The sequence below is a fragment of the Arthrobacter sp. CG_A4 genome (assembly GCF_035985125.1).
Lineage (GTDB): Bacteria > Actinomycetota > Actinomycetes > Actinomycetales > Micrococcaceae > Arthrobacter.
This window is the reverse complement of the sequence record NZ_JAXCID010000016.1, coordinates 1-56,425: the sequence shown is the minus strand read 5'-3', so window position 1 is coordinate 56,425 and position 56,425 is coordinate 1. Positions and strand designations below refer to the sequence as shown.

Annotated in this window: 55 protein-coding genes and 1 pseudogene (1 of these 56 cut by a window edge); 35 read left to right on the top strand and 21 right to left on the bottom strand. The window is 67.3% G+C overall.

From position 1 onward, the window contains the following. Positions 1-891, top strand: partial view of a hypothetical protein gene (locus RCH07_RS08920; RefSeq protein ID WP_326967109.1) — the 3' portion only. 42 nt of this gene lie to the left of the window's left edge; the window shows 891 of its 933 coding nt (coding positions 43-933); its start codon lies beyond the left edge, outside the window; it ends in the stop codon at positions 889-891. Between the two features lie 54 nt (positions 892-945). Here RCH07_RS08920 and rraA read toward each other — a convergent pair whose 3' ends face one another. Further along, entirely contained in the window at positions 946-1,422 is a 477-nt protein-coding gene (gene rraA, locus RCH07_RS08915) for a ribonuclease E activity regulator RraA (RefSeq protein ID WP_326967108.1), read from the bottom strand. Positions 1,423-1,524: 102 nt separating this feature from the next. On the opposite strand from rraA, the gene RCH07_RS08910 reads away from it, so the two are divergent. From RCH07_RS08910 to RCH07_RS08895, 4 genes are all read left to right on the top strand, one after another. Then, positions 1,525-2,841: an MFS transporter gene (locus RCH07_RS08910; RefSeq protein ID WP_326967107.1), complete on the top strand. Its 1,317-nt coding sequence runs from the start codon at positions 1,525-1,527 to the stop codon at positions 2,839-2,841. Between the two features lie 192 nt (positions 2,842-3,033). Then, on the top strand, positions 3,034-3,690 hold the full coding sequence (locus RCH07_RS08905) for a TetR family transcriptional regulator (protein WP_442784797.1): 657 nt from the start codon (positions 3,034-3,036) through the stop codon (positions 3,688-3,690). Positions 3,691-4,007: 317 nt separating this feature from the next. After that, on the top strand, positions 4,008-5,219 hold the full coding sequence (locus tag RCH07_RS08900) for an NAD(P)-dependent malic enzyme (protein ID WP_326967105.1): 1,212 nt from the start codon (positions 4,008-4,010) through the stop codon (positions 5,217-5,219). 203 nt (positions 5,220-5,422) lie between these two features. Beyond that, complete coding sequence (locus RCH07_RS08895) at positions 5,423-5,923, top strand: DUF456 domain-containing protein (protein ID WP_326967104.1); 501 nt, start codon at positions 5,423-5,425, stop codon at positions 5,921-5,923. Positions 5,924-5,978: 55 nt separating this feature from the next. On the opposite strand, the gene RCH07_RS08890 is transcribed toward RCH07_RS08895, so the two are convergent. Then, the gene (locus RCH07_RS08890; protein WP_326967103.1) at positions 5,979-6,146 is read right to left on the bottom strand and encodes a hypothetical protein; all 168 of its coding nucleotides are present in this window, start codon (positions 6,144-6,146) and stop codon (positions 5,979-5,981) included. Positions 6,147-6,171: 25 nt separating this feature from the next. Here RCH07_RS08890 and RCH07_RS08885 point away from each other — a divergent pair, with 25 nt between their 5' ends. Then, a complete protein-coding gene (locus RCH07_RS08885) occupies positions 6,172-7,164 on the top strand; it encodes a hypothetical protein (RefSeq protein ID WP_326967102.1) in 993 nt (330 codons plus the stop codon). Positions 7,165-7,284: 120 nt separating this feature from the next. On the opposite strand, the gene RCH07_RS08880 is transcribed toward RCH07_RS08885, so the two are convergent. The 3 genes from RCH07_RS08880 to RCH07_RS08870 all read right to left on the bottom strand — a co-directional run bounded on the left by RCH07_RS08880 (position 7,285) and on the right by RCH07_RS08870 (position 9,995). After that, complete coding sequence (locus RCH07_RS08880; protein ID WP_326967101.1) at positions 7,285-7,797, bottom strand: hypothetical protein; 513 nt, start codon at positions 7,795-7,797, stop codon at positions 7,285-7,287. A 143-nt stretch (positions 7,798-7,940) separates the two neighbouring features. Further along, a complete protein-coding gene (locus tag RCH07_RS08875) occupies positions 7,941-9,419 on the bottom strand; it encodes a WXG100 family type VII secretion target (RefSeq protein WP_326967100.1) in 1,479 nt (492 codons plus the stop codon). Between the two features lie 117 nt (positions 9,420-9,536). After that, positions 9,537-9,995 (bottom strand): Lrp/AsnC family transcriptional regulator, encoded by a 459-nt coding sequence (locus tag RCH07_RS08870; RefSeq protein ID WP_326967139.1) that lies wholly within the window; start codon positions 9,993-9,995, stop codon positions 9,537-9,539. A 473-nt stretch (positions 9,996-10,468) separates the two neighbouring features. On the opposite strand from RCH07_RS08870, the gene gluQRS reads away from it, so the two are divergent. Both gluQRS and RCH07_RS08860 read left to right on the top strand, forming a co-directional pair. Further along, complete coding sequence (gene gluQRS, locus RCH07_RS08865) at positions 10,469-11,371, top strand: tRNA glutamyl-Q(34) synthetase GluQRS (RefSeq protein WP_326967099.1); 903 nt, start codon at positions 10,469-10,471, stop codon at positions 11,369-11,371. Between the two features lie 16 nt (positions 11,372-11,387). Continuing rightward, positions 11,388-12,077 carry an HD domain-containing protein gene (locus RCH07_RS08860; RefSeq protein ID WP_326967098.1) on the top strand — a complete coding sequence of 230 codons (690 nt, stop codon included), beginning with the start codon at positions 11,388-11,390 and terminating at the stop codon, positions 12,075-12,077. A 142-nt stretch (positions 12,078-12,219) separates the two neighbouring features. On the opposite strand, the gene RCH07_RS08855 is transcribed toward RCH07_RS08860, so the two are convergent. The 3 genes from RCH07_RS08855 to RCH07_RS08845 all read right to left on the bottom strand — a co-directional run bounded on the left by RCH07_RS08855 (position 12,220) and on the right by RCH07_RS08845 (position 15,590). Next, positions 12,220-13,536 carry an ATP-binding protein gene (locus RCH07_RS08855; RefSeq protein ID WP_326967097.1) on the bottom strand — a complete coding sequence of 439 codons (1,317 nt, stop codon included), beginning with the start codon at positions 13,534-13,536 and terminating at the stop codon, positions 12,220-12,222. 260 nt (positions 13,537-13,796) lie between these two features. Beyond that, positions 13,797-14,753, bottom strand: coding sequence for an L-lactate dehydrogenase (locus tag RCH07_RS08850; protein WP_326967096.1), 957 nt, complete (start codon positions 14,751-14,753; stop codon positions 13,797-13,799). A gap of 219 nt (positions 14,754-14,972) precedes the next feature. After that, positions 14,973-15,590 (bottom strand): uracil-DNA glycosylase, encoded by a 618-nt coding sequence (locus RCH07_RS08845; RefSeq protein ID WP_326967095.1) that lies wholly within the window; start codon positions 15,588-15,590, stop codon positions 14,973-14,975. Between the two features lie 203 nt (positions 15,591-15,793). Here RCH07_RS08845 and RCH07_RS08840 point away from each other — a divergent pair, with 203 nt between their 5' ends. The 3 genes from RCH07_RS08840 to RCH07_RS08830 are packed head-to-tail and all read left to right on the top strand — an operon-like array spanning position 15,794 to position 17,816. Beyond that, a complete protein-coding gene (locus RCH07_RS08840; RefSeq protein ID WP_326967094.1) occupies positions 15,794-16,183 on the top strand; it encodes a GntR family transcriptional regulator in 390 nt (129 codons plus the stop codon). Continuing rightward, complete coding sequence (locus RCH07_RS08835) at positions 16,180-17,130, top strand: ABC transporter ATP-binding protein (RefSeq protein ID WP_326967093.1); 951 nt, start codon at positions 16,180-16,182, stop codon at positions 17,128-17,130. Before RCH07_RS08840 ends, RCH07_RS08835 begins: the two co-directional genes overlap by 4 nt. Then, a complete protein-coding gene (locus tag RCH07_RS08830) occupies positions 17,127-17,816 on the top strand; it encodes a hypothetical protein (RefSeq protein ID WP_326967092.1) in 690 nt (229 codons plus the stop codon). Before RCH07_RS08835 ends, RCH07_RS08830 begins: the two co-directional genes overlap by 4 nt. A gap of 148 nt (positions 17,817-17,964) precedes the next feature. Here RCH07_RS08830 and RCH07_RS08825 read toward each other — a convergent pair whose 3' ends face one another. Together RCH07_RS08825 and RCH07_RS08820 are read right to left on the bottom strand one after the other, a co-directional pair. Then, positions 17,965-18,204 (bottom strand): type II toxin-antitoxin system YoeB family toxin, encoded by a 240-nt coding sequence (locus RCH07_RS08825; RefSeq protein ID WP_326967138.1) that lies wholly within the window; start codon positions 18,202-18,204, stop codon positions 17,965-17,967. Between the two features lie 191 nt (positions 18,205-18,395). Next, positions 18,396-19,979, bottom strand: coding sequence for a DUF222 domain-containing protein (locus tag RCH07_RS08820; RefSeq protein WP_442784796.1), 1,584 nt, complete (start codon positions 19,977-19,979; stop codon positions 18,396-18,398). A 99-nt stretch (positions 19,980-20,078) separates the two neighbouring features. Between RCH07_RS08820 and RCH07_RS08815 the strand changes: the two genes are divergently transcribed. Then, positions 20,079-20,588 carry a hypothetical protein gene (locus RCH07_RS08815; protein WP_326967091.1) on the top strand — a complete coding sequence of 170 codons (510 nt, stop codon included), beginning with the start codon at positions 20,079-20,081 and terminating at the stop codon, positions 20,586-20,588. 247 nt (positions 20,589-20,835) lie between these two features. On the opposite strand, the gene RCH07_RS08810 is transcribed toward RCH07_RS08815, so the two are convergent. Next, a complete protein-coding gene (locus tag RCH07_RS08810) occupies positions 20,836-22,356 on the bottom strand; it encodes an amidohydrolase (protein WP_326967090.1) in 1,521 nt (506 codons plus the stop codon). Positions 22,357-22,690: 334 nt separating this feature from the next. Between RCH07_RS08810 and RCH07_RS08805 the strand changes: the two genes are divergently transcribed. The 7 genes and pseudogenes from RCH07_RS08805 (at position 22,691) to RCH07_RS08775 (ending at position 29,313) form a co-directional block, all read left to right on the top strand. Next, the gene (locus tag RCH07_RS08805; protein ID WP_326967089.1) at positions 22,691-23,008 is read left to right on the top strand and encodes a hypothetical protein; all 318 of its coding nucleotides are present in this window, start codon (positions 22,691-22,693) and stop codon (positions 23,006-23,008) included. Next, on the top strand, positions 23,005-24,060 hold the full coding sequence (locus RCH07_RS08800; RefSeq protein WP_326967088.1) for a zinc-dependent alcohol dehydrogenase family protein: 1,056 nt from the start codon (positions 23,005-23,007) through the stop codon (positions 24,058-24,060). The genes RCH07_RS08805 and RCH07_RS08800 overlap by 4 nt, the downstream gene beginning before the upstream one ends. A gap of 142 nt (positions 24,061-24,202) precedes the next feature. Next, positions 24,203-26,047: a DUF4389 domain-containing protein gene (locus RCH07_RS08795; RefSeq protein WP_326967087.1), complete on the top strand. Its 1,845-nt coding sequence runs from the start codon at positions 24,203-24,205 to the stop codon at positions 26,045-26,047. 195 nt (positions 26,048-26,242) lie between these two features. Beyond that, complete coding sequence (locus RCH07_RS08790) at positions 26,243-27,079, top strand: DUF4397 domain-containing protein (RefSeq protein ID WP_326967086.1); 837 nt, start codon at positions 26,243-26,245, stop codon at positions 27,077-27,079. 461 nt (positions 27,080-27,540) lie between these two features. Next, positions 27,541-27,939 carry a class F sortase gene (locus tag RCH07_RS08785; protein WP_326967085.1) on the top strand — a complete coding sequence of 133 codons (399 nt, stop codon included), beginning with the start codon at positions 27,541-27,543 and terminating at the stop codon, positions 27,937-27,939. Then, a pseudogene (locus RCH07_RS08780) lies at positions 27,936-28,568 on the top strand (RNA polymerase sigma factor). The gene RCH07_RS08785 and the pseudogene RCH07_RS08780 overlap by 4 nt, the downstream one beginning before the upstream one ends. Continuing rightward, on the top strand, positions 28,555-29,313 hold the full coding sequence (locus tag RCH07_RS08775; RefSeq protein ID WP_326967084.1) for an anti-sigma factor domain-containing protein: 759 nt from the start codon (positions 28,555-28,557) through the stop codon (positions 29,311-29,313). Before RCH07_RS08780 ends, RCH07_RS08775 begins: the two are co-directional and overlap by 14 nt. Positions 29,314-29,556: 243 nt before the next feature. Here RCH07_RS08775 and RCH07_RS08770 read toward each other — a convergent pair whose 3' ends face one another. The 5 genes from RCH07_RS08770 to RCH07_RS08750 form a co-directional block, all read right to left on the bottom strand. Further along, entirely contained in the window at positions 29,557-30,678 is a 1,122-nt protein-coding gene (locus tag RCH07_RS08770; protein WP_326967083.1) for a sulfite oxidase, read from the bottom strand. 131 nt (positions 30,679-30,809) lie between these two features. Then, positions 30,810-31,232: a DUF4282 domain-containing protein gene (locus RCH07_RS08765; protein ID WP_326967082.1), complete on the bottom strand. Its 423-nt coding sequence runs from the start codon at positions 31,230-31,232 to the stop codon at positions 30,810-30,812. A gap of 125 nt (positions 31,233-31,357) precedes the next feature. Beyond that, positions 31,358-32,212: an SDR family oxidoreductase gene (locus RCH07_RS08760; protein WP_326967081.1), complete on the bottom strand. Its 855-nt coding sequence runs from the start codon at positions 32,210-32,212 to the stop codon at positions 31,358-31,360. Between the two features lie 3 nt (positions 32,213-32,215). Then, positions 32,216-33,220, bottom strand: a complete 1,005-nt coding sequence (locus RCH07_RS08755; protein ID WP_326967080.1) for an aldo/keto reductase family protein — start codon at positions 33,218-33,220, stop codon at positions 32,216-32,218. Positions 33,221-33,260: 40 nt separating this feature from the next. Further along, positions 33,261-33,926: a hypothetical protein gene (locus RCH07_RS08750; protein ID WP_326967079.1), complete on the bottom strand. Its 666-nt coding sequence runs from the start codon at positions 33,924-33,926 to the stop codon at positions 33,261-33,263. A gap of 231 nt (positions 33,927-34,157) precedes the next feature. Between RCH07_RS08750 and RCH07_RS08745 the strand changes: the two genes are divergently transcribed. Continuing rightward, on the top strand, positions 34,158-34,598 hold the full coding sequence (locus tag RCH07_RS08745; protein WP_326967078.1) for a YchJ family protein: 441 nt from the start codon (positions 34,158-34,160) through the stop codon (positions 34,596-34,598). A 76-nt stretch (positions 34,599-34,674) separates the two neighbouring features. Here RCH07_RS08745 and RCH07_RS08740 read toward each other — a convergent pair whose 3' ends face one another. The 4 genes from RCH07_RS08740 to RCH07_RS08725 form a co-directional block, all read right to left on the bottom strand. After that, positions 34,675-35,547 carry a hypothetical protein gene (locus RCH07_RS08740; protein ID WP_326967077.1) on the bottom strand — a complete coding sequence of 291 codons (873 nt, stop codon included), beginning with the start codon at positions 35,545-35,547 and terminating at the stop codon, positions 34,675-34,677. A 185-nt stretch (positions 35,548-35,732) separates the two neighbouring features. Further along, positions 35,733-37,685, bottom strand: coding sequence for an acyl-CoA dehydrogenase family protein (locus tag RCH07_RS08735; RefSeq protein ID WP_442784798.1), 1,953 nt, complete (start codon positions 37,683-37,685; stop codon positions 35,733-35,735). A gap of 127 nt (positions 37,686-37,812) precedes the next feature. Next, a complete protein-coding gene (locus tag RCH07_RS08730; protein ID WP_326967075.1) occupies positions 37,813-38,139 on the bottom strand; it encodes a hypothetical protein in 327 nt (108 codons plus the stop codon). A 240-nt stretch (positions 38,140-38,379) separates the two neighbouring features. Beyond that, positions 38,380-38,763, bottom strand: coding sequence for a PepSY domain-containing protein (locus RCH07_RS08725; RefSeq protein ID WP_326967074.1), 384 nt, complete (start codon positions 38,761-38,763; stop codon positions 38,380-38,382). A 155-nt stretch (positions 38,764-38,918) separates the two neighbouring features. Here RCH07_RS08725 and RCH07_RS08720 point away from each other — a divergent pair, with 155 nt between their 5' ends. The 9 genes from RCH07_RS08720 to RCH07_RS08680 all read left to right on the top strand — a co-directional run bounded on the left by RCH07_RS08720 (position 38,919) and on the right by RCH07_RS08680 (position 51,098). After that, positions 38,919-40,391, top strand: a complete 1,473-nt coding sequence (locus tag RCH07_RS08720; RefSeq protein WP_326967073.1) for a DUF3375 family protein — start codon at positions 38,919-38,921, stop codon at positions 40,389-40,391. 2 nt (positions 40,392-40,393) lie between these two features. Continuing rightward, positions 40,394-41,254 (top strand): DUF4194 domain-containing protein, encoded by an 861-nt coding sequence (locus RCH07_RS08715; RefSeq protein ID WP_326967072.1) that lies wholly within the window; start codon positions 40,394-40,396, stop codon positions 41,252-41,254. After that, the gene (locus RCH07_RS08710; protein ID WP_326967071.1) at positions 41,251-44,763 is read left to right on the top strand and encodes an ATP-binding protein; all 3,513 of its coding nucleotides are present in this window, start codon (positions 41,251-41,253) and stop codon (positions 44,761-44,763) included. Before RCH07_RS08715 ends, RCH07_RS08710 begins: the two co-directional genes overlap by 4 nt. A gap of 208 nt (positions 44,764-44,971) precedes the next feature. After that, the gene (locus RCH07_RS08705) at positions 44,972-46,072 is read left to right on the top strand and encodes an ABC transporter substrate-binding protein (protein WP_326967070.1); all 1,101 of its coding nucleotides are present in this window, start codon (positions 44,972-44,974) and stop codon (positions 46,070-46,072) included. 10 nt (positions 46,073-46,082) lie between these two features. Further along, complete coding sequence (locus tag RCH07_RS08700) at positions 46,083-47,147, top strand: FecCD family ABC transporter permease (RefSeq protein ID WP_326967069.1); 1,065 nt, start codon at positions 46,083-46,085, stop codon at positions 47,145-47,147. 71 nt (positions 47,148-47,218) lie between these two features. Next, a complete protein-coding gene (locus RCH07_RS08695; RefSeq protein WP_326967137.1) occupies positions 47,219-48,250 on the top strand; it encodes a FecCD family ABC transporter permease in 1,032 nt (343 codons plus the stop codon). A gap of 1 nt (position 48,251) precedes the next feature. Continuing rightward, positions 48,252-49,100 carry an ABC transporter ATP-binding protein gene (locus RCH07_RS08690; RefSeq protein WP_326967068.1) on the top strand — a complete coding sequence of 283 codons (849 nt, stop codon included), beginning with the start codon at positions 48,252-48,254 and terminating at the stop codon, positions 49,098-49,100. After that, entirely contained in the window at positions 49,097-50,161 is a 1,065-nt protein-coding gene (locus RCH07_RS08685; protein ID WP_326967067.1) for a siderophore-interacting protein, read from the top strand. Before RCH07_RS08690 ends, RCH07_RS08685 begins: the two co-directional genes overlap by 4 nt. Before the next feature lie 85 nt (positions 50,162-50,246). After that, positions 50,247-51,098: an SGNH/GDSL hydrolase family protein gene (locus RCH07_RS08680; RefSeq protein ID WP_326967066.1), complete on the top strand. Its 852-nt coding sequence runs from the start codon at positions 50,247-50,249 to the stop codon at positions 51,096-51,098. A gap of 19 nt (positions 51,099-51,117) precedes the next feature. Here the strand turns inward: RCH07_RS08680 and RCH07_RS08675 are convergent, their stop codons facing one another. Then, entirely contained in the window at positions 51,118-51,405 is a 288-nt protein-coding gene (locus RCH07_RS08675; RefSeq protein ID WP_326967065.1) for a YciI family protein, read from the bottom strand. 100 nt (positions 51,406-51,505) lie between these two features. Between RCH07_RS08675 and RCH07_RS08670 the strand changes: the two genes are divergently transcribed. From RCH07_RS08670 to rpsN, 6 genes are all read left to right on the top strand, one after another. After that, positions 51,506-51,994 (top strand): MarR family winged helix-turn-helix transcriptional regulator, encoded by a 489-nt coding sequence (locus RCH07_RS08670; protein WP_326967064.1) that lies wholly within the window; start codon positions 51,506-51,508, stop codon positions 51,992-51,994. A gap of 50 nt (positions 51,995-52,044) precedes the next feature. After that, complete coding sequence (glsA, locus tag RCH07_RS08665) at positions 52,045-53,862, top strand: glutaminase A (RefSeq protein WP_326967063.1); 1,818 nt, start codon at positions 52,045-52,047, stop codon at positions 53,860-53,862. Between the two features lie 59 nt (positions 53,863-53,921). Further along, a complete protein-coding gene (locus RCH07_RS08660) occupies positions 53,922-54,683 on the top strand; it encodes an SGNH/GDSL hydrolase family protein (protein ID WP_326967062.1) in 762 nt (253 codons plus the stop codon). A gap of 443 nt (positions 54,684-55,126) precedes the next feature. Continuing rightward, positions 55,127-55,363 carry a 50S ribosomal protein L28 gene (gene rpmB, locus RCH07_RS08655; RefSeq protein ID WP_326967061.1) on the top strand — a complete coding sequence of 79 codons (237 nt, stop codon included), beginning with the start codon at positions 55,127-55,129 and terminating at the stop codon, positions 55,361-55,363. Next, positions 55,363-55,530 (top strand): 50S ribosomal protein L33, encoded by a 168-nt coding sequence (gene rpmG / locus RCH07_RS08650; protein WP_013602737.1) that lies wholly within the window; start codon positions 55,363-55,365, stop codon positions 55,528-55,530. The genes rpmB and rpmG overlap by 1 nt, the downstream gene beginning before the upstream one ends. A gap of 4 nt (positions 55,531-55,534) precedes the next feature. Next, positions 55,535-55,840, top strand: a complete 306-nt coding sequence (gene rpsN, locus RCH07_RS08645) for a 30S ribosomal protein S14 (RefSeq protein ID WP_326967060.1) — start codon at positions 55,535-55,537, stop codon at positions 55,838-55,840. Positions 55,841-56,425 lie beyond the last annotated feature (585 nt).

Genomic DNA, 56,425 nt, shown 5'->3' with positions numbered 1-56,425 from the left:
TTCTCCGTCTTGGCTGCCGATGCGGCCGGGATCCCCCGGAAGCGGACCCGCGCCCAGGACCTGATCACCGTGTCCCGCGGCATCCGCGTTCCGCCCGGCTGCGGCGCACACGGCGCCGCAGCCCTGCGGGCCTATTGCCAACTCGATGGATGCACCGTGCTCTGTCACCTCACTGCGGCGAGGATCTGGCGCGTTGGCCTTCCGCCGTGGGCAGACTGCGACTGGAGGATCCACCTTGCCCGGCCGCGGGGCGGCAGCATCCCGACACGGGCGAACGTGGCGGGGCACCGCCTCGCGCTGCGGCCCGGGGACGTGGTGATGCTCGACGGCGTCCGGGTTACCTCGCCCGAACGCACCTACCTCGACCTGGCCGCGACTCTGGCATTGGACGATCTCGTGGCTGCCGGGGATTCCTTGGTGTCCGAACACGGTCCGGAGTTCCCCTCCCCCCGGGCGGCCCTGGCGAGCGTCGAGACGCTGAACCGGATGCTGCTCCAGCACCCGGGAGCCCGGCACATCCGGAGGGCCCGGGAGGCCCTGGGGCTCGTGCGCGTCGGCGCGGATTCCCCTCCGGAGACGCGGCTGCGCCTCGCCGTCGTCCGCGGTGGCCTGCCGGAGCCGGAGCTCAACCACGTGGTCTGGGGGCCGGCCGGAGCCCCGGAGCTGTGGCCGGACGCAGCGTATCCGGCCTACGGGGTAGCGCTGCAGTACGACGGGCTCCACCATGGCGGGGTCAGCCAGCATCTGCGCGACATCCGCCGTGCCCGAACCACGGAAAGGCTGGGCTGGTGCGAGGTGCGGGTCGCAAGGGACGATCTGGAGGGGGAGTGCCCCACCGTCGTCGGGAGGGTCCGGCGTGTTCTCCTGTCCCGTGGATGGACGCCGAGGTGAGACTTCGCGCCCATGCTGGTTCGAGTCTTGGGCGCGAAGTCTCACCTCGGCGGCTCAGCGCTCGACCAGTATTCCGTCCGGATCGCACCAGATCATCGCCCCGGGCCGGAGGGCGACGCCGTCGATCTCGACTTCCACGTCGCTTTCGCCCGCGCCTGCTTTGGCGCTCTTGCGCGGGTTGCTGCCCAGCGCCTTCACCCCGAGCGGCAGCCCGGCGATGGCCGCCCGGTCGCGGATGGCGCCGTTGACGACGACTCCGGCCCAGCCGTTGGCGACGGCGCTCGCCGCGATCAGGTCGCCCATCAGCGCCGTGCGCAGCGAGCCGCCGCCGTCCACCACCAGGACGGCGCCGTCCCCGGGCGTGGCCAGAGTTGACTTGACCAGGGCATTGTCCTCGAAACAGCGGATGGTCCGGACGGGGCCGTGGAAATGCGTCCGCCCGCCGATCGACTGGAATTGCAGGGCCACGGAGTCGAGTTCGTCGCCCCGTTCGTCGAAGAGATCGGCGGTGTTGACGGCGGATGCGGTCACGGTTTCTCCCTGATGCTGGAAATAGTCGGCGGGCTTAGCTCCCCACGATAGTCTGGGCCCACACCGATTTTCAGCGATTGCCGTCAGTTCCGGGGGAACCACATGAGCCTGTCCGATCTACCCGGAGCAGATCCGGACCCAGCTCTCACGAGTCAGGCCGCAAACGGCCCGACGGCGGTGGCACTCGCGGAACCTGAGCGGCGCGTCCGGCCCGTCTGGATCACCGGGGTGGTGCTCGTCAATGTCGGCATCAATGCGGCGTTCTTCGGTCCGATCCAGGTGCTGCTCGGCCAGCAGGCCGCGGCCTTCAGCGAGGGGGACAAGGAGGCGATCCTGGCTCTGGTGACCGGTGCAGGCGCCGCGGTATCGCTGGTAGCCAACCCTCTGTTCGGCGCGTTTAGCGACCGGACCACCTCGCGGCGGGGCCGGCGCGTGCCGTGGGTGCTCTTCGGGGCGGTCCTCGGCGCCGTGGCACTCATCGCACTGGCGGGGGCGCCCAACGTCGCCGTCATGACCCTGCTCTGGTGCCTCGTCCAGGCCGGCTGCAACGGCGCCTACGCCGCCATCACTGCCGCCATCCCGGACCGGGTGCCGGTGGCGCAGCGCGCCACGGTGGGCGGCCTCGGGGCCATGGGGCAAACGGTCGGCATCCTGATCGGCGCGGTGATCGCCGCCGCCGTTACCGGGAACTTCGCCGTCGGCTACCTTATCTGTGCCGTGGCGCTTCTCGCCGGCGTCGTACTGTACTTCTTCACAAACGACGACGTGCCGCTGCCCGCGCAGGCCCGCCCCCCGTTCAGCCTGGCCGGCTTTGTGAAGGGCTTCTGGATCTCCCCGGCGCTCTACCCCGACTTCGCCTGGGCCTGGTTGACCCGGCTGCTCGTGAACATCGGCAACCACATGGTCACCCTCTACCTGCTGTTTTTCCTCACGGACGCCGTCCACCTTGAAGAAACACAGGGCATGGCGCCGGAGTTCGGCGTGCTGATCCTGACCGGGCTCTACGCGGTGATGGTGATCATCACGAGCGTCATTGGCGGCCCGCTGAGCGACCGGATGGGGAAGCGGAAGCCGCTGGTCATCATCTCCTCGGTCATCATTGCGGTGGCCTCCCTGATCCTCGCCTTCACGCCGACCTGGACCGGCGCCCTGATCGGCGCCTCCGTGCTGGGAATCGGCTTCGGCTGCTACCTTGCCGTGGACTTCGCCCTCATCACCGAGGTGCTGCCCTCCGCGCTGAGCCGCGGCAAGGACCTGGGCGTCATCAACATCGCCAATTCCCTGCCGCAGGTCCTCGCTCCGCTCATCGCATTCCCCTTCGTGACCATGTGGGGAGGATACGTTTCGCTGTACGTGGCTGCCGCTGTCATCGGGCTTCTGGGCGCCGTGTTTGTGGTCAAGATTAAGGGTGTGGACTGACGCCGCAGGGGCGCTGAGGAGGCGCCACCGGAGGCGCCGCCGGCTTTCCGTGTGACTGGCTGACCGCCCGGTGGCGTGGCGTATAGTGGACGGGAATTGCCGCGGCAGCGCTATGGGGGATCCCTCCCGGCTGCCGAGAAAACCGAACCCGGAACGCTGCTGATGCCTGACTTCCACTCAGAACTTCCACCGATGGCCCATCCGCCCACCCTCACCCGGCAAAAAATCCGCTACACCCGGATTCTCGATGCGGCCGCCAGTTTCGCCCGCAAGGGGCTTGACTCCGTGGCCCTTTCCGAGGTTGCGGCCAAGGCCGACGTTCCGCTCGGAACGCTGTGCCGCTACTTTCCCTCAGCCACCCAGCTGGTGCTGGCGCTCTACCGCCGGCAGCTCGCGGAGCTGCTGGCGGCCCACTCGCCAGCCCCCGCCGTCTCCGCCCCCACGGCCGCTCCCACGGCCGCCGCCACGGCCGGTGGCACCTTCGCGAAAATGAAGGGTGCCGGGCGGTATGCCGAACACACCGCGGACGACGTCCCGGCCCACGCCCTCGCCGGCGTCGTGATGGAGATCTTCCACATGCGCCTCATGCAGCCCGCCGTCGAACAGAGCCTCGGCAAAACGGCTTATGTGCCGGACACCGACACCACGCAGCTGCTGCGCGAGATCGATTCGACCGCGGAAAGGGCCGTCACCGCCGTGAGCGGCGACGCCGCCGTCTCCCGGGTGCTGCTGCTGACCGTCAGCGGACTGGTCCAGGCAGTCCGCTGCCGCCGCCTTTCCCTCTTTGAGGCCGAGGAAGACCTGAAGAGGGCCTGCTGGCTGCTGACCCGCAGCCGCCACTCCGCGTAACCCGCACGTAACTGGACTAGACCAGCAGCGGTGGTTAGTGCCAGGCGTGTACAAGCGTGTTCCCGTGGTGTCAGCCGCGTTGCAGGCTGGATAAACGTTTCACCGCGGCCGGCAGTGTGTCCTGTGCCACCTCATGCGGCTGATGATGTGGTTACCATTGCAGATCCGGAGCGGCCCGCCGCCAGCAGTACCCGGAGCGTCACCGCCAGCCCGCCAACCTTGGGCCGCCACGGATGTTCCACCCGCCATCTTGAGCATGACTGTGCTTGAGCTTCCATGAGCCGTATGCCCACGGTGAGCCCCCAGGAGACAACGACGTGTCCACTGAAACGATCAATCCTACCGACGCTGATTCACCCGCCGAGCCCGTAGCGGTGCTCAGCGACGAGGAGATCTTCGCATCCCACCAGGGCGGCAAGCTTTCGATTTCCAGCACCGTACCGCTCGCCAGCAAGCGCGATCTTTCCATCGCCTACACGCCCGGCGTAGCCCAGGTCAGCCGCGCCATCGCCGATGACCCGGAACTCGCCAAGACCCTCACCTGGGCCCAGCGCCTCGTGGTCGTCGTCAGCGACGGCACGGCCGTTCTCGGCCTCGGCGACATCGGCGCCAGCGCCTCGCTGCCCGTGATGGAAGGCAAGTCCGCCCTGTTCAAGGCCTTCGGCGGGCTCGACTCGATCCCGCTGGTGCTCAGCACCACCAACGTCGACGAGATTGTCGAGACCCTCGTCCGGCTGCGTCCGAGCTTCGGCGCCGTCAACCTCGAGGACGTCTCGGCGCCCCGCTGTTTCGAGCTCGAGGAAAAGCTCATCGAGGCCCTGGACTGCCCGGTGATGCACGATGACCAGCACGGCACCGCCGTCGTCGTCCTCGCCGCCCTGACCGGCGCCGCGAAGGTAACCGGCCGCGAACTCGAGAAGCTCCGCGTCGCCGTTTCCGGCGCCGGCGCGGCCGGTATTGCCGTCGCCCAGATGCTCCTCACCGCCGGCATCACCGACGTGGTGCTGCTGGACTCACGCGGCGTGATCAACAGCGAGCGGGCGGACATCGCCGCGGACCAGGCCAGCAAGAAGGCCCAGTTGGCCAGGAGCGGAAACCCGCGCGGCGTCTCCGGCGGTCCCGCCGAGGCACTGCTCGACGCCGACGTCTTTATCGGTGTTTCTTCGTCGAAGCTGGCCGAGGAACACCTGTCGCTCATGAGCCAGGATTCAATCGTCTTCGCCCTGTCTAACCCGGACCCCGAGGTCATGCCCGAGGTCGCGCACAAGTACGCGGCCGTCGTCGCCACCGGCCGCAGCGACTTCCCGAACCAGATCAACAACGTGCTCGCGTTCCCCGGCATCTTCCGCGGCGCCCTCGACGCCGACGCCCGCCGGATCACCCCGGCCATGAAGCTGGCCGCGGCCCGCGCCATCGCGGCGCTCGCCGAGAACGATCTCTCCGCCGACTACATCGTGCCGAGCCCGCTGGACCCGCGGGTGGCCCCGGCTGTTTCGGCGGCAGTCGCCGCGGCAGTCGAAGCCGAGTAGCTACCACCGAACGCAACGGACGACAGGCTACAAACGACCAGCTACTGACGAACAGTCGACGACGGCGGCGCTTCCTTTAGTCCCGGCGGGGCAGGCGGCGCCGTCGTCGTCCGGTCCCTATGCTTTCCGGTGTTGTCCGGCGGCCTCTTCGCCTGTCCCCTCAGCTGTCTCTTCAGCGCCGCCCCGAACCATAGACTGGGGTGATGAATCCCGAGACTGCTGTGACGATTCTCTGCGGCCTGGCCATCCTGGTGGGCGTCGCGGGAACCATCATTCCCGTGCTGCCCGGCAGCATCCTGATCGGGCTCAGCCTGCTGGCCTGGGCGATCTGGGGCGGCGCCGGCACCACGGGCTGGGTGGTCTTCGGCATCGGAATGGTCTTCGTTCTGGCCGGAATGGCGGCCAGCGCCGTCCTGACGGGGCGCAAACTTAAACAGCACAGCATCCCCGGCCGCTCGGTTGTCGCCGGACTCGTTTTCGGCGTGGTGGGCATGTTCATCATCCCCGTGGTGGGACTTTTTGTCGGCTTCGCGGCGGGACTCCTGCTCGGCGAGCTGCACCGCACCCGAGTCTTCCGGACCGCTGTGGCCTCCAGCTGGGCCGCGCTGAAAGCCACCGGGCTGGGAATGATCGTGGAATTCGGCCTCGCCTGTCTCGCCGCCAGCACCTGGGTGATCGGTCTCTGGGTCGCGGCCGCGGCCTAACTGGGCGGCCCGGGGAGTCGTGCCGGGTGTCCCAGCCCGGGCCGGTCCCCTGAGTTTAGATACTCACAAACTCTGCCGGCACCAGCCGGCCGGTGGTCGTCGTGTACCCCAGCCCGGACGGCAGCGTATGGCGCCGGTGGATGAAGTCGTCGCTGGCCTCGGGGGTTTTGGGGCCCGGGCGGGCAGCTCCTGAAGCGGACAAGTCGTCGTGGAGTTCAGCCATTCCCAGAGCCTACTAGCATGGGTGCATGAGCGCCGGACCCGCAGAATCCGTTCCCCAACACCCCGTCCTCTACCGCGACACTCGCGACCTGACGCCCTTCCGCAAAGCCCTGGTCCGGACCCCTGTGCGCGTCCTCGCCGACGGTGTGGGCGGACTGGTGTCCGGAGTCCTGGCGCGGAGGATCCGCGGCACCCTGACTGTCGAGGGCGCCGTCCCGCGGCTGGCAAAGGGTTTCGGCGCCGGACCCGGCAAGGCGACCCGCGCAGTGCACGCCGCCATTTTCGCCAGCACCGACCCGGACCGGTTGATCAAGCTGGCGCGCACCTACCATGGCTGGGCCGGGCTCTGCTACGTCATGGCCGGGCTGCTGGCCTACGCGCACGGCGGCCAACTGCGGGCCGCCGAACTGCTCCGGCGCGGCCTCTCGATGAGGAACGACGACGACGCGAACCGCTACGCCTCCACCTACCTCTCCGGCGTGGTCACCCGCGTGGCAGTGGCCGAGCGGATCGAGGTTCCGGTTTTGTTCAGCGAGGAAGCCGTGTTCCTTGCCCTGTCGCACTCGCTGCGCGAGACCGGCCAGACGGAGGCCGCGCTGGCGGCGCTGACCGGCCTGCCGCCGTCGTTGCCGCTGGCCCTGGCCCGCTGCTCACTGGCGGCGGCGCTGGGGCGGGATGCGGAAGTCGCGGCGGACACCGAGGGACTGCTCAACGGCGACGACCTCGCCGCCGCGCTGCTGCTGGTGCGGGCCCGTTCGCTGCGCAGACTCGGCGACTACGCTGCCGCCCGGGCCGCGCTCCGTGAGGTCCTCCGCCGGCGCAAGACCGACTTCACTCTGCGCGGCGATGCCCTGACGGACCGTGCGCTGCTCCTGTTGGACAGCGGACGGAAGTCCCTCAATCCGCGTGAGTGGCAACGACGGAAACCCGCCGAGCTGGCGGCGGTGAAAGTGATCCGGAAGGACGCCGAAATCCACGAGCTCTGGGACCGCGAATACGGCAGGGGCGACGGAAGCTAAGCGGGCACCGCGGCTAAGTACGGTCCCGGTCCGGGCAGCGGGTACAGTCGAGGCTGGGCCGCACCTGGTCCTTCACCGAGTGGTATATGCCACGGAAGTAATGGATTGGCGCTTCCGCGTTCAGCCTGCCCGCACCGGGCTGACGTGAACGATGATGACCTGGGTGTCTTTCGAGCCGTCGTAGCGGAGGTCGTAGCTCACGCTCAGGCCGGTGGCTGTCCCAGGCCCGAGGGAGAAGCCGCTCTTGTCTTCGGGCTGGCGGCTGATGGAGGAAATCCAGCCTTCCGCCGCGCGGCTCTCGATGCCGTACTTCATTACGCCATCCCGGATGAGGCCGAAGTATGCCTCCCGTGAGTCCGCGGTGAGGAAGTACGTGACTTCGCTGAAGTCCGGCAACGCGCTTACGGTCATGAAGCGGATCCGGTCCGTCTGCCCGTGGATCTCGCCGGTCGGACCCTCGATGGTGAGCGCGATTTTGCCGGAGGCCTTGATTTGGGGCCCGTAGCTGCTGTCGGTGACCCGCACAGCGGACTTCAAGAGCTCTCCGCTCCTCATGTCCAGACGCGCCTGACGGCTGTTTTCAATTTCTTGAACGCCGGCAGCGTCGAGAGTGGAGTATTCAGAGGATGTCATGGTGCTCCCAGAGGACGGGGTCGGGTCGGCGGAAGAGCCGGGGGACGGGGGGAGGACCACCTGGCAGCCCGTGATGGTCAAGCCCAAGCCCAGGGCTGCTGCGGCGACGGCGAAGGTCCACGGACGGGGCAGCGCGTGCGGCGTCACTGATGCACCTCGGCACTGAATCCGGACGCGAAGCGGTCCATGATGTGCGGGATGTTGTTGGTGGGGCGGTGTTGTACCACACGGTCATTGAAGTCGGAGCCGATGATGTCCCGGGCGCGGCCGGGATCGGCGCGGAGCAGCTCCTGGTACGCCGGGAGGGTGTTCCGGCTGATCAGCGCCCAGCGCAGATCAGCGTCGGCAATGTTGCCGTTCGGGAACCCGGTGGTGAAATCGGTGCGTACCTGGGCCGGGTTGTCCCAATGTGTGTACGGTACGTTGTCCGGACCGGGGCTCTCCACACTGAACTCGTAGGGAAAGACCTCAGGGAAACTCCGGGCCCCGGGGATGGACGGCTCGCCGGCGAGAGTCACCAGATAGGTCACGGCTTCCCCGCCGGGATGGTTCCGCATGGTGTCGTAATCGTCGGCGATGATCTCGTTCTGTTCCCGGAACAACAACGCCGTATTGCCCTCCCTGACCCGTGCCGGATCGCCCGAGTCGATCTGCTCCCAGGCCCGCGCCGTCTCAGCGTTGATCACGCCGGAATCGCGGAGGCGGCTCATTTCCTCCGGACCGCCCGTCAGGTAGGCCTCGTGCTGCCGGGCCTGGTCGAGGAAAATCTCCTTGTTCATGTCCAGCATGCTGGTTTCGTAGAACCTGATTTCTGCGTCCGTTATGCCCGCCAGTTGCTCGAGCTCGTCCAGCATCGGAAGCGGAATGTTCGACGCCGGATGGTCGGCGATCTGCTGGGCAAGATCCCGCATCACGGCCATGTCTTTGAATCCGCCGGCGAAGGAGGGACCGATCATGTTGGCCATTCCGGCCCACTGCAGATCGGGGTTCGCCAGATACGCCTGGCCATAGAAGTCGTAGACCTTCTTTATGGTCTCCCAGTTATAGTCGGTGCCCTTGGTGGTGTCCCAGGCGGCGGGGTCGATTCCCATCTCCAACATCGCCTGCTGGTTCCAGTACCCGCTGAGGAAATCTGCGTACTCCCGGGACTTCGTGTCAATGGCGCCGGAATCGGCGGCCGCGTCCATAGCAGCTTTGGCTGCCGCCGGGTTGTCCAGTGCCCACGTCCTGAATTCGTCGCTCGCCAGGTACGCCACACGTTCCGCTGCCGTCATCGCATCGAGTTTTTCGGTGAATTCCCGGGCTGTGCCGCCGTCGTCCGCGGCGACGACTCCGGGGCCCGAACCCGCGCCGCTCTGACTGGTGCGCTCCTGTTCGTCGGCATTGATGAGCACGGCTTTGGCGGCTGCTTCGATCCCGGCTGATGCGGCCTTCAGCGCCCTAATGTGGGATGAGGTCCAGTCGCTGCGGAAGCGCTCGCCGTCGTTCCCCTTCCAGTGACTGGCGCTGATGGTGCCGCCGAGCTGCTGGCCGAGCTGGTTGAGCCGCCGGGCGCCGCCGGCCAGGTCCTGTGCCAGCCGGCGCAGCTGGGCGACGTCCGCCCCGTAGAAGTTACCCGCCACATTTCCCCCTGATTGATTCCCCGGCCAGCCTAGCTGCAAACCGCGCAGGCGGCGATGGGGAGGGCTCCCCGGGGCGGGCGGCGGGCTGCGGGCTGCGGGCCGTCGGGCCCGCGCGCCTCAGGAGTCCAGCAGCCCCGTGGTCCGGTAGGGGATAACCTCGCGGAGGAACATGCTGGTGGAGGTCCGCACAATCCCCGGGCAGAGCCGGATTTCTTCGGACACGCGGTAGAGATCGTCCGGGCTCGTCGCCACCACCCGGATCAGCAGATCGGTCTCACCGGCCGGGGCATGGCATTCGAGCACCTCCGGGATGTTCCGCAGCGCGGCGATCGCCTCGTTCAGATGGCTCTGGTCCAGTTCGGCGCTCACCGACGCCGCCACGCCCCGGCCCAGGGCGGACGGCAGCACCCGGCTGCTGTTCCGGCGGAGGGCGCCCGACGCCGACATCCGCTCCAGCCGCGACTGTACGGTGCCGCGCGCCAGGCCCAATTTCTGGGCCAGCACCATGATGGGCAGCCGGGGATCCTCATCGAGGGCAATGAGAATCCGCCGGTCTGTCGCGTCGAGTACCTGCAAAATGACCACTTCCTGCCGATGTCTGCCGCGCGCGTTAGTCAGATTGACCAGTTTTAGGGACGTCTGTTGCACCAACTGTAGGGCTTCTGTTGGAATAGTGACAACAAAGGGACACAGGCTACCGCCGGATCCCGAAGGCTACAGGAACCCCGGCACACCACCCGGACACTGGATGAGGTATCCCGCAAGGAACCCGCCGCTGATTGACACTTGTTCACGCATCGTCTTTCGCAGAAAAATCTCCGCATTCGCAGTGCCATGGCCCGGAGCAACGCCCGCGGGCCCGGCACGGCAAGAGCCCCTGAGCCACCGACGTCGGTTCCTCCGAAGTCATCGGTAGCTGAGGGGCTCTTGTGCCTTTTCAGGGCAACGCGGGGTCACATCGCGCCCATGTTGGACCCCGCAATGGGCCGTAGGTGACCCCGCGTTGGTGTTTGGAGGGAGTTGTGTGGTGTGCCGCATAGGCTGGTTCCATGACGTCTGCCGGCCGCTTCGCCCCCAGCCCCTCCGGCGAGTTGCATGTGGGCAACCTCCGGACGGCAATGCTGGCGTGGCTCTTTGCCCGCTCCACCGACCGCCGGTTCCTGCTGCGCGTAGATGACCTGGACCGTGTCCGGCCCGGCGCCGAGGCGGAGCAGCTCCGTGATTTGGCGGCGGTCGGTGTGACGTGGGACGGCGCCGTCGTACGCCAGACGGACCGCGGGCCACTCTACGCGGAGGCGACGGAACGGCTGACAGCGGCGGGCCTGACGTACGAGTGCTTCTGCACACGCCGCGAGATCCAGGAGGCCCCGTCCGCCCCGCACTCCCCGCAGGGCGCGTACCCGGGCACATGCCGGAATCTTTCCGCGGCGGAGCGGGGCGCCAAACGTGCGGTCCGGCCCGCCGCGATCCGGCTGAGAGCTGAGATTGCGGAAGCAACCGTGCTGGACGTGCTGCACGGCAGCTACACCGGAGTGGTGGACGACTTTGTGATCCGGCGCAATGACGGCGTGACCGCCTACAACCTTGCTGTGGTGGTGGACGACGCAGCCCAGGGCATCGACCAGGTGGTCCGCGGAGACGACCTGCTGCCGTCCACGCCGCGGCAGGCCTATCTGGCCTCGCTTCTGAGTATGCCTGTTCCGGAATATGTGCATGTGCCGCTGGTGCTGAACGCCCACGGCGTCCGGCTGGCCAAGCGCAACGGCGCCGTCACACTCGGTGACCTTGCGATCGCCGGCGTTGCGGCCGCCGAGGTGCGGGATCTGCTGCTGGCCTCCCTCGGACTGCCGGCGGGAACCCTGGAGCGCGCGCTTGCAGTCTTTGACGCGGCAGCGCTGCCGCGGGGGCCCTGGGAGTGGCCCGGTGCCGGCCGGCACAACGCACGGAGCTGACGCGTACGCTGGAAGTATGTCAGAACTTGAATTCACGGAAGTGCGCTCCCCTGAACCACCGACCCCTCAATCGAGCTTCACCGTGGAGACGGCGAAGATCCTTGCCGAAGTGGCCCACAACCGCCAGAAGGACAAGCTCAAGCGCCCCTATCGCGAACATGTGATCGCCGTCGGTGACGCCCTGGCGGATTTCGACGACGACATCCGGATCGCCGGCTACCTGCACGACATCGCCGAGGACACGCCGATGACCAGGGAAGCGCTCCTGGCCATGGGCGTCTCAGTGCGCACCGCGGACATCATCGAACGTGTCACCAAGCGTTTCCAAGAGAACCCGGACGACTACCAGGCCGGCATCCGCTACATCGCCGAGGACCACGACGCCACCCTGGTGAAGATCGCGGACAACGCGCACAATTCCCTGCCGGAGCGGGTCAGGGCGCTGGCCGAGAAGTGGCCGGACAAGCCGCCGGTGACCCGTTACGAGGAGGCCCGGCCGGTGCTCTACGCCGCCGTTCCGGTCGAGGAAACCAGGAAGATCCTCGCCCGCATCAACCCGTGGCTGCTCGATGAGCTCGATGACCTGCTCGACGAGGCGGATGACACAGACTACGAGAACCTTTCCTACGAGGACGTCCCGGCCGGGCCTGTCGAGACCTCCGTTCCGGTGGCGGGCGCCGCCGGGACCGGGTCCCACCGGGACTGACAGTGCCGGCGGGCCTCACCGACGGCGGTCAGTAGCGGCCGGTCGTGGACAGCACTTACCCCGTCGCCAGGATCGCGGAAGCCTCCGCCGCGCTCGGGCAGGGCATGCCCGGGGCGCCGTAGGTGACCTCGCGTTGCTTTTGTTAGACACGGCCGAGTGCGTCGATGTCCTCGAGGAACTGCTGGTGGACTTCTTCGCTGACGGTGGTCCGGGTGTCCGCGATCGCGTCGAGATAGTCCTGGGTTGCCGGGCCCTTCCGGACCGCCGAGCGCGCGGAAGTGTCGCCGCCGGAAGCCAGCCCGCCGTCGTCGTACACCGCCTTTTCCAGTGCGCGCTGGGAAGCGCTCCGGGCCGCGTACTCGATATCCGCGGGGGAGAAGCCCTCGGTGCGGTCCACGAGAAGCTCGACGTCGACGTCGTCCACCACGGTGGCCGGGATGAAGCGCTGCCACATGGCCTCGCGGGCCTGGCGGTCCGGCAGTCCGATGGGGATGACGTAGTCGAAGCGGCCGTGGCGCAGGAACGCGGTATCCAGGGCGCGGATGAAGTTCGTGGCGCAGACCAGCAGCCGGCCGGGCTGTTCGCGGAACGCCGGGATGATCTTGAGGAGTTCGTTGGTGACGCCCTGCAGCGGCGAGGGCGGCTCGCCGGATCGCTGGGAGGCGATCTCCTCCACCTCGTCGATGAAGACGACGGCGTGCTCCAATTCGGCGATCTCCAGGAACGTCTCGCGCAGCGCGCCGGCGAGGCCTTTGGGATCGGCGGCGAGCCGGGAAGGGAAGACCTCCACAAACGGCCACTCCAGCCGTGAGGCGATTGCCTTCGCGAAGGTCGTTTTGCCGGTGCCGGGCGGGCCGAAGAGGACGACGGCTCGCGGCGGCACCACACCGAACTCGTCGGCAAGGTCAGCCTCGGCGAGCGGCAGGACCAGCCGGCGTTCCAGAAGTTCCTTCTCGTTGCGCATGCCGGCGACGTTTTCCCAGAGGTCGCGGGCCAGGATCCGGCCGCCAAGCTGGCTGAGCGGTTCGAGTTCCTGGCGCTGGACGGGGATCTTCCGCTCGAAGTAGCGCAGGTTCTTCTTCAGGACGAAGCCGCGGCCCAGGAACGCCTCCACCCGGGTCTCGGATTCCGGCATCAGCGCGGAGAGCTTGTTCAGCCCGTGCGGCGCCATTCGCGTTTCGACGGCGGCCAGCAGGGAGGTGCCGATCCCCCGGCCGCGGTATTCGGGGAGGGTGGCGAGGAAGACGATCCAGCCCTGGTCATGGGCGGCGCGGCCGACGGCGGCGCCTACCAGCTGCTCGCCCTGTACCGCGACCACGGCGTGGTCCTTTTCGCAGGAGGCCAGCACCTCGGAGAGCGCGTAGACGGGCTCAACGTTGGTGGCCTTGAGGGTTTCCCAGAGGTGCAGGATTCCGTCAAGATCGGCCGAGTGGAAATCCCTGATTCGCCAGTTGGTCATGAGGTGTCTCCCGGATGGTTCGTCGCTGAGCCGCTGAGCCGCTGAGCCGCTGAGCCGCTGTGCCGCTGAGCCGCTGTGAGTCTGTCCGTCGAGCATAGGCGAACCGGATGCCCGAGGGGTTGCGGCGACGTTGCGTTACGCTGCCGCCGCGGTCAAGGGCGGGCCGCAGGGTCTGGCGGCGGTGACGGCGGCGGTGACACGGTGGCTCGGCGGCGGTGGCGGCGGTTGTGGCCTCCCCCGTCCGGCTCCGCGCATATCCCCTAAATCCCCAGCTTCGCCAGGCTCTGCCGCAGCGTCTCCGCCGAGTGCTGCAGGGAGGCGAGTTCGCCGTCGTCCATCGGTGTCTCGAGGATCTCCCGTACTCCGCCGTGCCCCACAACACTGGGCAGCGACAGTGCCACGCCGGAGATCCCGTACTGGCCGTCGAGCACCGTGGACACTGGCAGCACGGCATTTTCCGAGCGCAGCAGGGCTTCCACGATACGTGCGCCGGACAGACCGATTGCGTAGTTGGTGGCGCCCTTGCCTGCGATCACCTTGTAGGCCGCCTGCGTGACCTCCCGCGCGGTGTCGGCCAGGTGCTCGGAGGTGAAGATGCGTTTCCCGTTGACCTTCCAGTTGCGGATCGGGACCGGGCCGATCGTGGCCCCGGACCAGACCGGGAACTCGGTGTCGCCGTGCTCGCCCACCATGCTGGCGTGGACGCTGGTGAGCGATACGCCGGCTTCGCGGGCCAGCAGCCAGCGCAGTCGGGAGGTATCCAGCACCGTGCCGGAGGAGAAGATGCGCGATGAGGGCAGGCCGGAGATCTTCTGCGCCGCGACGGTCAGCACGTCACAGGGGTTGGTCACCAGCACATAGACAGCGTTCGGGGCGTGCGTCAGCAATCGCGGCATGAGCTGTTCGAGGATGCGCACGTTGGTGCCGGCCAGGTCCAGCCGCGTCTGGCCCGGAGCCTGCTTGGCCCCCGCGGTGATGACGACGACGTCGGCCCCTTCCGTCGCGGCGATGTCCCCGCCGCCGGTGACCGTCGCCGCCGCGGCGGCGAACTGGGTACCGTGCGCCAGATCGAGTACCTCGGCCTCGGCCTTGGTGGCGTTGACGTCGAAGAGGGTGACGTTGCTGGCCGAGCCGCGGATCAACGCAGCGAAGGCCAGTGAGGTGCCGACACTGCCGGCGCCTACAATCGCGAGTTTGGAGCCGGGGTTCGGGGACATGGTTTTCTCTTTCGCTGGGTGCGCGGAGTCACGGTTTGTGTGGTGGTGGGTGCCACGTCGTCAGCAGGGGGCCGTCGCTGTCCTGTGAGAGGGGCCGGCCTTCCGGGCGTGGGCGGAGGAGCTCAGGCACCGGCGGAGGCTGGTGGAGGGGTGAGGTCAAAGCGCCGCCGTGGGCCGGCGTCGTGCGCCTGCCGGCGGGCGCCTCTCAGCGCGGGTAGTTCAGAGGTGCTGGATGCCCGCCCGCTGCATGGCGTCCTTGTAGACGTCGACATTCTTGGCGAGGAGCTCGTCCTGCTTGGTTGCCGAGACGGCGAAAGCGCGGCCGCCGAGGGCTGTGGCCTTGTAGATCTTGACGCCGCGGTTCTTCAGTGAGGAGTGGTAGGTCTTCTCAAAGAGCGTCAGGAACGCATGGGCATCGGCGCCGTGGGCGATCACCGCGGAGACGCGCTTGTTGATTTTGAGGAACTGGCGGAAAGGCCGCAGGCCGTCCGTCTTCTCCTGGACATTCAGGGCGGACGGGAGCTCGGGGTCGCGGACCCAGGGATAGGCGTTCCACGGCATCACGTAACGCGGGTCGAGTTCAACCGCCTCATAAATGGAGGTGGCGCGGCGGGCAGCCTCGTCATCGTTGAAATGGGAGACGAAGCCCGATTCTGTGCCCTTACCCGGGGCAATGTGCAGGCTGACGATCCGGCATTCGTCCTCGTCATGGACGGGATCGATGTAGGGAACGACCGACCCCGGCTTCTTTTCCATGAGTTCGTCGCAAAGCTGCGTCACGGCGGCGATGTTCGGTTCCTGTAGTAGGGCCTTTTTTTCGTCCCAGTCAATCGTCACGATTTCTCCCTCAGCGCTCGGCGTCCAGAAACAGGCGTCCTGTTCCACTCTACGCTTTTGAGCGGAGGGGTGTTTCTTGACGCCCGGCGGCGACTCCGGGCCGCTGGGACCCTTGCGCGCCGCCCGCTTCTATGGTTCGCTACACAAGTAACTAACCAACAGACCAAGTGTTGGTGTCGATCCCAGCGAAAGGACGGTCGGCAGTGCTTGACGAAACGCGTCCGATCTTTCTCCAGATCGCCGAACTGATCGAGGGCGATATTGTCGCGGGATCGCTGGCGGAGGCGGCGCAGGCGCCGTCCATCAACGAGTTCGCCGCGTTCTACCGGATCAATCCCGCCACTGCGGCCAAAGGGATCAACAAGCTTGTCGATGAAGGAATTCTCTACAAGAAGCGGGGGATCGGCATGTTTGTTGCCACCGGAGCGCGCGCACGGTTGTTGGAGCGGCGGCGCGAAGAGTTCTTCCAGGACTACGTCCAGCCGCTCACCCGCGAGGCGCGCAAACTTGGCATCAGCGTGGACGCGCTGACCGGGATGATCAACCGCAGCAGTTCAGACCCTTTACTAACGGAAAGGAGCGCGGGACGGTGAACACCCGCACGCAGGCGCCGGTGATTGAGCTAACAAACGTCACCAAACGCTACAAAGACCTCAAAGCAGTGGACGGGGTCAGCCTCCGTATCGACGGCGGGAAGATCTACGGACTGCTCGGACGCAACGGGGCCGGCAAGACCACCCTGATGTCAATCCTCACAGCCCAGGATCCCGAGACCTCCGGGGACGTCGCAGTCTTCGGGCAGCACCCGTATGAGAACGACCGGGTCCTGTCGCGGATGTGCTTCATCCGGGAATCCCAGAAGTATCCGGAGGACTTTAATCCCGCCCAGGCGTTCAAATCGGCGGCGTTGTTCTTCGAGAACTGGGACCAGCAGTTCGCGGACCGGCTGGCCGGGGAGTTCATGCTGCCGCTCAAGCGCAAGATCAAGAAGCTCTCGCGCGGCCAGCTGTCCGCCGTCGGGGTTGTCATCGGGCTCGCCTCACGCGCCGAACTGACCTTCTTCGATGAGCCCTATCTGGGGCTCGACGCCGTCGCCCGGCAAATCTTCTACGACCGGCTGGTGGAGGACTACTCCCGCCACCCGCGCACCATCATCCTCTCCTCGCACCTCATCGACGAAGTCGCCAACCTGCTCGAACACGTCCTCCTGATCGACCACGGACGGATCATCCTGAACGACGATGCCGAGAACATCCGCGGTTCGGCCGCCACAGTCACCGGAGAGAACACGAAGGTTGCCGCCTTCACCGCCGGCAGGACGGTCCTGCACCGGGAACGGCTGGGAGCGCTGGCCGCCGTGACCATCGAAGCCCGGCTCGGCAGCGCGGACCGCGCCAGGGCCGCTGAACTCGGCCTGGAACTGTCTCCGGTTTCGCTGCAGCAGCTCGTGGTCCGCAAGACCATGGCGGTTCCGCCCGGCGCTACCGGCGTCGAGCCCCGCACAACGACGGACCAGGCAGAAGTGGAGGTGGCGCCATGAACCGCGCCGTCAGCGTCGCCCGCATGCAGCTGATCAACAAATGGACGTTTCTGGGCATCCCGGCCTTGATCATTGCCGCCAGTTTCGTCCTCACCTACGCCATCTGGCGTATCATCCCGGACGATGTTGAAACCCGTTACTCCGGCGCTTCACAGGCAGTGGTCTGGTACTTCCTGGCCCTGGGCATCCAGTCCCTCACCTATACGTTCCCGTTCTCCCAGGCCATGAGCGTCAGCCGGCGCACCTTCTATATCGGCACCACCGGGCTGTTCGCCGTGGTGGCCCTGGCCGTCAGTCTGCTCTACTACGTGCTGGGCCGGGTGGAGGTGGCGACCGACGGCTGGGGACCGAACGGGCAACTGTACTTCCTGGGCTGGGCGGCGGACAGCCCGGCGATCGTCCAGATCCTGTTCAATTTCCTCGTGATGCTGGCCCTGTACATGACCGGGTTCTGGTTTGCCACCGTGTACAAGAGGTGGCGGACCACCGGGATGGTGGTGGTCTGGAGCATCATCGCGGTGGCGCTGGTCGGTCTGATCGGGCTTGTCACCTGGCAGGGCTGGTGGCCGCCGGTGGGCGCGTGGTTTGCAGCCCAGACACCCCTGAGCGGTTCCGGCTGGACGGCCTTGTTCTGCACGATCCTCGGGGTGGGCTCCTACCTGACGCTGCGCCGGGCAACGCCCTGAGGGGAGCGCCGGCCCGCGGTGGGCCAGGATCCGCCATCCGGGCTGGTGCCCCTACCCGTGGTGGCCGTCGGGGCGTAGGCTTAAAGTGCCTGCAGGTAACCATCTGATTCAGCCGGGTCGTTCAGGACATAAAAGTGTCCGAGCCAGCTCATAGCGAGATCGCGAAGGTATCTGCAGGTTCTGCGTGCCCGGCGGGTTGCCTGCCGGCTCCGGCCGGCTCCGGCCTCCGTGCCAGTTGCGGTAGTGGTAGTGGTAGTGCCACCCTGAAAACAGGACTTTCGACGCCGTCAGCCGAGTCAACGTGCTTGTAGACCAGGCGATGCTCATCGGCGATGCGGAGTGACCGGCAGCCGTGGAAGTCGTGCTTTAGCGGCCCAGGATTCCCGATGCCTTAATTGCCGTTGCGGGCAATATCCTTAATTAGTGCCTTGATCCGCATGAGGGCGCGGCGGTCCCGGGACTGCAGCATAGATGGTCTTCCCAGAACGCCGCGGAACAGACAGGCTTCATTCCGCCAGTCTCCGCGCAACTCCGCGGCCCATTACGCTCCGGCAGCTGCGGGCTCCACAGGAGCAGGGCCTAGTTCTGTGGTCGGGCAACAGCCAGTGCGATCCACGGGCTTCCTGGGCTGCCAGCCGCTAGGACGAGAATCCGACGTTCGCGTACCTTTCGAGTAGCAGCTCTTGGCACACTTGACATGCGGTTTCTCCGTGTTGGGCATGGATGAGGAAGTTTGGAGCTCGTTGCGAGAAGCGTCCGCTCTTGGCGCGTCAATTCCGTGTCCGCGGGCCGCCGCTTGCGCGCTTTGGTGAAGTGCCGAAGTTCGCTCCGGTGGCGGGGTGGTGGTGCTTCGGGAGGCCGCGGTCCCGGTGATGGTGCTCCCGGCAGCGGCGGGGCGGTGGACAGATAGCTGTGCCCGGTGGGCGTCGTTAGCTGGAAAGTGTGCCTGGGTCCCGGCCGGGGGTGGGCGCTCCAGCCGGGGGATTCCTTAGTGTGGTTGCAGGCTTCGCAGAGCCCGGCACCGTTTCCCTGGGCCGTCGGTCCCCCACTGTGCCAGGGGAGAATGTGGTCCAGATGCCGGATCGGGGCGTCGCAATACGGCGTGCGGCAGGTCTGGTCGCGGACCTGGACAAAGCGGCGCAGCCCGGGCGGGAAGAGCCGTGCGCGGGACTCCATCGCCACGAGATCTCCCGCGCCGGGGGCGGTGTAGAGCCGCCGGAGCCAGACGTTCATGGCCTGGTCCTGCTCAGTGTCTCCGGCGTTGTCCGCGAGGAGGATCTCCCGCGCCCACCCTGCGGGGACTACCCCGTAGCCGGGAAGCCTTGCGGGTTCGCTGCCTGCCTGGAACAGCGCACGGTCGGTCATGACGAGCTGGACCTCGATCCCGGCGATCCCGCCGGCTTTTCCCGTGATGCGTTCCACAAGGGCGTCCGCCATGAGCTGCCCGCGGGTTCGGGGATCCCCGGTGTTGCGGACGGTGTCGGCGTGCCGGGTGAGCGCGGCGTGGACCGCGACGCCCTGGGCGACGGGGAGCAGGGCGGTGAGATAGCACATGGTGTCCGGCGCCGGGCGGAGGCTGACGTGCCGTTCCGTAGCGGCATGGCCCGCCCGCTCGGTGACGGAGCGCGGATCGTGGCGGTAGGCGGCGGACCGGGCTGCGGCGATCAGGGACCGGTCCCCGGCACCATCGAACGTCCCGGCGTCGGGCGCGAGCTCCTCGTCGACGGCACACCGATCCGCCGCCGATAGGCAGGCGGTTTCCCGCACCAGGAGGGTGGCGCGCCATTCGTTGAGCTGCCCGGTCTCCAGAGCGGCCAGGGTGTGGGGCATTTCGGTGGCGAGGGCTTTCGCGAGACCCAGGAGCCGGCCGCCCTTAGCGGGGGATTCGCGCCTGGCGAGGGCGATCTGCGCGCCGACCCCGGTGCCAAGCTCCGCCGCCGGCATTCCGAGGTCCCGCTGCTCGCACCGCTGGATCAGGTCGAAGCTGACGGCGAGCCGTGCCTGAAGCGCGGCCGCGGCGGATTTCAGGTCTTCCAGTTCACGGAGCTGGCCGATCAGCCCGGCGCCGTCACCGGAGGGCCGGACGGCGGCCAGGGAACGGGCCACGTCCACGATCTTCAGTTGTTCTGGCTGAGCCACTTCGGGTTCCTGATCGCCGTCCATGGGAACAGGTTATCGGGCACCTGCGACAATTTAGGCGGCCGCGGAAATGGCGTTTCCGTAAGCTGGTGCAGGAAGCCCGCACCCCGATCCAAGGAACCCATGCCGATCAACAGACAGTCATTGAAACAGGACGGGTTCACGGGATTCCGGCCGCTCGCGGACCTCGACATCAACCGGATTCCGCAGAAACCCGGGATTTTCGCCGTGCTGCTGCCCGCGGGTTTCGAGCCGCAGTTCCTGGCCAGGAGTGCGGCGGGCGTCTTCAAGAAGAAGGACCCCACCCTGAGGGCGGACGCGCTCGACGCCGAATGGGTCGACGGCGCCGATGTCCTCTACGTGGGCAAGGCCGGACCCGGCAGTAAGGGCAACCGCGGGCTCCGCCGGCAGATTCAGGAGTTCGTCGACTTCGGCAAGGGTAAACCGCCCGGCCACTGGGACGGCCGGTTAATCTGGCAGCTCGCCGCGGCCGGATCCCTGATCGTTGCCTGGAAGGAGCTGCCCGCGGAGCAGTTGAACGCCGCCGAAGCCGGGTACCATGCCGGGTTCCGGGCGGAGTTCGGCCGGCTGCCCTTCGCCAACCTTATCCAGGCGCGCGTCAAGGGCAGCTAGCGGTCCTTTTCGCTGGTTCGTCGGGTGGTAACGGGGTGGGCTAGCGGAGCCTGGACCCATTCGTGCCGGGGGTCCGGGGGACATGCCCATTCTTCGGACCCGGGACTGGACACAATGACACTATGTCCGCCCGCTGGCCCCGGCGCGGGGCATGTCCCTTGCCCGGACGCATCAGTGGGGCCCCGGCGCATCAGCGGGGCCCGGACCCCTGACGAACCAACGAAAATGCCCACTGGTTCCCGCCCTCTCAAGCGAAGACGCCGTGCGTAAACCGCCCTGCGACCAGCGTCGCAGCCACCGGCATCGCGGCGAACACCGCGTCGGATACTGTCAACGGGTCGCCGTCGAGCACCGCGAGGTCCGCCGGGTCACCCACCCGGACGCTGCCCCGCCCGCGCGTCGACGCCCTCAACGCCTCCTGCCGGGTGAGGGCCTGTTCGGGATGCCACGGCCCGCGCCCGTCCTGCCGGGCCCGGGTGCTGGCCGCCGACATCGCAACCCACGGATCCAGCGGAGCCACCGGCGCATCCGAACCCAGCACCAGCGTGGCCCCGGCATCCAGCAGGGACCTCAGCGGGAACGCCCGGTCCGTGCGGCCGGCCCAGTTGGCGTCGGCGGCGTCTCGGTCATCGAGGGCATGAACCGGCTGGACGCTGGCGGTCAGGCCCAGCTTGCCAAAGCGGGCAAAATCGCGGTTCCGGACAAACTGGGCATGCTCAATCCGGCCGCCGATCCCGGCCGCCGCAAAGGCGTTCAGCGCCACCTCATTGGCGCCGTCGCCGATCGCGTGCACCGCCGGAACAAACCCGGATTCCCGGGCCCGGACCAGCAGCTCCAGCAACTGGTCCTCGCTGATGGTGAGAAGGCCGCGGCCGCCGTGCGGATACGGGTCCACACAGTACGCCGTGCGGGTGTTGAGGGAGCCATCGATCAGCATCTTCAGCGGGCCCACCGTGAGCAGGCCGCCGCCGTCGAGCACCAATCCGGTCCGCATCCCCTCTGCGATGGCACGGTCCAGATCCTGGGGATAGACGCCGGCGTCCGTCCGGAAGGAATCGAAGCCGCCGGTGATCCGCCGCAGCCACACGTCGCTGTTCCAGGTCATTTCGAAATCCACGATCCCCACTACCCCGCGTGCGGCTGCTGCTTGCGCGGACTCCCGCACCCAGGCATCCACCACGGCGTCGGGCAGTTTTCCCAGTTCGCGGGTCAGCGCGAAGGCCGGCGCCTCGCGGATCAGCCCGGACGCGTCCACGGCCACGTCGTAGCGGGTAGCCGCCGCGCTGTTGAGCCAGACGCAGTGCAGATCATGGCTGATCAGCGCCGTCGGCAGGCCCCGGGTCACGCCGTCAAGCAGCTCCAGGCCCGGAACATCGCCCCAGACAGCGTCCCGGAACCCGACGCCCACTAGCGTCAGGTCGCCGTCGCCGTCGCCGCCGCCGTCGCCGTCTCCGTTGGCAGCGCGCCCGGCAAGATAGGAACCGACGACGTCGGCCGCCTCGCGTGCCGAGGCGGCGCCGGAGAGATCGATCCTGTTGGCGGCGAGGGCCCACTGCGTCATGTGGACATGCTCATCCCACAGCCCCGGGATGACATACCGCCCGCCCAGCTCAAGCACACGGGAGCCGGGGACCCGAGACTCCCCGGCAGGCGAGATCCGCGAAATCACGCCGTCAACCACATGGACGTCGCGGAGCGCGGACCCACCTGGCAGCCGGACGGAGGCAAGGACGAGCCCCTTCACGGCAGCGGCACACTTAGCAGGCATAGCAATTAGGCTAGGCGCCGCAGTGCGCATCACCAATCCGGACTCGCCGCACGCCCCGCCCACCAAGTACGGGACTTTCGCCCCTTACCCGCTCACCACGGGCGGATCATTCTGGATTTGGGCGATTCGTGCACGACCATTGGGGGACGAATAGCCTTAAAAACGCAACACCGGTCTCGCTTAATTTTGGGGAAGGAACTGGCGCTATGCCGTTCCGGCATCAGCCGGAAAGGCTACGAGACCACGTCACTATGAGCAAACATCGCGAACCACTGAAGGTCCAGGCAGCTCCTTCAGCCACCCTACGGGCGCCGGGGGACCCATGGACACACACGTGAGGACGCCACGCCTGAAGGTGATGATTCGGATCGACGGCCATCAGGAGATGGCCCGGATCGAGGTGCACGGTGTGGTTACGGCCGCGAACATCCGGGCTCTCTACGTCGTCTGCCGCCGGGTCACCGCCAAATTGCCCCGCCATGAAATCGTGATCGACCTGTTCCACGCCCGAGTATCGGCGGGCGCCATCGAAGAGCTGCGCGAACGCGCCCGGCTGTCCCTACTGTCCTCAGGAATCGATTCCTCCGTAACTCATTGCCGGCTCCGCATCGTGGATCCGCCAACAATCCTCACCATCAAGGAGCATGCATGAAAGCCCTCGTCTATGGCGGTCCCGGAGAGAAATCCTGGACGGACGTCCCCGATCCCACCATCCAAAGCCCCACCGATGTGATCGTCAGGGTGGAGACCACCACCATCTGCGGGACGGACCTCCACATCCTCAAGGGCGACGTCCCAGCTGTGACAAAGGGCCGGATCCTGGGCCATGAGGGCGTAGGAACCATCACGGAAACCGGTTCCTCCGTGACCAGCCTCAAAGTGGGCGACCGCGTGATCATTTCCTGCATCAAGTCCTGCGGGCACTGCGCCAACTGCAAAACATCCCTGTACTCGCACTGCCTGGGCGACGAGGGCCAATCCGGTATCGGCTGGGTGTTCGGACACCTGATCGACGGCACCCAGGCCGAGTACGTCCGCGTTCCCTATGCCGAGAATTCCCTCTACCTGATGCCCGCGGGAGTCAGCGACGACCAGGCCGTTATGCTCTCCGATATCCTGCCCACCGGCTTCGAAATCGGTGTGCAGTACGGCCGGGTGAAACCAGGGGACACCGTCGCGGTGATCGGCGCCGGCCCGGTTGGCCTTGCCGCGATCGCCACAGCCGGCCTCTACGGCGCCGCCACCATCATCGCCGTCGACCTCGACGCGAACCGGCTGGAGAAGTCCCGCGAATTCGGCGCCACCGACGTCGTCCTCTCCGGCGACGCCGACTGGAAGAAGCAGGTCCTTGCCCTGACCGACGGGCACGGCGTGGATGTGGCCATCGAAGCGGTCGGGATTCCGGCGACCTTCTCCATGTGCACGGACATCGTGCGGCCTGGCGGCAATGTGGCCAACGTCGGTGTGCACGGCAAGTCCGTGGAACTCCATGTGGAGGACCTCTGGATCCAGAACATCAACATCAGCATGGGCCTGGTCAACGCCAACACCACACCCATGCTGCTCAAGCTCGTCGCCCAGAAGAAGGTGCCCGCGGAGAAATTCGCCACCCACCATTTCACCTTTGACCAGTTTATGGAGGCCTATGACACCTTCGCCCGCGCCGCGGAAACGAAGGCGCTCAAGGTAGTGATCGCCGCATGAAGGCTCTGATAGTCGACGATTTGGCTTACGGCCACACCAAGTCAGCAGCCCCATCGACGGATGACGCCCGACGCCGAAAGTCACCGCGCTGCTCCCTGTGCCCGCCACGTTGAAAAACTGAGTTTCTGAAAGGACGGCGGCCATGCGACCAGGCCGGATTGTCATGCTCATACTGGGGACGCTCAGCGCCCTCATCGGCCTGGGGCTGATGGCCGGCGCCGGCGCGACGGGGTGGGCCAACTACCAGCAGCGCGACAACGGCTACTTCACGTCGCCATTGGAGCGCTACTCCTCGGACTCCTATGCCCTGGCCTCGCCCCGCCTTAGCATCATGACCCAAGGCGGCCTGTCCGACTCCGTCTCCGTCGACGTTGCCGGCAGTGTTTTGCTTCGCGGCTCTGCGGATGCGGGCAAAGAGATCTTTATCGGGATTGCTCCCCGGAATGCCGTGGCGGCGTACCTGGCGGAGGTCAAACATTCCGAGATCACCGAGGTCCAATTCTCGCCTTTCCGCGCTGTCTACCGTGACGTCCCCGGCACAAGGACACCCACGCGGCCCGCCGATCAAAGCTTCTGGACAGCCAAGGCCACCGGGCCGGGGACACAACAGCTCACCTGGGACATCCGGCCCGGCAGCTGGGCCGTGGTTGTTATGAACGCCGACGCCAGCACCCCGGTTGACGTGAACCTGCAGGCCGGGGCACGCTCGGACCTGCTCTGGCCCGTGTTCGTTGGCCTGCTGGTCGGCGGGATCGTCTTCCTGCTGATCGGCATTCCCCTGATCATTCTCGGCGCCGCGGGACTGGGACGCGGTAAGGGCGGTCCGCCGTCCGTGTTCCGTGCTCCGGCTCAGGCCTACGGAGCCCATGCCGCGCCGGTGCCTGCCGGTCAGGCGTACGGCGGCCAGCCGCCGGCGGGTCAGAGCCACGCCGAACCGGTGCCTGCCGGGTATGCCTACGGCGGCCAGCCGCCGGCCTGGGCGCCGCCGGGAACCGGTCGTGTGGTGTATCCGGCCCGGCTCAGCGGCTACCTGGACCGGGACCTGTCCCGCTGGATGTGGCTGTTCAAGTGGTTCCTGGCGATCCCGCACTTCATCGTCCTCTTTTTCCTCTGGTTTGCCTTCGGTGTGGTCACCATCGTGGCGTGGTTCGCGATCCTCTTCACCGGGCGCTACCCGCGCTCGCTGTTCAACTTCAACGTCGGAGTGATCCGCTGGAGCTGGCGGGTGGCCTTCTATTCCTACGGGGCGCTCGGCACGGACCGGTACCCGCCCTTCACGTTGGAGCGCACCGACTACCCGGCCGACTTCGACGTCGACTATCCCGAAAAGCTGTCCCGCGGCCTGGTGCTCGTGAAGTCCTGGCTGCTGGCCATCCCCCACCTGCTGATCATCGCGTTGCTGACCGGTACCGCCCAGACCTGGATATACCGCGACGGCCAATGGGTGCAGGTAGGCGTGGGGATCTCCCTGCTCGGGTTGCTGGTGGTCATCGCCGGGGTCATCCTGCTGTTCACCGGCGTGTACGCGCGGGGCCTCTTTGACTTCCTGCTGGGCCTGAACCGCTGGGTCTACCGGGTCACCACCTACGTTGCCCTGATGCGGGACGAATACCCGCCGTTCCACCTCGACATGGGCCCGCGGGATCCGGGAGACACTCCGGTGGGTCCCTACGGCGGGCCACCGGCAGGATCCGGATATTCGCAAGTCCCGGGCATTCCAGATAGTGCCCCGCCCCTCCACGGCCAACCCGGTCCCGTTGGGACAGGTCCGGCCACGACAGGTTTGGCGACGACAGGTCCGGCCACGACAGGTCCGGCCGATGGCCGGACGGGCTTCTATGGTGTCGGCGGACCTGCAGCCGGCGGCCCTGACGCCACAGGAACCGCAGCCACAGGAACCGCAGCCAACGGACCCGCAGCCATCCGCCCGGACGCCCAGTCCACCCCAAATATCCCGGATAACCCGGATAACCCGACCCGCGTCTAGCCCGCGCCGGGCATCTCCAGCCGCGGCCGGGCAGCTCACCTGAGCCGCGCGGCCGCTTTGCTGCGCCCGCCGTCGCGCCCTCCACCCGCTCCGTCAAAAGGCTCTCCATGCGCGTGCATCCAAACGGCCTGGTGCGCCGGTAGTAGGGGTGTAAGCAAAAATCGCCCGTTCGGCGGGCCGTTGAAGGAGATGCACATGCGTACCAGTTTTTTCGCAGCAGGCGCCGTAGCTATCGCGGCAGCCCTTACCCTTGCCGGCCCTGCCCAGGCGGCCGAGTCCGACGCCCAGCTTTTCGTTCTGCACGGAGTGCCCGGACTTACCGTTGACGTCTGGGTCAACGGCGCCCGCACCCTGGACAACTTCACCCCCGGCACCCTCGCCGGGCCGTTGGCCCTTCCGGCCGGGAACTATGACCTTGCCATCACCGCCGCCGATGCCGCAGACGCCGCCGCCCCCGTGATCGGGCCCGTGAAAGTCACGCTCGCGGCCGGCGGGAACTACACGGCCGTGGCCAACCTCGACGCCGTCGGTAAACCAACGGCCAACTTCTTTACGAACGATATTTCACGGCTCGATGCCGGCAAGGGCAAGCTGACTGTCCGGCACACGGCGGCGGCACCGGCCGTGGACGTCCTCGCAGGCGGCGCCCCCGTCATCTCGGGCCTGGCCAACCCTCAAGAGAAGACGCTGACGCTGGATCCCGGCACACTGTCCGTCGCGGTGGCCGCCGCGGGCACCACGGCGCCGGTGATCGGCCCGGCGGATGTAACAGTCAAGGAAGGCACCCACACGGTGGTGTACGCGTGGGGCAGCCTCGCGGACAAGACCCTGCAGCTGGCCGTGCAAAACATCGAAGGGCTGCATTCTGCCCCTGCCGGTGTTCCGGGCGGACGTACCGGCGCCGCTGACCCCGGGACCGCACCAGCCGGTCCGACGGCCGCGACGGTAGGCATCGGCGCTGCGGTCCTCCTGCTGCTCGCCGGCGCTGTCGCCGCGTCCCGCAAGCGGCCGGCGCTCGGCCGTATCCGCTAGACCCCATCCGCTAACGCCGGCCGCCCGGTCACCTGCCGGGCGGCTGGCCCATGGACTCCAACACGGCAGGAGAACGGATAATGAAGCGAGCGACGACGGCGGAGCCCACCCGCCGTCCACCGGTTCCGCGACCGCCTGCGCAGCGGGCAGTGGCGAAGGTCGCGGCCGCCGTCGTCACGGTGGTGCTGTTGATTGCCGGTTGCGCCGCACCCCGGGGCACAGCCACTCCGCTTTCTTCGGCTACGTCGGGAACCGGCATTGAGTCAACGGTGGCACCGGCCCCTGCGCCCGGAGGACCCGATTCGTTGCCGCCGGAGTCCCAACCGGCAGTGCAGGCTGCAGAATCTGCTCCCGTTCCGGCCCAGATATCAGCCATACCCGTCCGGCCGGCAACCCCGTCGGACCAGGCGCCCGCGGACCCGGCCCCGCGATTCCTCACCGTGGAAGGTACCACTATTAACATGGCGATCGTCGATGTGGGCGTGAGTCCGGACGGGGCAATGGAGATCCCGGAGCCATTCAATGAGGCCGGCTGGTACCGCTTCGGTCCGGCCCCGGGAGCTGCCGCCGGCACCGCGGTGGTCGCGGCGCACGTCGACACCACCTCCGATTCGGCGCCCTTTTCCCAGCTCAAGTCGATCTCGCCGGGCACTCTGGTGACGGTCCGGCGCGAAGGGGCGGCGGCCCTTAATTTCCGGGTGACCGGTGTGGAACTTATGGCCAAGGACGCATTTGAAGGTGCGTCCATCTTCCGGCGTGAGGGCCTGCCCCAGCTGAAGCTGGTGACCTGCGGCGGCCGATGGCTGGACGAACAACAGAACTACGGCGACAATGTGATTGTCACGGCGGTGCCGGCATGATTCAGGATGCAGCGCTCATCGTCGCCTCCAGCGGTGGGAAGGATTACGGCTTGGCACCTTTCCATCAGGCCTCTTCCGCCTGGGACGCCGGTCTGAACGAGTCCTTCGCCGCCGGTGACGAAACCGCGCTGGCCGAGGCTTACCGGCAGTTCTCGCCACTGGTCCACACACTTGCCCTGCGGTCCCTGCGTGATCAGGCCGCCGCCGACGACGTCACGCAGGAGGTGTTCATCCGGGTCTGGCGATCCCGGCAGGCCTTCGACCCCGGGAAAGCCCGGCTGCCCGCATGGATTGTAGGCATCACCCGGAACGTCATCACAGACGCGCAGGCGGCGTCGCTGCGGGAAACCCGGAAGGTGCTGGCCGCGGTGGAGATCGGCGCGGATCCCGAATAATCCGCAGGGCATGCGGATCCAGAAGCCCTGGCCGACCGCCTGCTGTTGGACGGCGAACTGGAACGGCTGGGCGAGCCGCAGGGATCCATCCTCAAGCTCGCCTTCTACGATGACCTGACGCATTCGCAGATCTCAAAGAAACTGGACCTGCCGCTTGGTACCGTCAAGAGCCACATCCGCCGCAGCCTGTCCCAGCTAAGAAACCGATTGGAGGTAGACCGTGCAGCATCTTGATTCGGAGTCCCTGAGCCTGCTGGCTCTCGGCGAAGAGCTCGAAGTCCACGCCGCGGACCACCTCCATTCCTGCCCCGACTGCGCAGCGGACTATGTGGGGCTGCGCCGCACAGTGGTGGCGGCCAGGCCCGGACCGGACGCCACCGCACTGGAAGTGCCCGGGCCGCACGTCTGGGCGGGGATCCATCGCACGCTTGGCCTTTCCGTGGCCGTCGCGGAGAACCCGCTCGGCTCTCCGGCGGCGGTGTCACCGGCCGGGGCGTCTCCCGCCGGGTCGTCGGCGGCGGCCGTTCCCGGTGGCCATGCCGGCCCCACCTGGCTGCGCCGTCCCGGCGTGTGGCTCGCAGCCGCGGCAGCCACCGCGCTGGTGGCTGCCGGGGTCTTCTGGTCCATCCGGCAGAACGAACCGGTGATTACTCCACTCGCATCCGCGCAGCTGGCACCGGTGGACCAGCACTCCGCCACTGGCTCGGCCCGGATCATCGAGGCTAAGGATGGACGGCGCACCCTTGAGGTGACGCTGAATAGGGACGAGGCCAAGGGATACCAGGAGGTCTGGCTGATTGCCCCCGATCTTTCACGGCTCGTCAGCCTCGGCGTCCTGGCCGCCGAGTCCGGCACTTTCCCGCTTCCCGCGGGGCTTGACCTGGCCGAATATCCGATCGTGGATGTCTCCGACGAGCCGGTGGACGGCAATCCTGCGCACTCCAGCGTGAGCATCGTCCGCGGCACTCTCGCCTCCTGAGGCGACTGTGCCCTCCTGCCAGCGGCGCCCGGCGAGAACATATAGTTGAGGGAATTTACCACTCCGCGGCAGGAGGCTGGCCATCATGTTCAATAACAAGGTGCCGGGAAGCGGTTTCCTTGAGGGCAGGATCGCGCTGATATACGGGGCTGGCGGCGGGAAGGCAAAGTTTGCCGTCACTAGGGCCGTGGCTGCCCATCTGATCAAGCAGGGATTGTGGATTTCTGACAGGGGTGTAACCGGCTACTCGACGGTCACCGTGATCCGCTGCACTGCGTTGTTGCCCATGCCCTGGTAGTTCCAGGCCTGCTCGAGCGGCTGCACGTCTCCGGACGCGTCCGTGGCGCGGCACGCCAGTTCGTGTTCGCCGGGCTCGGCGACCCATGGCATCGACCACGCGCACCAGGCAAAGGGCGCCGCGGGGAGCTCCAGATGGGCCGGCGCCCACTTGCCGTCGATCCCGACCTCGACCCGCTGCACCGCGCCCTGTCCGGACCAGGCGCGTCCGGTCAGCATCACTGGAGCGGCGGGCAGGATCCGGCGCCGGGTGAAGAAATCCGGGATGCCCGGCGGGACCATCAGTGAGCGGACCTTTATCCAGGTGACGGGCGCTCCGGCGTCGTCCGCGTCCTGCTGGTAGCGGTAGGCGACCGACTGCTGGAACCCGTCGAAGGGCTTGGTCAGCACCTTGATCGAGGACAGCCACTTCACGCTCGCCATGCCGTACCAGCCGGGGACCACCAGCCGGAGCGGGTAGCCGTGCTGTGGCGGCAGTTCCAAGCCGTTCATCCTATAAGCCAGCACAACGTCGGGCCGAAGGGCCTCGTCCATCGGCAGGCTCCGGGCGAACTGCTGGCGTACCCCGCCCTGAACTCCGGTATCCGCGCCGGTGAAGACCACCTCGACGGCGTCGTCCTCAACGCCCGCCTGGGTCAAGAGGTAGGCGAGCGGGACGCCCGTCCAGGTGGCCGTGCCGACGGCCTCAAGCATCCACGGCTGGCTCAGCGGGCGGGGCTTCAAGAGGGCGCGGCCGTTCCCGGCGCATTCCAGCGTCACCGGGACGCTGATGCTCGGTGCCCGGCGGAGCGCCCGGATGCTCAGCTCCAGCGACCGCCGAACGGCGCCGCCGATCCGCAGATGCCAGTTGTCGGCGTCGATGTACGGGATATCGAAGTGGCTTAGCAGGTAGTGAAGCCCGGGCGGAGTTGTGTCATTCCGCAGCGCCTCGACTGGCATCGAGTGGTTCCGCACGGCGAGTTGGAGTTCCTCGGACGTCAGCGGCCCGTGGCTCGGCTCGCCGGGGTGCGGCGAGAGCTTTCCCGTCCGGCGGCGCGGGTTCCTCAGGACGTTTGAGTGTCTGGACATCTGCTTTGGCATGACGCGCCGCGATTCTGCTCCGGACCAGCCCGGTTTTGGCCGGTGTCACCCGGTTTCAGGTCTACGCCGCGGTCCGGATAACGTCAAGACCGGGCCGGTCCGGCAGGAAGGCGGGGTGACTATTGGCCCGGAGGAGTGTTCGGCTGCTCCGGGTACGGGTAGGCCTCCGGCGGTGCGGGCGGGCGGTTCGCCGAAGGATCCCATGAGGTGGGACCGTTCGGGCCCTGATATGCGCCGTTCTGCGGCCCGCCGGACGGGGTGCCGCCCTGGAGTCGGATCAGTTCGGCGGTGTTCTCGGCGGTGCGGATTCCGGCCACGAGCGACTCGAGCCCGATCCGTGCCAGCGCAAGGTAGATGAGAACGAAGAGCGGCCCGATCACGAGCAGAACCAGGATGCCCAGAACTGCGTTCCGGCTGGCGAAGGCCGAGATGACGACCACGATATACATGATGCCCAAGGCAATCATGATCAGGATGTAGACGATTTTGGCGATGGACGGCGAGACGAAGCGTGTGAAGGAAAGATCGAACAGATTTTTCAAGGATGTCCCCAAAGTCTTTCCGCCGGATGCGACGGACCATGTTTGTCACGCCGAGCATATCCGCGCAGGAAGCGGCAGTACGGCAAGGTGTGCCTCAGTAGTTCGCGTCTCGGTATTTCACGCCTCTACAGTGTGTGCGACTCGGCCAGGAACTGCGCCAGGTCCAGTGGTTGGCGTCCGGTGAGTTCGTGCACGGCCGACGTCGGCCCGGCGAGTTCCCCGGCGGCGATGGCCGTGTACGTGCTCACCCAGGCGTCGACCTGCCACGGCGGCGCACCAAAGGAGGCCCTTGAGGAGTATGCCTCCGCCAGCGTCTCGTGGTGGAAGGTGATGGTCCGGCCGGTGCCGGCGGTCAGGAGCGCCGCGGCCCGGGCCAGCGAGATATCTTCCGGCCCGGTGAGGTTGTAGCTCCGGCCCACGTGCAGGGCGGGGTCCCGGAGCACCGTCAACGCGGAGCGGGCAATGTCGGCCCGCGCGACGGCGGCCATCCCGCCGGTGCCGGCGGGTCCGCGGATGACGCCGTCATCCCCGGCCAGCAGCGGCAGGAAGTCCAGGTAGAAGTTGTCCCGCAGGAAGGTGTAGTCCATTCCGGAGGCTTTGATCCGCTCTTCTGTGGCGAAGTGGTCCCGGCCCAGGGTGAAGGTCGAATCGGGCGCGGCCCCGAAGAACGAGGTGTACACGATGTGCTGCACCCCGGCTTCCGCGGCCGCGTCGACAAAGGTGAAATGCTGCTGCAGCCGGTCCTCGGCCTCGGCGGCGGAGACCATAAACAGTGTCTGCACCCCGGCCAGCGCCGTCTTGGCCAGCACCGGATCGGCGTAACTCACCACCATGGGAGCCGCGCCCGCCAGCTCCGGCGCGCGGCGGAGGTCGCGGACCAGCAGCCGTTGCGGGCTGCCGGCGTCGGCCAGTTTCCGGGCCACCAGCCCGCCGAGGTGCCCGGTGGAACCGGTGACAGCAAGTTCTGCCCCCGGTGCCACAGCTCAGGCCTCGCGGGCGGCGGGGGACTTGGTCTGCGCGGGGTCCCGTTCGGCGAGGGAGCCGATCGCGGCGTCGATCTTGTGCATGATTTCCGCGTCGAGCTTCACCCCGGCGGCCGCGACATTGCCCGCGATCTGCTCCGGGCGGGACGCGCCCATGATGGCGGAGGCCACGTTCTTGTTCTGCAGCACCCAGGCGATACTCAGCTGGGCCATGGTCAGCCCGGCCTCGTCCGCGATCGGCTTCAGCTGCTGGACTCCGGTGAGGACCTCGTCGGATATCCAGCGTTCGATCATCTTCGAGCCGCCCTTGGTATCCGTGGCGCGGCTGCCCTTGGGAGCGGGCTTGCCGGGGTGGTACTTGCCGCTCAGGACGCCCTGCGCCATGGGGGACCAGACGATCTGGGACAAGCCCAGCTCTTCCGACGCCGGAACCACCTCGGCCTCGATGACCCGCCACAGCATGGAGTACTGCGGCTGGTTGGAAATCAGCTGGAAGCCCAGCTCCCTGGCAAGGGCGTGGCCGTCGCGGATCTGGTTGGCGGTCCACTCACTGACGCCGATATAGAGCGCCTTGCCCTGCCGCACGATGTCCGCAAATGCCTGCATGGTCTCTTCGAGCGGGGTTTCGTAGTCGTAGCGGTGGGCCTGGTACAGATCCACGTAGTCCGTCTGCAGTCGGGTCAGGGAGCCGTCGATGGCTTCCATGATGTGTTTGCGGGACAGGCCCAGGTCGTTGTGGCCCTTGGGGCCGGTGGGGCCGAACACCTTGGTGAAGATCTCCAGGGATTGCCGGCGCTCGTCCTTCAATGCGCTGCCCAGAACCGTCTCCGCAGCCGTATTGGCGTACACATCCGCTGTGTCGAAGGTGCTGATCCCGGCGTCGAGAGCGGCCCGGACACACTGGGTGGCCACGTCGTTTTCCACCTGGGACCCGTGCGTGAGCCAGTTGCCGAAGGTGATTTCCGAAATCTTGAAGCCGCTGTTTCCGAGGTATCTGAATTCCATGCGTTTCACCGTAGCGGACTTAGCCGCCCGGGGTAAGGGCTTAGCCGGCTTTGCGCTCCTGGGCCTGTGGATCGGCCTGCGGCTTGTGCTGCCGATTGTTTCGCGGAGTGCTCGTGGGCAGCGGAAGCTGGCCGGGCAGGGAAACGAGTGATCCGGTGTCCAGCACGGACTTCGCAGCGGGCATCGGTGGCTTCGTGAAGGCGTGCGGGACGGTGCCCAGCTCGCTGTTCCGGTCGGTGGCGGACGCCACCAGCGGCCCCACTGCTGTTACATCCTGGACGGGAGTGTTGGGGCTGGGGAGGTCGCGGACCGAGACCTTAACGGCCGGTGCTGTCTCGGCCTTGGCCTTCGCGGCCGCGCGGGCGTCGGCCCGCGCGACGGCGTCCACCCACGCCGGTGACAGCGCGGGTTCCGCCCTGGCCGGTTTCTCCTTCGCAGGGGCACCAGCCGGCGTCGCGGGAGTGGCTGGCGTGGCCGATTCAGCGGCGTCAGCTGAGTGCAGGGTCCGGATACCCGGAACGGGCCCGGAGCGGCTCCCGCTTAGGCTGCGGACCGTGGCCACGACTAAGACAGCCACCAGCCGTCCCATACCGGCAATCACCAGCGTGGCGACAGAAACGAGGAAGAGACCGATGAACATGACGAACGCCACTGCGAGGGTGGCGAAAAAGGTCAGGTTCAGGGCGATGGTGGTCGGATCTTCCATTTCACCTCTCCTGGCTGGCTTTCCCTGCGCTACCGGACGCAACAAGGTTCGCCGGGCAACGGCACCCCTTAACAATACGGACTTTTCGGAGCGGACACGCAGGCACCGCCGGTCTGGGCCCAGACGTGTTGCAGGCGTTGTCCCGGTCGGCACGGCGGCACCGGGCTGGGGTGCGTCTATAGTCGGAAGCAGCCCCGCCGGCACCGTCCGGCCCCGCCGGAAGGAAACCCCGTGACGAACGCCGCTGACCCTGTCCCCGGGCCGTCCGGTCAGCCGGCGGCCGCTCCATTCCAGGGGAACTGCCCGTGCCTTTCAGGGGAGCAGTACCGGGACTGCTGCGGCCGCTTCCACCGCGGCGAAGCGGAGGCGCCGACGGCGGAGCTGCTTATGCGCGCCCGCTATAGCGCCTTTGTGGTGCTCAACCCCGGCTACCTGCTGCGGACCTGGCACCCGGACACGCGCCCCGCCGGTCTGGAGCTGGATCCGGCCATGCAGTGGCGTCGGCTGGACATCGTTTCCACCAGCCGTGGCGGTCCGCTGGACACCGAAGGGATTGTTGAGTTCCAGGCGCTTTTCCGCCACAGCGGCGAACGTGGAGTCCACCACGAGACCAGCCGCTTCCTGCGGGTGGATCGCCGCTGGTACTACCTTGACGCCGTCGAACTCCGCTGACAGCTGGCCTTGGGGGAGCTGAGTCCGCCGGGCCGCGGAGCCCGGCAGGATCCGGGCGCTTGGCTAAACCGCCGACTTAGCGCTCCTCAGCGGTTTCCACCGGCGTGAACCCGGCGCGGTCCACTTTGCGGTGGAAGCGCATGCCGGCGAGGCCGCCGAGCACGGCACCGACGAGAGCAACTGCGGCGACCACCACGGCGGCGATGATGCTCGTTGTGGTCAGCTGGCCCTCGTTGACCGGGATGCGCGGGAAGCTGTTCAGGTTGGCCAGGATGTTGTACCGCTGTCCCGCCACGAGGCCTAGGATGGCGATCACGATCGCGGCGATGATGGACCAGACCCACACCGCAAAACCCTGCTTGGCGCCGTTGAAGCGGGCCATCCGCCCGGCGACGTAGCCGCCGCAGTAGTAGGACACGAGCAGGATCCCCAGCAGCACGATGATGCCGACCAGCCCCACGGTCTGGTCGCCGGAACTGACCGCCGCGTTGACGTCGGTGTTGGTGGCGAGTCCGACGGCGGTGCCGGCGGCGGCAACCAGTGCAGTCAGCAGCACGGCCATGCCGGTGGCCGCGAGCCAGCCGAAGAAGGCTGAGCCGATCTTGATGCCGCCGAACTGCTCCTTCTCGCGGGCCACGACGGTCTCGCGGGTGGGCGCGTCGTCAATGAAGGCTTCAGGGCCCGGTTCATCGTGGCGCACGGCGGTCACCGGCTGGGCACGGGTCGGGTGGGCGTCCACCGCATCGCGGATCCGGGTGGTTGCCGGGGTTTCGGTCGGGATGGCGCGTGTGTCAGTGGCGCCGTCCCGGATCGGCTCACGACGGACCGGCTCGGTGCGGTCGGCGGCGTCCTGGCGCGCGTCGTGGATGCGGGCTTCCTGGTCAGGGGCACCCTCCTCGTCGTGGGCGCGTCGGGGCGATCGATCGTCGGGGCCTGCTGTGTTGCTCATGGGGACTGCTCACTTTCACTGATTGACCCGCGCTCGTTGCTTGAACCGGGCACGTTGCTTGGACCGGGCACCGCAAGGCGGAGACCGGCGTGGCGGTCTCTTCTCCACCTAACCACGGACGGTACCCGGTAGCAAGGTTGCTTACTATTCAGTTAAGGCGGCAACACGTGCTGCGAAGCCGCACGTCAGCGGTATTTTCGGTGCAGGTTCTCCTTCACGGAAGCGCGCGGACTGGCATCGGCAATCCACGGCCCGGTGCCCTCGGACTGGTCCAGGACGCCCTCTTCCAGCCACTCGTAGTCGCCGGCGAGGACCTTGCGGGAGAGGACGTGGTCGCCGTCGTCCGTGTTCCGCCAGAGCTGGTCGAAGTATTCGTCCACCCGCACGCGGGCCTGCTCGCAGTACGCCTCGGCGAGCTCGTAGGCGGACGCGCCCCGAACCGGGGAGGTGCGCAGCAGCATCTCCGCCCGCGAGCAGCAGGCAGCCATGGCGAACAACTCGGCGCCGATGTCCACGATCCGGCCAAGGAACGCCTGCTTGTGTTCCAGCTTCGCCTGCCAGCGGCCCATTCCGTAGAAGGTCTGCCGCGCGAGCCGCCGCGAGGACCGTTCGACGAATCGCAGCTGCTTGGCCAGCCGGCCGAAATCGCTGTAGGAACGCGGATCCATGCCCGCACCGGCGACGAGCCTGGGCAGCCACTTGGCGTAGAACCCGGAGGCGCCGACGGCGGCCCGGGCTTTGTCGGACAGGCTGGCGTTCTCGGAGGCGAGGTCCCCGGCGGCCGCGAGGTGTGCGTCCACGGCTTCGCGGGCGATCAGCAGCTTCATGATTTCCGAGGAACCCTCGAAGATCCGGTTGATCCGGAGGTCGCGGAGCTGCTGTTCGGCGGGGACGGCACGCTCGCCGCGGGCCGCCAGGGAGTCCGCCGTCTCGAAGCCGCGGCCGCCGCGGATCTGTACCAGTTCGTCGGCGATCCGGCAGCTGATCTCGGTGGACCACAGCTTCGCGAGGGCCGCCTCGATCCGGACATCCTTCTGCCCGGCGTCGGCCATTTCCGCGGAGAGCTCGAAGACGGCGTCCAGGGCGAAGGCGCTCGCGGCGATGAAGGCGATCTTCTTGCCCACAGCCTCGTGCTTGCCCACCGGCCGGCCCCACTGCGTGCGGGCGTTGGACCATTCACGGGCGATCTTCAGGCTCCACCGTCCGGAGGCGACGCAGAGCGCGGGGATCGAGAGCCGGCCGGTGTTCAGCGTGGTGAGGGCGATCTTCAGCCCCTGGCCTTCGCGTCCCAGCCGGTTAGCGGCGGGCACCCTGACCTGGTGGAAGCGGGTGACGCCGTTTTCGATGCCGCGCAGCCCCATAAAAGCGTTGCGGTATTCCACCGTGATGCCCGGGGAATCCATCTCGACGACGAAGGCGCTGATGCCGCCCCTGTGCACCGTTCCGTCCGCGGCGGTGCGGGCCGGCACCAAAGCCATAACGACGACCAGCTCGGCAATCACGCCGTTGGTCGTCCAGAGCTTTACACCGTCGAGCAGATACGACTGGCCGTCCTCCGAGGGGACGGCGGTGGCGCCCATCCGGGCCGGGTCGCTGCCGACGTCGGGCTCGGTCAGCAGGAAAGCCGTGATGGCTCCCGCGGCGCAACGCGGCAGGTACTCCTGCTTCTGCTCGGGTGTGCCGAACACTTTGACCGGTTCAGGGACGCCGATGGACTGATGGGCGGAGAGCAGGGCGCCGAGGCTGGGATGCACCGAGCCCAGCAGCGCCAGTGCCCGGCCATAGTAGACCAGAGTCAGGCCGAGACCGCCGTATTCGCGGGGGATCTTCATGCCGAAGACACCCAGCTCCGCCAGCCCCTTGAGGTAGTCGTCCGGGATCAGGGCGTCGCGCTCAATGGTGCGCCCGGACATGGTTCGGCAGTAGGCAGTCAGGCGCGCCATGAACGCTTCGCCGCGGTCGACGTCGTCCGCCGGGGCCTCCGGCCAGGGGTGGATCAGGCTGAGGTCGAAACTGCCGAGGTACAAACCCTTGGCGAAACTGGGCCGGTCCCACGTAGTTTCGCGGGCGGCCTCGGCGATGGCCCGGGCGTCGGCCGCGGTGGCCCCGGGGCCGATGGCGTCAGCAGGGACGGGAATGTCTGCGGCGGGGCTGTCGGTGGCTGGATTCTGGACGGCGGGATTTTCGACGGCGGAGGTCACGGGGCATCTCCTCTAACCGGGGTTACCGGCTCGAGCCCTGGATCCGCCGTGGGTGGAGGACCCTTCAGCTGTCCCGCAATACTACCCGCGGGTAGGTGCCGGTACTAGGGGCTGGCTGTGCGATGAATTCGGCGGCGAAGTCTCCCGCAAAGTCCCCCGGCAGTTCCACGCTTGAGGCGTGGTGGACCAGCCGGTCCCAGGCGTGGTTGATGCCGTCGACGAGTCCCAGGAGGACGCTGGCCGCGATGATCCAGGCGAGGCGGCCGACGCCCACCAGCACCAGGGCGGCGAACGACGCCGTCACCATAAAGAGGGTGAGTATCAGGGCAATCACGAGTGTTCCAATGAACACCATGGTTCCCGTTTCCACTGCGCTTAGGTCGAACTGCATTCTTCCCCCTGGACCATTGCTCCGGCTGAATCAGTAGCCCGAGCGTAGGGTGCGGGACGTACGGTCAGCCAGAGCCTGGCGGCCGTTCCTGGCTCTTGATACGGGATTGAAATGCTACTGCGGCGTAGGTCACGGGGCGGTCGCGAAAAACGGCATAAATCCAACGCGGGGTCACTTACGGCCGATGCAACGGCCCGTGACGGGCCGGATCTGACCCCGCGTTGTGGTTCGGTGGTGCGTTTAGTCGTCGTCGAATTCCGGGGCGGCCTGGCTGAGGACCTGGAAGTCCGCACCGACCAGGACTTCCACCTCGGAGCCGTTGTCCAGACGGATCTCCACCTCGTAGGCTGCGCCGCCTTCGTTCTCCCGCTCCACTTCGGCCAACCGGCCCTGGCCGACCTTGGCGAGGGCAGCGTTAACGGCCCTGTCCCGGTCCTCGGCCGTCAGCGCCGGCAGATTGGAATCGTCGTCCCGCTCGGTCCCGCCGCCCGCCACCTGGAACGGGCGGTCAAGGGTAACGCCGGAACCGCCGGGCTGGGTGCCGGCCGCGACCGCCACGGTCGCGCCGCCCAGAACCACCGCCGCGGCCGCCACCCCCGTAATCAATACCGCTTTTCTACGCATGACAAAAGCTCCTTTCAGGTGATGTAAACAGTGTGCTCCTGCGGCGGGAGGCATTCAACGCCTAAACCCTTCGGGGCCTGAGTTAACCTTGTAGCTGGCAGGTTTTCAGTATCCGCTGCCCCACCAACATCCCCGAGGCAGCTCAAGGAGAGTGTGTGTCCCGCTCCGCCCAGTTTTCGGCCGACGCCATCGGCGCCCGGCTCCGGGACCTCGAACTGCTCACGAAGGGTCCCGCCTGGGCGCTCACCCGTTCGGCTCCGTGGGTGATCGCCGTGCTGCAGGCCTCCTTCACCCGCACCCGGCCGCAGCTGCCGCTGGAACAGTTCCACGCCGACGTCGACGCCTTCCTGGAGCAGCTCCGCCGCCAGCCACCCGGGACGGGGGACGAACAGGGCGGCGCCGCCAACGGTGCACCCTCCGGGAAGAAATATGCGGACGAGTGGACGCGCAGGAGCTTCCTGACCCGCCGCAACCAGTCCGGCCGGATCGTCTACGAAGTCACCGAACCCGCGGCCCGGGTTCTCGCCTTCCTCGACAGCCTCTCCAGCGAACGTTCCACGCTCAACGGTTCCCGGCTCGGCACGCTGCTGGGCGACGTCGAAAAGCTCGCGAACCAGACCAACCCGGACCAGAGCGCCCGGCTCGAATCCCTTGAAGACGAGATCGGCGAACGGCGCCAACTGATCGAGGACATCAGTTCGGGGGACTTTGACGGCCTGCTCGACGACGACGAGGCGGTGGAGGCTGCCGGCAACATCCTGGACCTCGCTGCCAGCCTCCCCGCGGACTATAAGAAGATGCGTGACCGGATCGAGGAGCTGGTGGGTGAACTCCGCAACCAGATCATCGAGGAGTCACTGAGTAAGGGCGCCACCATGGCCCAGGTGCTGGAGGCGGACAAGCGGCTCCGGCAAAGTCCCGAGGGCAGGACCTTCCGCTCCTTCACGGCGTTCCTGGAAGACCCGCAGCAGCAGGTGCGCTTCCGGTCGGCGATCGGCGAGGTGCTGAGCCGGGAATTCGCGGACGACCTCCGCCAGGAGGAACGCGAGACGCTGAAGAACCTTGTGGCGGAACTGCGCACCCAGCACAGCCAGATTCAGCGGATCTACGGCAAGCTCAGCGAAAGCCTCAACACCTACGTGCAAAGCGATGACTTCCGCCAGACCGTGCGGCTCCGCACGGTCCTCCGCGAGGCCGAACAGGCCCTCCGTTCCCTCCCCTACGAGCGGGAACGCCCCGGCCTGGTCCGCGGCCCGGCGCTGTTCAATGCCGGCTTCGAGTCCCTGGCCATGGTCAAGCTCTTCAACCCGGACGAGTTCGCGGCCCCGCCGAGGCTTGCCGACCCGATCGCCTTCAGCGACTCGGACCGGGTGCGCTCGCCGCGGACCGGCAAGGCGAGCCCCGCGGCGATCCGGGCCGCATTCGCCGGTGCCGCCACCCTGGCCGAGGTGTGGGAGCAGCTGCCCGCCGGGGAACGCCACATCAATTCCATCCGGGCCCTGCTTTCGCACGCCCTGCACGCGGGCGCAGGCTTTGACCGCGAGGCCTGGGACACCATCGATTTCGAACAGATCGACGGCACCACACGCACCGCGTACTTGCCCGTCGTCACGCTCAAGAAGGATTGAAGATGACTGAAGTTTCCCACGACGCGCATACTGCGGTGGACAACGACGCAGCGCCCGGGCCGGGCCACGTTCATCCGGCCCCCTTCGCCGTCACTGCGCGGGACACTTTTGTCGACGGCGCTGCGCTTTTCCCGGGCGACACCGGTGTACTCCCGATGAAAGTCCGTCAGGCGCTTGTGAAGCTGCTTAAGGGCCCCTACATCGACGGCGGCCGTGACGAAAAACTCTGGACCACTTTGCTGGACAACCAGCTGATCCTGCGCAGCCGCCTGTCCGAGCTCTTCCTCACCCTGCAACTGGACCACGAACGCAAGGTGGCGGTGCTGCGCCCGGTTGACCCCGAGGCGATCGGCGGCAGCACCCGCTCCAGCATCCTGCGCCAGCAGCGTGCCCTGAGCCGCGTCGAAACCATCGTGCTGCTCCGCCTGCGCCTGCTCCTGGACCGCCATGTCGCAGCCCAGACGGACCCCACCATCACGCGCGAAGAAATCGCCGAGCTCGTGGCCCACTATCAGCCCACCGGCCAGCAGGATGCCCTGCGCGACTCCGACGTCGTCAACCGCGCCATCACCAAACTCCTGGCCCGCCAGCTCCTCCTCATTACCGGCCTGGACGAGGTTTTTACTATCTCCAACGCCCTCCCCCTGGCCCTCCCCTACGAAAACATCGGCGACATCCCGGCCCAGATCGATGCCCTGGTAGCCGCCGCCACGGACAAATCGGGCACCGAACCGCTGCTGGAGCTCGAGGGTGAAACCTCCGCCGGGGACGACACAGACGACACTGAAGAGGACCATTCGGTGACTGAGCGCAGCGGTGGCGCCGCGACAGGTGACCACACGGAAAGGGAGGCAGCCAAGTGAGCATTGCAACCATGCTCCCCATGGGTGAGCTCACCAACCCCGGCCAGATGCGCCTCGCCCTGGTCCAGGTGGTCAACTGGGGCACCTTCCACGGCGCCCACACGATGCACGTGGACCGCAACGGCACCCTGCTGACCGGCAATTCGGGCGTCGGCAAGTCCACGCTGTTCGATGCGATGCTGCGGGTTTTCGACGCCCGGCCGCGCTCCAACGAGGCCGCGGCCCAGCGCGCGGGAGGCGCGGTGGAGGACAAGCGGACCACGTTTACGTACATGCGTGGCAAGGTGGGGGACAAGGCCGTCGGCGAGGGCTCGGCGAGTGCCTTCCAGCGCCCCGGTGCCACCTGGTCCGCCGTCGCCCTGACCTTCGACAACGCCGCCGGCACGCGCGTGACCGTTTCGGCGCTGTTCGACCTGCCCAAGAACGGCACAGAGTCCAGCGTGGGCCGGTACTACCTGATCGACAACAAGCCGCTGGACCTTACGGCCGTTGAGGGCATTGCGGAGAAGCGGTTCACCAGGTCGGCCCTGGACGCGATCTTCCCGGCTGCCCAGATCTTCGATGTCCACAAGGCGTTTGCGGAACGCTTCCGCCGCCTGCTGGGCATCAATTCCGACCAGGCGCTCCCGCTGCTGCGCGTCATTCAGGCCGGCAAGGGCCTTGGCGGCAGCGTCAACACCTTCTTCCGCGACCAGGTCCTGGACGCTCCCGCCACGCTGGCCGCCGCGGACGACGTCGTCGAGGAATTCAGCAACCTGATGTCCATCCGGCAGCGTCTGGAGGACGTCCGGGGCCAGCGCGACCAGCTGGCCCCGGTGCCCGGCCTGAACAATGAGTACGCCCGGTCCCTGCTCGACGCCAACCGGCTCCGGGACCTCGCCGGCGAGGAATTCGAGGCCTACAGGCACCAGTTGGCCGTTACCGTCCACGAGAAAACGCTGGCCAGGTACAAGGACCTCGCGCAGGCAAAGACCAAGGACCTCGGCGCCGAACGCGGCGTGCGCGACGGCCTGGCCAGGGAGCTGCGCCAGCTCGAGGCGGACTACAACAACCAGGGCGGCAACGCGATCTCCGCGATCGAGCAGTCGCTGGAAAACGCGCGGGTGGCGCTCAAACTGCGCCAGCAGGTGGAGGAATCGGCCCGCAAGGGACTCTCCGACGCCGGACTGCAGCTTGAGTGGACCGCGGCCGGCTGGGAGCAGGCCCACGAGCATGCGGCGGCACGCTCGGACGAGTTGAAGGGCGATTCGGAGGCGCTCAAGGAGCTCCGGTTCGAGGCCTTCGACGGCCACGCCGCGAGGAAGCGCGAGCTCGCTGCGGCCCAGCAGGAACTGGTGTCACTCAAGACGCGCAAGTCCCTGCTGCCGCCGTCGAGCATCGAAAACCGCAGCGCAATCGCGGTGGCCACCGGTGTTCCCGAGGAGCATATGCCGTTCGGCGGTGAGCTGATGGACCTCGCCGACGGCCAGGAGCAGTGGCGGCCGGCCGCCGAGCGCGCGCTGCGCGGCCTCGCCACGACACTGCTGGTTCCCGGCGAGCACTTTTCCGCCGTCACCCGGTACCTCAACGACCATTCCGTCCGCGGCGCACTGCGCGCGGTGGACGTCTCCAAGCCGCTTGCCGGCGGTGCGCTGGCGGTGGAGGACGCGTCCGACGGCGATCTGCTGACGAAGTTGGACATCCTCACCGCGGGCCCGGCCGCCGCGGCGGCCGGATGGATCCGCGAACGGATCGCCCTCGACTTCGCGTTCCCGTGTGTTGAAGACCCGGACGAGCTGGCCCGGCTGGACAGGGGCCTGAGCCTGGGCGGGGTGGTCAAGCGCAACCGCCACACGGTGGAAAAGGACGACCGCAACACGTCCCGGCAGGACTACGTCCTCGGCTTCGACAACGCCTCCAAGCGTGAACTCGTCGCCGGGCGCGTCCAGGACCTGCAGCAGGAACTGGCCAAGGCCGCCGAGCTGGCGCAGGGCCGGGAAGAGTCACACCAGGGCATGAGCCGGCAGCTCGAGGCACTGCGCCGGGTGGCCGACGACCATCGCCCCTGGGAGCAGGTCTCGGCCGCCGTGGCATCGGACGGGCTCGCCCGGATCGAGCAGCGGCTCAAGGATGCCCTCGCCGCGCAGGCCAACCTCGAACCGCTGCGCGCCAACACCGAGGCCGCCCGTCACAGGCACCAGTCCAGCACCGAGGCCGCGGCCGTGCTGCAGAGCGAGTACAAGGCCCTCGACTCGCAGCTGACCAGCGCCGATGCGCTGCTGGACGCCGCCCGCACCCGTCTGGCGCAGGCGCCGCCGTCGTCCGCCACCGTCTCCTCGCTGGAACCGTACTTCCCGGACGTCGGCGATGTCCTGGAAATGTATGGGCTGGACAACCTCGCCAACCAGGTGCGGACCCGGCTCCTCGCGGAGCTGCACGCCGCGGAATCCCGGGGGCAGGCCACCTCGGAACGCCTCACCCGCATCTTCGAAGGCTTCGTCCGCGAATGGGGCACGGCGGTTTCCGCGGACCACGGCACCTCGATCGGGGCAGCGGGCGAGTTCGAATCCCGCTACCACGACATTGTGAGCGACGGGCTGCCCGCGCAGGAGTTCGAATTCCGGCAGTTCTTCAACCAGCGCACGCACGAATCCTTCAGCACGCTGCTGCACCTGCTGGACGAGGAACGCCGGTCGATCACCAGCCGCATCCTTCCGCTCAACGGGATCCTGTCCCGGGTGAACTTCCACGAGGGCAGCTTCCTGGAACTGGACATCAAGCAGACCCTGCCGGCCACGGCGAAGCAGTTCAAGGACGCCATTCAGAACGCGCTCAGGGTCCGGCACGCCCGGCCGGTCAAGGCCGCCGCCGCTGCTCCCGCTGCCGCCGCTGTTGCCGCCGCCGCTGCCGCTGCCGGGACGGAAATCGACGACGACGCCGAGCTCACCAACCGCTACAAATCGCTCGAAACGCTCGTGAAGCGGCTCGGCTCGCAGACTCCCGAGGACCGGCGCTGGCGCGCCGAGGTGCTCGATGTCCGTGGACACCTTTTCGTTCAGTGCAAGGAGCACCGCGAGGTCCAGGGCGCCGGGGCCAGGGGGCCGGGAAAGGGCGGTCGCCGGAAGACCGAGGTCTTTATGCACGCGGACACCGGCTCGATGTCCGGCGGCGAGCGGCAGCGCTTCACCGCGTTCATTATGGCCGCGGCGCTGAGCTACCAGCTGGGTATCGCCGAACAGGGGTTCACCACCTACGGCACCGTGATGATGGACGAGGCCTTCGTGCTGGCCTCGGAGGAGTTCGCCGGCGCCGGCATCAAGGCGCTGCACGAGTTCGGCTTCCAGCTGCTTCTGGCCGCGCCGGAGAACGTGATCGACCTGTCCCGGCACCTCGGCTCGGTCACCGACATCCTGCGGGACAAACGTACCAACCGCTCCGGCGTGCTCACCGCCCCCGTGATCGGGCCCCGCCCGGGGTCCGTGGGGACGTGGCGGTCCGAGGCCAACCCGGTGGACATCGTCCTCCGCTGAACCACCCGTCAGACAGCAACGCGGGGTCACTTAGCGCCCATTATCCCCCTCGGGATGGGCCGTAGGTGACCCCGCGTTGTTTGGAGTTGGCACAGACATCGGCACGGGCGTCCGCGCATTAGGATAATTACGTCACGGAAGAGTTGCGTAATCTTCGCAAGGATAGGCTAGCCTTACTTAGGTTCACTTCATTGACCTAAGGAATCCTATGCATCTCCCCGCCCAGAGCGAGACACTCCGCCCCGCGCCCAGACGTAACTTCTTTCGCGCCGCCGGGCAGGCGACTGCCGCCCTGGCCGCGGTCACGCTCTCCCTGAGCGCCTGCTCCACCGGCCCGGCAAGCTCGACGGCGCCCGGCGCGCCCAGCCAATCCGCCAGCTCAGCCTTCCCGGTGACCATCAAGCACGTCTTCGGCCAGACGATCATCAAGGAACAACCCCAACGCGTCGTCACCGTCTCCTGGGTCAACGACGACGTCGCGATCGCGCTCGGCGTCGTCCCGGTCGGTGTCCCCAAGAACGAGTGGGGCGGCAATGACCAGGGCTCCACACCGTGGAAGGACGCCGCGCTCGGGAAGCTCGACGCCGGCATCGGTTCGGCAAAGGCCCCGGCCCGGTTCTCCGAGGCGGACGGTATTAACTTCACCGAGATCGCCAAGCTCAACCCCGACGTCATCCTCGGCGCATACTCCGGCCTGAAGGAAGAGGACTACAAGAAGCTCAGCGAAATCGCGCCGGTGGTGGCCCACCCCGAGGTCGCCTACGGGACCTCATGGCAGGACTCCACAGCCATCATCGGCAAGGCACTCGGCAAGGAAACCGAAGCCACAAAGCTGGTCGCGGACACCGAGGCCACCATCAAGGACAAGGTCTCCAAGTACCCGCAGCTCGCCGGAAAGTCTTACATCTACGGCAATCTGGATCCGGCAGCCACGGCGAAAATCGGCCTCTACACCGCCAACGACAACCGGCCGCGGTTCCTCAGTGCGATCGGGATGAAGCTGGCGCCCGTTGTGGAGGCCAACTCGAAGGGCTCCAAGGAGTTCTACATCCCCTGGTCCGCAGAGAAGGCCAACGAGCTCGAATCGGACATCTTCGTGACCTGGGTTGCCGACGCCGACGCTGCGACAGCCGTCACGGCCGACCCGCTGATGGCCCAGATCCCGGCCATCAAGCGAGGCGCCCTGGTCTCAGATTCTGACAACACCCTCACGCTGTCCATCTCCGCCTCCTCGCCGCTCAGTCTGCCCTGGTCCCTGGACACGTTCCTGCCCCAGCTGGCCGCCGCCGCGGACAAAGCAGCCAAGTAGCCACCGCCCCATGAGTCCACTGACGACGACGGCGGCCATGGCCGCCGCCGGATCCGCACCGGAGATCCCGGTCGCCCCCGCCCGGGGTCCCCGTGCCTTCTGGCTGCTGGCCGCCGTCGTTGTCCTTGCTCTCGTGGCCGCGGCGTCGCTCGCGATCGGGGCCCGTGGCCTGTCCCTGGGAACCGTCTGGCAGGCGCTGGTCCAGTTCGATCCGGCCGACGGCGATCACGCCGTAGTCCACGCCCGGATCCCGCGCACCGTCCTGGGCCTGCTCGCCGGCGGCGCCCTCGGGCTCGCGGGCGCGGCGATGCAGGGCGTGGCCCGCAACCCCCTCGCGGACCCGGGGATCGTTGGCGTCAACGCCGGGGCCGCGCTGGCCGTCGTCACCGGCATCTACGTTTTCGGCGTCTCCTCCCTGACCGGGTACATCTGGTTCGCGTTCATCGGCGCCGCGGGCGCGGCCGCCGTCGTCTATCTGATCGCTTCGCTGGGCCGGGACGGTGCGACGCCGGTGAAGCTCGCCCTCGCGGGGGCGGCCCTGAGCGCGGGACTCTTTTCGCTCATGAACGTGATCCTGGTTTCCAGCCAGGACACCCTGGACCGCTTCCGGTTCTGGCAGGTCGGCGGGATCGCAGGCCGCGACTGGTCCGTGGTGCTCCCCGGGGTACCGTTCCTGCTGCTCGGCGCCCTGATTGTGCTGGGCACCGGGCGGATCCTCAACGGCCTTGCCCTGGGTGATGATCTGGCCCGCGGCCTCGGCCAGCGCGTGGGGGTAGCCCGCGGCATCACGGCACTGGGGATCGTGCTGCTCTGCGGATCGGCCACCGCGCTGGCGGGCCCGATCGGCTTCATCGGGCTCGTCATTCCGCACGCTGTCCGCTTCCTGACCGGTCCCGACTACCGCTGGATCCTGCCGTTTTCGCTGGTCCTGGCGCCGGCGCTGCTCCTGGCGGCCGACGTGATTGGCCGTGTCATCCTGCTCCCCGGCGAGGTTCCCGCCGGGATCCTGACGGCGCTGCTCGGCGCCCCGGTGTTCGTCTGGCTGGTCCGCCGCGGCAGGGGGACCGGCCTGTGAGACTCGCCGATACTAAAACCCCCGTTGACCTATCACTTCCCGTCGCTAAAACCGCGGCTGAGCAACCAAAACTGATAGCGCAACACCGGCGGACCCTTGTCCTGGCGCTCGCCGCCGCGGTGGTCTTCGCCGCGAGCGTGCTCCTGGGCAGCTACACCGTCACCATCCCCGACTTTTTCAGGATCCTGGTTGCCCACCTCACCGGCGGGGCGAAGATTCCCGGCGCGAGCTTCATCGTGATGGAGCACAAGCTGCCGCGGGCCGTGGTGGGCACACTGATCGGCGCCGCGTTCGGACTGTCCGGCGCGCTGTTCCAGACCATGCTGCGCAACCCTCTGGCCAGCCCGGATGTGATCGGCATCAGCTACGGGGCCAGCGCCGCGGCCGTCACGGCGATTGTGCTCTTCGGCGCGTCCGGTGCGGTGGTGTCTGGCGCGGCCTTCGCCGGTGCACTGGCCGTGGCCGCCCTGATTTACGCGATCTCCCGCAGCGGACCGCCCGGCTCCGGCGGCGGCCGGGGCAGCGCCGCGGGAAGCCGGCTGATCCTGGCCGGGGTGGGAATTGCCGGCGCGCTGCAGGCCGTGGTCAGTTTCCTGATGACCCGGACGGATATCCGCACAGCCGCGGACGCCCTGATCTGGCTCAACGGCTCGCTCAACACCGCCAGCTGGGACCGGGCCGGGGTCCTCAGCCTCGCGTTGCTGGTGCTGGTTCCGGCCGTTGTGGTCCTCGCTGGACCGCTGCGCATCCTCGAACTCGGGGACGACGCCGCCGCCGGCCTCGGAGTGCGGGTCGGCGCCACCCGGCTCGCGATCGTGGTCGCCGCCGTCGGGCTAGCAGCGGCGGCGACGGCGGCTGCCGGACCCGTCGCGTTTGTCGCCTTCCTCGCCGGTCCGATTGCCGGCCGATTCGTCCGGAAGGCAAGCCTGCCGGCGTCGGCTCTGACCGGCGTGCTGCTGGTCCTCTCGGCGGACTACCTGGCCGCAAATATCGCCCCGCTGCTGCTGGCCGGAACCGTCCTTCCGGTGGGCGTGGTCACCGGCGCACTGGGTGCCCCGTTCATGCTGTGGCTTCTGGTCACGACCAACCGGAAGGATGCCTGAGATGGCAGCATTGCACGCCTCCGGCCTGACGCTGAAATACGACCAGCGCACCGTTATCGAGGGACTTTCCGCAGACATCCCCGAGGGTAAAGTGACTATGATCGTCGGCGCCAACGCCTGCGGCAAATCCACCCTCCTCCGGGGCCTCGCCCGGCTGCTCAAGCCCGCTGCGGGCGTGGTCACCCTGGACGGCAAAGACATCCACAGCCGGCCCGCCCGCGAAGTTGCCCGCACCCTTGGCCTGCTCCCGCAACACCCGACGGCGCCGGACGGCATCACGGTCCGGGACCTCGTGGGCCGGGGCCGCTACCCGCACCAGGGCTTCTTCCGAAACCGCTCGGCGGAGGATGAGCGCGCCGTGCAGCGCGCGATGGCCGCCACCGCAACGCTGGAACTCGCCGAACGGAGCGTGGACGAACTCTCCGGCGGGCAGCGCCAGCGCGTCTGGATTGCGATGGCCCTGGCGCAGGAAACCGGGGTGCTGCTCCTGGACGAGCCGACGACCTACCTGGACCTCGCCCATCAGGTGGAGGTCCTGGACCTCATCACGGACCTCAACCGGCAGCGCGGCACCACGGTGGCGATCGTGCTGCACGACCTCAACCTCGCTGCACGGTACGCGGACCACGTCATCGCCCTGAAGAGCGGGAAGATCGTGGCGCAGGGGGCTTCCGCGGCGGTGGTGACTGAGGAACTGGTCCGCGACGTGTTCGGACTGGAATGCCGCGTGGTGCCGGACCCGGTTTCCGGCACTCCGCTGATCATCCCGTTCGGCCGCCACCACACTGGGTCCGCCGCTGAATCAGCGGACGCCGAAAGCCCGAATCCAACCCTGGAGCTGGTCCCATGACCGCAACGAACCACACCGCCCGTCCCGCCCATGGTCAGCTCGCCACCGAACCCATGACCCGGGCGTTCGAGGTCCGGGTGACGGCGGTCCAGCAACTCAGCCCGAACTTTCGACGGATCACCTTCGGCGGCTACGCGCTGCGGGACTTCGGTGTGCACGGCGGCACCCTGGACCTGCGGGTCAAGCTCATGATCCCGTCGCTGGCGGCGGACGGCACCCCCATACCGCTCCCGGAATTCCGGACGGAGCAGGCCGGCTGGTACCGCGGGTGGCTGGCCATGGACCCGGCAACCCGCGGATCCATGCGCACCTACACGGTGCGGCAGGAGCGCCTCGACGCCGTCTACCCGGAAATCGACGTCGACTTCGTGCTGCATTTCGACGCCGAGGGGAAGGGCGGCCCGGCCGCCACCTGGTCCCTGAACGCCAGACCCGGGGACGCCATAAGCCTGATCGGGCCCAACATCAGGGCCGCCCACTGCGTCACGGCGGAAACCTACTCCGGCATCGAGTGGCGGCCGGGCCTGGCCCAGCGCGTGCTTCTCGCCGGGGACGAAACCGCGGTCCCCGCGATCAGCGCCATCCTCGAAAGCCTCCCGTCCTATCTGAGCGGGCACGCCATCCTCGAGGTACCGGCGGCCGGCGACTTTCAGGACCTCCGGACCGACGCCGACGTCGACATCACCTGGCTTGCCCGCGGCGCGGCGATCGGCCGCTCCCGTCCGCACGGCCAGCTGCTGCACGAGGCGGTCCGGGCAGCGGTTTCCCTGCCCGGCTGGGTGGGCATCACATCCGCCGGCCAGGCCGCCGGACCCGAGCCTGAGGACGTCAACGTGGACCAGGGCATCCTGTGGGAAACCCCCGCCCGGATGGACGCCGCCGCGATCGGCGCCAGCAAGAACCCGCATAAGCCCGCGGGCGCCCTGCCGTTCTACGCCTGGATCGCCGGCGAGGCCGGGGCCATCAAGGAGCTGCGCCGGTACCTGGTGCGGGATGTGGGGATTGACCGGAAGCAGGTGGCGTTTATGGGGTACTGGCGGCAGGGCAAGGCCGAGCTCTAGACCCGAAGCACCCGCAGGCGGCCGGCTCACCTGCTGTGCCCCGCGTGTTAACCCCGACGTCGTGCGGCCGGGCTACCGTGGCGCCATGGCCGAAAACCTTCTCAGCACGGGCCCTGACGGACGGCGGGTTTACGTTGCCCTGGGTGATTCCTTCACGGAGGGGGTGGGGGACTACAACCTCCGGCTGCCCAACGGCGTGCGTGGCTGGGCGGACCGGGTGGCGGAGCAGCTGGCCAAGTCGGAACCGGGCTGGAACTACGCAAACCTTGCCGTGCGCAGCAAGAGGCTGCGCCACGTCGTCGCCGAACAACTGGAACCGGCGCTGGCCATGCAGCCGACGCTCATCACCTTGTATGCCGGCGGAAACGACATTCTGGATATTGGGACGGACATCCAGGTCCTGATGCGGGACTACGAGTCGCTGGTCGCGCGGCTATCCGTTACCGGGGCAACGCTGGTGCTGTTCACGGGATTCGACGTCAGGGTCTCGGCGTTGCTGGAACCGCTGAAGAAGCGCAACGCCATCTACAACCAGCGCGTCCGCGAGGTGGCCGCCCGGTACGAGGCTGTACTGGTGGACTACTGGTGCTTTGACGCGTTCTACGACCCGCGGATGTGGGATTCGGACCGGCTGCACATGTCCAAAGCGGGCCACAAGTACCTCGCCGGGCAAGTCCTGGACCAACTCGGCGTCCCGCACAAGGTCAAGCCCAAGGAGTGGGAGCCGCCCGCGAAACTGGGCCTCCGGGACTGGGAGCGAAGGCAGCGCCGCTGGGTCCGTGACTGGGTCCTGCCGCTGTTCGGGCGCAAGCTCCGCGGCGTCACGCTGGGGGACGAGCTCAGCCCCCGCTGGCCGGAGCCGGTCAGGGTCCCGCAGAAGGGCGGACTGAAGAAACTGACCGCCAAAATCACCGTGGACCAAGCCGGACCGGACTAAACCGGGCAGGGCCGGGCGCTCAGCTGTCCAGCAGGTTTTCGTAGCCCGGGGCCACCCGGTTGGCATGGAACTCCATGACCTCGAATTCGGCAACCCCGTTCACGGAGAACGGGTCCCTGGCCAGCACAGCATCAAGGACCGACCGGTCCGCGTTGGATAGCAGCAGCGCGCCCGTGCGTGGAATCTTCCGCCCCGCAACCATAAAAACGCCTTGGTCGAAGGCGTCCTGCAGCCACGTGACGTGCGCCGGGAGATGGAAGTCAACGATCTCTTCGGGGACCTTGTAGGTCAGGGAGACTACGTACATAGGGCCAGCCTACTGCCTGGGCACAGCCCGGCAGGGGCACGGCTACCTTCCGAATCAGCGCAGTTGAACCGTCAAGCTTTAGTTCTCCTAGACTGTGACCATGACTGAACCGCGCTGGCTGAACGCCGACGAACGCCGGGCCTGGCTGGCCCAGCTGAGCATTAACACCCTGCTTCCGGCGGCCCTGGACACGCACCTCCACCACGCGCGCAAGCTCTCCCTCTTTGACTACAATGTCCTCGCGATGCTCTCCGAGGCAGAAGGCCACTATCTGGCCATGAGTGAACTGGCCGCGCGCACCAGCGCCTCGCTGTCCCGGCTGTCCCATGTGGTCACCAAGCTGCAGGCCCGCGGGTGGGTGGAGCGCCGCCCGCACCCCGGAGATGCCCGGGTCACGACGGCGCACCTCACCGGCGCCGGGATGGAAACCATCGAGGAGCTCGCCCCCGCCCACGTCGGGGCCGTCCGTTCGTTGTTCCTCGATGCACTGAGCGAGGAGGACGTCGCCGACCTCGCCAGGATCGGCGAGAAAATCGTCGGCCGCCTGGATAAGGACCACTGGATCCTGCGGGACAGCAAAGAGGCCTGAGACCCACCGGCCATGCTTCCCCGAACGCGGCGTCGCCTAGTGTTGGCACTATGGAATCGCCGATCGACAGCTACCTGCGCCAGATCCACGCCGAGATTGCCAGGCTCAAGGACGGCACGCCGTACAGCACCATTCCGGCGATGGCCAACGTGGATCCGGACAACTTCGGCATCGCCCTTGCCACGGTGGACGGCCAGGTGTACGAGGTGGGGGACACCCGCGAGGAATTCACCATCCAGTCCATTTCCAAACCGTTCACCTACGGGCTGGCCCTGGAGGATCTGGGCTGCGACGCCGTGGATGCCAAGGTGGACGTCGAGCCCTCGGGTGATTCCTTCAACGAGATTTCCCTGGCCGCGGGGACCGGCCGCCCGGCAAATGCCATGATCAATGCCGGCGCCCTCACCGCCACCTCCCTGATCAAGGGCTCCGGCGGGCAGTCCGGCTTCAAGCGGATTCTCAGCACGTATTCAGCCTTCGCCGGCCGGCAGCTCTCGGTCAGCGAGAAGGTCTATGAATCCGAGGTCAAGCACGGCCACCGCAACACTGCCCTTGCGCACCTGCTGCGTTCCTTCAACATCATCGAAGATGATCCCACCCCGGTCCTTGAGGACTATTTCCGCCAATGCTCGGTGCTGGTGAACTGCTTTGACCTTTCCATCATGGCCGCCACGCTTGCCAATAGCGGCCGGAATCCGCTCAGCGGCAAGCAGGTGCTGGAGATAGGGCCGGTGGAGCGGGTGCTTTCGGTAATGATGACCTCCGGGATGTATGACGACGCCGGGGCCTGGATCAGCAGCGTCGGCATGCCCGGAAAGAGCGGCGTGGCCGGCGGGATCATCGCGGTGCTGCCCGGCCAGGTGGGCCTCGCCGTCTACTCGCCGCCGCTGGACGAGCACGGCAGCAGCGTGCGCGGGCTGGCAACCGCCCAGCGGCTTTCCCGGGACATGGAACTGCACTTCGTCCGCGCGGCGCGGACCGGCCGGTCCGCCATCCTCGCCGCGTACGATGTCACCGAGACGCCCTCGGGCATCCGCCGCAACGACGAGGCCGCCGATGTCCTCCGCGCCCACGGCCACCGGGCCCGCGTGATCGAGCTCAACGGCGACCTGCTCTTCGCCGGAACCGAGTCCATGGTGCGGGAGCTCAGCGCGCTGGAGGACGACGTCGAGCTTGTGGTCCTGGATCTGCGCCGCACGGACCAGGTTGGCGAGGTCGCTGTCCGGATGCTGGGCACGGCCCGGGAGGGGATGGCCGGCGCCGGCCGCGGACTCGTGCTGATCGAGGCGGACGGCTCGGTGGCGGAGTCGTTAAACCAGGAAACCGGCCAGCCGGTGCCGTCCTACGCCACCCGGAACGCCGCCGTCGAGTACTGCGAAAATCTTCTGCTGGCGCACTACGGGAACCAGCTGCTGTTGCCGGATCACGTTCCGGTGACCGCCTCGCCCGCCCTGGCGCCGCTGGAGGACGCGGACGCCGAGGCTTTGCAGGCCCTGATGACAGCGAGGAAGTACGACGACGGCGACGTCATCCGCCGCGTCGGGCTTCGGTTTGGCGGGGTCTACTTCATCACCTCCGGCAAGGTCAGCAGCACCTCCCCGGGGCCCACCGCCGACCGGGTCAAACTCAATACCCTCAGCGCGGGCATGACGTTCGGTGAACTGGCGCTCGGCAGCGGCAACCGGCAGGAGACCACGGTGCGGGCAGTCGGCCCGGTCGAAGTCATGGTGCTCAGCGCCGAGTCCATCGCAGAGCTGGAAGAGAGCGAGCCGCGACTCGCCATCGGCCTGTGGAAGGCCCTCACCCGGGACGCCTACACCCGGGTGGAGCAGTACCTGCGCGAATCGGCCGTCCGGATCCGGGAGTAGCTGCCGGCCCGTTGTCCTACGCTTTGTTTGCTTGGGGCAACTGCTGGCAGACTGGGCGTATGGATTTCACGTCCCGCTATGTAGCCATCGGAGACTCCTTCACGGAAGGCGTCGGCGACGACGACCCCGCCCGTCCCAACGGCGTCCGGGGCTGGGCTGACCGGGTAGCCGAGCAGCTGGGCGCCGCGGACCCGGGGTTCGGCTACGCGAACCTCGCCATCCGCGGGAGAAAAATTCGCCAGATCATGGCAGAGCAGGTGGACGCCGCCGTCGAACTCAAACCGACGCTCGTGAGCATCTATGCCGGCGCAAATGACATCCTCCGCCCCCGGGTTGATGTCGACGAGCTGCTGGGGGAATACGACGCCGGTATCCGCAAACTCAAGGCCGCCGGCGCCACCGTGGTGATGTTCACCGGCTTCGACGCCCGCGGCTCCAAGATTTTCGGCACCATGCGCGGCCGCACCGCCATCTACAACGAGCTAGTCCGCGGAATCGCCGGTGACCACGGCGCCCTGCTGGTGGACTACTGGCGCTTCAGCGAATATTACGACTGGGGCATGTGGGGCACCGACCGGATGCATATGTCCGCCGCCGGCCACGCGAACATGGCCAGGCGCGTCCTCACCGTCCTGGAGCACCGCCACACGATCGACATCCCGCCCATGACGCCGGTGCCGGACCTGGGCAGAGCAGAGGCAATCCGTGCCAACGCCCGCTGGGTACGCGAGTTCGCCGGCCCGTGGGTGGTCCGCCGGGTCACGGGGAAGTCCTCGGGAGACGGCCTGACTCCGCGCTACTCCCGGCTCACCCACCTCTAAGCGCGGAAACCCGGCGTCGCCAGCACGTCCACGTGGACGGCCGCCCTTCATGCACCCCGGCACACCGGATTGGTCTTTAATTCGCCAAGCTCGTAGACTTGGTAGGCGCTAGGTGGCGCGGAGCGTGTGCAATTGCTCCGGTTGGCGGGAATTGTCGGCAGAATCGACAGTCCTGGCGGCCGGTAGTTAGGGGCTCAAGTTGCGTGCACTCCTGTATTCGCCCAGCATCCCGGTACTTCGCGGTGGCTTTCCGAAAGGTTTCCCCTGCCCGGTACCCGTGGCCCACAATCTTCGCCGCAATGATGAAGGCAGCCGGCTTACGCCGTCTGCCTGCACACTGCGGAACTATCGATCACGGGTGGGGCTGGACTGCGGACGCTGCCTGCCGCACGGTTGAGCGGGAACTCCGCCAACCGTTTCGTTCATTTTTGAGGAGAGTCGTCATGGCAGCACACTGCCAGGTGACCGGAGCCGAGCCGGGCTTTGGACACAGCATTTCGCACTCGCACCGCCGCAACAAGCGCCGGTTCGACCCGAACATCCAGAAGAAGCGCTACTGGGTTCCGTCCCTGCGCCGTAATGTCACTCTGCAGCTCTCTGCAAAGGGCATCAAGACCATCGACGTTCGTGGCATCGATGCAGTTGTCGCCGCCATCCTGGCACGAGGAGTGAAGCTCTAATGGCAAAGGATAAGGACGTACGTCCGATCATCAAGCTCAAGTCGACCGCGGGCACGGGTTACACCTACGTGACGCGGAAGAACCGTCGTAACGACCCGGACCGCATGGTTCTGAAGAAATACGACCCCAAAATCCGCCAGCACGTCGAATTCCGAGAGGAGCGCTAAACACATGGCTAAGAAGTCAATGATCGCTAAGAATGAACAGCGTAAAGTCATCGTCGAGCGTTATGCTGCAAAGCGCCTCGAACTGAAGAAGGCTCTGGTTGATCCCAACTCGACCGACGAAGTCCGCGAAGCTGCACGCCTCGGCCTGCAGAAGCTGCCCCGCAACGCCTCACCGGTGCGTCTGCGTAACCGCGACATCATCGATGGCCGCCCCCGCGGCACCTTCCAGAAGTTCGGTATCTCCCGTGTTCGCTTCCGCGACATGGCTCACCGCGGTGAGCTCCCGGGTATCAAGAAGTCTTCCTGGTAATTCAGCACTCCTGAATCCAGTGGCTTGAGGAGGGGCCGGCAACCGTTTGGTTGCCGGCCCCTCCTGCGTTTAAGTGCGGGTCTGCGGTCGCCCCAGCGTGGACGGGATGCTGCTTGCCGGTTCGCGGACACCGCGGGTGGGGCTGGTTTGCGGTGGGGGTTGGGTGGGTGTATTGTTTTCTAAGTCGCCACGGGGGAGACCAGCGGATTTGCTGGGAACCGGAGGCGGCCAATCCCCTAATTTTCAAGGCCAGGATCTGGTTGGCGTTTTTGTGCGCTGCGGGTTCGGGTGGGGGCGGTGTGGTTGCTGGTGTGGTCCTGGAAGCGGGATTTGCATCGGGGGCTGGTGCCGGGTAAGTTTGGGAAGTTGCTCCGGAGCGATCCGCGACCGTGTGGTTGTGGTGGTGCCGGGTGTTTCTGTTGTTTGAGAACTCAATAGTGTGCCAAGTTTGTTGATACCAATTTATTGTATTGAATTGGTTGAATTGGCTGGGCCTGCCGCTTTGTGTGGTGGGTCTGGTTTTTACAGCTGGTTTCAAATTTTGCAGCTTTCTTCTCCCGTTTTCCCGGGGGTGTTGGTTGTGTT

Excerpts from the sequence above, each read along its gene's own strand:
- RCH07_RS08910 (WP_326967107.1), top strand. The coding sequence starts at position 1,525 with ATGAGCCTGTCCGATCTACCCGGAGCAGATCCGGACCCAGCTCTCACG.
- RCH07_RS08905 (WP_442784797.1), top strand. The coding sequence starts at position 3,034 with ATGGCCCATCCGCCCACCCTCACCCGGCAAAAAATCCGCTACACCCGG.
- RCH07_RS08895 (WP_326967104.1), top strand. The coding sequence starts at position 5,423 with ATGAATCCCGAGACTGCTGTGACGATTCTCTGCGGCCTGGCCATCCTG.
- RCH07_RS08890 (WP_326967103.1), bottom strand. The coding sequence starts at position 6,146 with ATGGCTGAACTCCACGACGACTTGTCCGCTTCAGGAGCTGCCCGCCCG.
- RCH07_RS08885 (WP_326967102.1), top strand. The coding sequence starts at position 6,172 with ATGAGCGCCGGACCCGCAGAATCCGTTCCCCAACACCCCGTCCTCTAC.
- RCH07_RS08880 (WP_326967101.1), bottom strand. The coding sequence starts at position 7,797 with ATGACATCCTCTGAATACTCCACTCTCGACGCTGCCGGCGTTCAAGAA.
- gluQRS (WP_326967099.1), top strand. The coding sequence starts at position 10,469 with ATGACGTCTGCCGGCCGCTTCGCCCCCAGCCCCTCCGGCGAGTTGCAT.
- RCH07_RS08860 (WP_326967098.1), top strand. The coding sequence starts at position 11,388 with ATGTCAGAACTTGAATTCACGGAAGTGCGCTCCCCTGAACCACCGACC.
- RCH07_RS08855 (WP_326967097.1), bottom strand. The coding sequence starts at position 13,536 with ATGACCAACTGGCGAATCAGGGATTTCCACTCGGCCGATCTTGACGGA.
- RCH07_RS08850 (WP_326967096.1), bottom strand. The coding sequence starts at position 14,753 with ATGTCCCCGAACCCCGGCTCCAAACTCGCGATTGTAGGCGCCGGCAGT.
- RCH07_RS08830 (WP_326967092.1), top strand. The coding sequence starts at position 17,127 with ATGAACCGCGCCGTCAGCGTCGCCCGCATGCAGCTGATCAACAAATGG.
- RCH07_RS08820 (WP_442784796.1), bottom strand. The coding sequence starts at position 19,979 with ATGGACGGCGATCAGGAACCCGAAGTGGCTCAGCCAGAACAACTGAAG.
- RCH07_RS08815 (WP_326967091.1), top strand. The coding sequence starts at position 20,079 with ATGCCGATCAACAGACAGTCATTGAAACAGGACGGGTTCACGGGATTC.
- RCH07_RS08810 (WP_326967090.1), bottom strand. The coding sequence starts at position 22,356 with ATGCCTGCTAAGTGTGCCGCTGCCGTGAAGGGGCTCGTCCTTGCCTCC.
- RCH07_RS08800 (WP_326967088.1), top strand. The coding sequence starts at position 23,005 with ATGAAAGCCCTCGTCTATGGCGGTCCCGGAGAGAAATCCTGGACGGAC.
- RCH07_RS08795 (WP_326967087.1), top strand. The coding sequence starts at position 24,203 with ATGCGACCAGGCCGGATTGTCATGCTCATACTGGGGACGCTCAGCGCC.
- RCH07_RS08790 (WP_326967086.1), top strand. The coding sequence starts at position 26,243 with ATGCGTACCAGTTTTTTCGCAGCAGGCGCCGTAGCTATCGCGGCAGCC.
- RCH07_RS08785 (WP_326967085.1), top strand. The coding sequence starts at position 27,541 with ATGGCGATCGTCGATGTGGGCGTGAGTCCGGACGGGGCAATGGAGATC.
- RCH07_RS08770 (WP_326967083.1), bottom strand. The coding sequence starts at position 30,678 with ATGTCCAGACACTCAAACGTCCTGAGGAACCCGCGCCGCCGGACGGGA.
- RCH07_RS08755 (WP_326967080.1), bottom strand. The coding sequence starts at position 33,220 with ATGGAATTCAGATACCTCGGAAACAGCGGCTTCAAGATTTCGGAAATC.
- RCH07_RS08750 (WP_326967079.1), bottom strand. The coding sequence starts at position 33,926 with ATGGAAGATCCGACCACCATCGCCCTGAACCTGACCTTTTTCGCCACC.
- RCH07_RS08740 (WP_326967077.1), bottom strand. The coding sequence starts at position 35,547 with ATGAGCAACACAGCAGGCCCCGACGATCGATCGCCCCGACGCGCCCAC.
- RCH07_RS08730 (WP_326967075.1), bottom strand. The coding sequence starts at position 38,139 with ATGCAGTTCGACCTAAGCGCAGTGGAAACGGGAACCATGGTGTTCATT.
- RCH07_RS08725 (WP_326967074.1), bottom strand. The coding sequence starts at position 38,763 with ATGCGTAGAAAAGCGGTATTGATTACGGGGGTGGCGGCCGCGGCGGTG.
- RCH07_RS08715 (WP_326967072.1), top strand. The coding sequence starts at position 40,394 with ATGACTGAAGTTTCCCACGACGCGCATACTGCGGTGGACAACGACGCA.
- RCH07_RS08705 (WP_326967070.1), top strand. The coding sequence starts at position 44,972 with ATGCATCTCCCCGCCCAGAGCGAGACACTCCGCCCCGCGCCCAGACGT.
- RCH07_RS08700 (WP_326967069.1), top strand. The coding sequence starts at position 46,083 with ATGAGTCCACTGACGACGACGGCGGCCATGGCCGCCGCCGGATCCGCA.
- RCH07_RS08690 (WP_326967068.1), top strand. The coding sequence starts at position 48,252 with ATGGCAGCATTGCACGCCTCCGGCCTGACGCTGAAATACGACCAGCGC.
- RCH07_RS08685 (WP_326967067.1), top strand. The coding sequence starts at position 49,097 with ATGACCGCAACGAACCACACCGCCCGTCCCGCCCATGGTCAGCTCGCC.
- RCH07_RS08680 (WP_326967066.1), top strand. The coding sequence starts at position 50,247 with ATGGCCGAAAACCTTCTCAGCACGGGCCCTGACGGACGGCGGGTTTAC.
- RCH07_RS08675 (WP_326967065.1), bottom strand. The coding sequence starts at position 51,405 with ATGTACGTAGTCTCCCTGACCTACAAGGTCCCCGAAGAGATCGTTGAC.
- RCH07_RS08670 (WP_326967064.1), top strand. The coding sequence starts at position 51,506 with ATGACTGAACCGCGCTGGCTGAACGCCGACGAACGCCGGGCCTGGCTG.
- glsA (WP_326967063.1), top strand. The coding sequence starts at position 52,045 with ATGGAATCGCCGATCGACAGCTACCTGCGCCAGATCCACGCCGAGATT.
- RCH07_RS08660 (WP_326967062.1), top strand. The coding sequence starts at position 53,922 with ATGGATTTCACGTCCCGCTATGTAGCCATCGGAGACTCCTTCACGGAA.
- rpmB (WP_326967061.1), top strand. The coding sequence starts at position 55,127 with ATGGCAGCACACTGCCAGGTGACCGGAGCCGAGCCGGGCTTTGGACAC.
- rpmG (WP_013602737.1), top strand. The coding sequence starts at position 55,363 with ATGGCAAAGGATAAGGACGTACGTCCGATCATCAAGCTCAAGTCGACC.
- rpsN (WP_326967060.1), top strand. The coding sequence starts at position 55,535 with ATGGCTAAGAAGTCAATGATCGCTAAGAATGAACAGCGTAAAGTCATC.